We start from the raw sequence: 57,671 nt of genomic DNA on the forward strand, positions 1-57,671 counted from the left end.
TTTTATTGTCTTATCACCATCCTGGTCATCCATCATTGTTTTGACACCGTTCACTTCACTGACAGGAGCAAGGTATTTCAGCAGGAGCTTTTCCACCTTGTTTTTATCCGCAATGGGTATGATTAAGGTCGTGTAATCTATACTATCTGTCATGTGATAGTAGAAATAGGTATTCGCGGAGAGGTTGAAGCCAAGTTCTTCCAGACCGGTATAGGCTGCGGGATGTCCTTTTGAAAGTTTCGCCAGCAGCTTTTGGCCGGGTACAGAGTTGCTGATCTCTTTTACTGATGCAAGCCGGAATAACTGATTTCCTTTTATGGCGCCTACACTGAATGCTTTCTCGGGGATCTTATAGGCCAGATCCTGTGCCATGGCGGTCAGACCAGTACAGGAGGTCAGGGCTATCAATGACAATAGTCGTTTCATGCTATTTGGATAATTGAATTTGATTGGAAATATCCGCTTTACCGCTCGCCAGATCATACAAGGGGATACGTTGCATTACCGCCTGCTGATTCTTCGATAATTTGGCAGCCGGGTTGCTGAAGCTGGCGACAGTATTGTCAAAACGGAATATGCTGATATAGGAGGCGGAGCGTAAGATTTCTTTGTCCCTTTCTTTTAATTTACTGAATTGCTCTTTTACTTCGCTGGAGTTCTTATAGATCCTGCTGAAAGTGGCTTTCTCCTGGCTGTAAGTGTAAGAGGCGGCCAGATTGCTGTTCACTTCATATTCTTCCAGTAGTTTCTTCGTGAGGTTATTGATATCAGCGGTGTTTCTGAACGCAAAGCTGATCGTGGCAACGAAGTTATTGAAGTCTGTTTGCTGTGTCACGTTGGAGATGCCTTTCATCATCTTTAGCTTGTCAACAGCTTCCTGCATTCTCTCTTCTATCTCATTGCGTCCGGGAACTTTATGTCCCCGTATACTGTCCATCATCATGATGGCTGCGATCTTCGTTTTGCTCTGACTAAAATTCAGGGTTAATTTCATATTGCCGGAACCATCTTTCTTTACACTGACATCTTCAATCACCTCAAAGCAGGAGGTACAGAAAATAGCGAGGAGTAACAGACAGACCATGAAAGGTATTCTCATAAACATATGGCAAAATTACAACATAACGGATGAATTAAAATACCCGGATACCGGTATTTTAATTGCCTGAGTCATGTAAGTGAATTGCAGAAAAGCTATTTATAAGCCCATATACGGTCGAAAATCACCGGAAGGTCCTGATGGAAAAATTCGGGGTGAACCGCGTTGCAGCGGCTATTAAACTGGCAGGACAATACGGTTTTCTGTAGGTCAGCCGGGTGTAAATGAAAAGACGGGGTATCCGCTCATCAGCAGACACCCCGTCTTTTCATTTATGGCCTGACGATTATTTATTCGCCAGGTTGATCATGGCGGCCACTTCACCTACTGCTGCATCCTCGCCAGCTGTGAATCCGGTAAAGCGGAAGCGGATATTACCGTTCCTGTCAATGACGAACTTGGTCGGAATACCTTTCACCTCGTAACTGCTCACTACTTTGTTTTCACCTGTTTTAGGGTCTTTCAGGTCCATCAGCACCTGGAAAGGGTAGTTGTTCTGGGTGATATATTTCTTCGCATTCGCGGTTGCATTTTCTTCTTTCTCCCATGTATGTACAAAGAGGAACTTCACGTTGGGATCGTCCTTGTATTTTTCCATCGCCTTTTTCATGGAAGGGAAGGATGCTTTACATGGTCCACACCAGGTAGCCCAGAAGTCCAGTACGATGGTCTTGCCTTTGAAATCGGCCAGGGACACGGTGTTGCCGTCTACATCTTTCAGCGTAAAGCCGGGAGCAGGTATGTTGATGATCTGCTTCGCCATTTCTTCTTCTATAGCCGTATTCATGTGCCCTTTCAGGGAATCCAGGTAAGACTGGAAGTTACCGCCTCTTACCTTGCCAAAGGCTTCTTCGAGCTGGCCTTTGGTGGTTGGGTTCAGCAGACCACGGGCAGCGATGCCGCTCAGCTTTTCGTAGGCAGCAGCGTAGTCGCCTTTATTCAGCAGGATCTTCGCGTACATTTCTATTACGGAAGCTCTTACCGGATCTTCTGCTTTCTCTGCCAGTTTGATGTATACCAGTGCGGAGTCATACTGTTTTTCCTGGAACAGGCAGGCGACGTAGGAACTCAGGTAGCCCGGGTAGCCTGTGGCGGCAAATTTGGCACCGAATTCATCTTTGCGGGTGGTCCTGAATGCAGCCGCATCATCTACAGCTTTTTTCAGCAGGACCTTCGCCTCTGCATAATGCCCCTGTTTCATCAGGCGCTCGGCGGTACCTGCCCAACCCTGTCCTTTCCAGAAAGGGGACTCTATGCTGTTGGCATATTCAAGGGCTTTAGGAATATTACCTGCGTCTGTATATGCGGTACCCACGGCGTTGCGGGCATAATCATAAATAATCCTCTCGGAGCCGAACTTTTTAGGTGGATACTTCCTGATCCATACCTGGAACAGTTCTTCTTTCTTCACCGCATCTTTTTCGTCGTAGACGACCTGCAGGGCTTTACCACGTGCTACGATACCGCCAGGGAAGCGTTTCTCAGCTGCCACCTGTACAGAGTCAGCCACATCCGCTTTTTTCAGCTGATAGAAGTTATTGGCGGCCGTGATCCAGTTCTCTTCTTTTTTAGTTTTCAGCAATGCGTATAGCTCATTGGTCAGTATAGCCTTGTCAGCATCGCTGCCTTTCAGGAGTGCCTGGTAATGTTTGGCCAGTGTATCGGCTGCGGGTTTTTTCTGGGCAGTAGCCGTCTGTATGCCTGCAGCCAGTACAGCGCCTAATAATACCGGAATTGTTTTTCTCATGGGTTGATCCGTTTTAATGGTCAGATTTAATATCCGAGATTTTGTGTTAATGCAGGGTTAGCGACACGTTGTGCATCCGGAATAGGATAGAGGATGTCTGTACTATTCCAGGTCGCAGGTCGCATAGCGCCTACAACATCGTCCGCACGGGTTTTATCCGCAGGGCTCACGGTGCTGGGTTTACGCTTCAGGTCAAACCATCTGTGGCCCCATTCGCCGAAGAGTTCTGCTTTCCGTTCATTTTCTATCGCCAGCAGGACGTTCGGTCTGGACAGGTTGTTATCCAGCATCGGCAGGCCTGCTCTTCTGCGTATGGAATCCGCGTCGGCGATCGCACCGGCGAGGTTATCCTGTTCTGCACGTGCTTCCGCCCGGATGAGGTATTGTTCTGCCAGTCGTAATACCACGTTGTATTCGTTACCGGTGGTGGTACCGGAGGGGAGTACACGTATCTTGTACTTGGAGATCAGTTTATAGTTGGTGCCGGAAATAGTAGCCGGTGTTACCCAGTTGGCTTTACGCAGGTCACCTTCTTCCATGCTATTGTACAGTGTATCAGTCAGCGTTACACCCGGCACCGTACCGGTGGCTGCGGCAAAGCTGCCACCCCGGTTATCGGTGTTGGTGGTGAACATGGATACACCGGTCAGCGTAGCGAATTGCCAGATGATCTCATTGCTGGTGTTAACAAATGTGGTGTTCACATCACCGAGGCTATAGATACCCGATCCGATCACCAGGCTGGCAGTGGCTTCTGCGTTCTTCCAGTCTTTGGTATACAGGTAGGCCCTTGCCAGTAATGCGTTGGCGGTCTGGCGGTTCACCCTGCTCCTTAAAACGCTGGGATAGGTATCACTCAGCAATGCGACGGCATCTTTCAGGTCGGTGATGATTCGGGCCCATACCTGTGAAGCTGGTGTTCTGGCTAAGGTGGAGTTGCCGATAGGATCGTCGGTGAGTGGCAACGGCACATCGCCGAAGTAGTTCACCAGGTGGAATAAATGGAAGGCTCTCCATGTTTTGGTCTCACCGAGCAACTGGTTCTTTACACCCGTTGACAGTGTCGTGCTTCTTTCAATACCGGCCATCATCGCATTGATCTGTGCGATATTGTAGTACTGGTTGTACCACAACCAGCTGGCGATATTGTTATTGGTAATGGTGATGGCATTCGTCCTGAACTCATCAAAAGCAGGAGAAGCAATATTGTTCTGCAGCTCATTTGCTGAGAGGCCCGGCATTTCCGTCATAGCAAACATGGCTTCACGCAGGGAAGTGGAGTTATAGATACCCAGTATCGCACTGCTGGCAGTCGCATCGGATTCGAAACTCTGGTCAAGGCCGACCTGGTTGACCGGCGGACCTATTTCCACCAGTTTACGGCAGGAGGTGAATGTGCATCCGGTCAGTAAAAGACCGGCGATTATTTTTTTATGGATAGTGAGATTTCTCATGAATGATACATTTTAGAATGAACAGTTAACACCAAAGACGATCGTGCGCAGCGGCGGCATGGCGATCAGACCGGTACCTAAGCCCGGAGGGCCGCCAGGTACGCTTGTTTCAGGATCGAAGATGTATTTGTTCTTCGTCCAGGTGAACAGGTTCTGTGCTTCCGCATATACCTTGAAACCGGAAGCTTTCATTTTCTTCAGCCATTCGGAAGGTAGTGTATAGGCCAGGCTGGCGGAACGCAGTTTCAGGTAGCCGGCATCTCCCCACAGGGCAGTGGAGCTGCCGTACTGGGTGTAAGCCGCATAGGCGGGCGTGCCGGAAGTAGTGGTAGCGACAGGATAGGCTGCTACATCACCCGGATGTCTCCATCTGTCCAGCACAGAAGTGTTCTGGTTGCTCCGGCTGCTGCCGATAGGCGTGCTGAAACCGTTAGTAGCGCCGTTCCTGTGGTTGAACTGCAGGAAGAAGGAGAAATCAAAATGACGGTAGCTGAAGGTGTTGTTCAAACCACCAAAGAAAGGTGTACCCGGATGGATGATCTTTCTGTCGTTGTTGAAGTCAATGGCGCCATCCTTGTTCTGGTCAGCGTACTGCGGAATGCCCGTCTGCGGATCATAACCCGTGTATACGTATCTCCTTACCAGGTCTATCGGTTCACCTACCAGGTAGCTGCTGGCATAGAAAGACTTCTCGATACCCGGGAAGGACAGGAGTTTGTTCTTCGGCAAGGTCACGTTCAGGGAGGTGGTCCAGCTGAAGTTCCTGGTTTTGAAATTGGTGCTGTTGATCTCAATCTCAAAGCCACTGTTCTGGATCACTGCCGGCAGGTTCACGGTATAACTGTTGTAACCGGATTGGGTAGGCAGTGCGGCGGCCAACAGCTGGTCGCTGGAGCGGTTGCGGTAATAGTCAGCCGTCAGCATGATCCTGTCTTTCAGGAAACCCAGTTCGATAGCGATGTCCAGTTTTTGGGTAGTTTCCCATTTTACACCAGGGTTAGGCAGCGTGGCACGTAGCAGGGCAGATTGTCCCTGGTAGGTACCTGCAGACGATAGCAATGGCAGATAGATGTAGTTCACGATCTGGTCATTACCGGTGGTACCATAGGAAGCCCGGAGCTTACCGAAGCTCAGCCAGTCCAGGTTGTCAGCAATGAAGTCTTCCTGTGAGAATAGCCATCCTGCACCGATCGCACCGAAGTTGGCGATCGCATTATCAGGACCGAACCGGGAGGAGGCATCCCGACGGAAGGTGGCATTCAGCAGGTATTTTTTCCTGTAGTCGTAATTGATACGACCGAAAAAAGAAGCATATTTATAATCGAAGTAGTTATTGTAGTTCACCGTTACGAGTCCGGCGCCTATGATAGATTTCAGCAAGGCTTCACTGCTGTAGTTATTACCCGTAAGATAGGTACCGTTGGACAGGCTTCTTTGTAATGTTCCACCTACCAGCACATTCAGTTTGCCTTCTCCCAGATCGCGGGTATAGTCAAGCGTAGGTTCTACGATGTAGTTCTGTGACTTGTTGTTCGTGAAGTAAGCGAAACTAACCGGGTTGTTCACCGGATTGTAGGAAGACGCAGGATTTGCGGCCACCTGTTCCAGCTGGGTGGTAGTGTAACCCAGGTTTACTTTGAAGTTCAGGTCTTTGATGATGGTGTAGCGCAGGTTAGCGTTGGTGATGAAGTTAGTGGTATTGCCATTGTACTTCCTCAGCAATAATGCCAGCGGGTTGTTAAAGCCTGAAGACCATGCCAGTTTGCCATCTGCAGTGTACAGCGGCATATTAGGTGGCAGGTTATACAGGGAAGTGATATCACTGACAGGCAGGACAGTTTTATCATAGGAGTAGTTACCCGTAATGGCAGCGTAGAAGCGGTTATCAGCAGAAGTATGGTCGGCAGAGAGGCGACCGGTAAGACGGGTGCTGTTGAAATCACCGTCATATACCGTTGTTTCCCTATGATAGCCACCGCTGAACATGAAATGTGTTTTTGTATCACCACCCGACACAGCGGCTTCAGCGTTGGTGCTGCGGGCCGTACCGCCCAGCAGTAGCTTCTGCCAGTCAGTATAGGCGTTCTGGTCCCATACGGTCAGCTCAGGCGCGTTGGCTGTAGTAGGCGTAGCACCGTCATTGCTGAATGCTTCCTTACGCAGGTCGAGGTACTGTTCAGTGTTCATCATCGGTATGAAGCGGCCTACTTTACCCGTGCCGGTGTATACGTTTGCATTGAACCTTGTTTTGCCGGATTTTCCTTTTTTGGTAGTGATCAGAATAACACCGTTGGCGCCGCGGGCACCGTAGATGGCCGTAGCGTCGGCATCTTTGAGGATGTCCATACGTTCGATGTCATCAGGGTTGATCATACTGAACGGGCTGATACCACCATTCGCACCACTGGTACCCCAGGAGTTGAGGTTGTCGGTAACGGGCTGTCCGCCGCTGAAGTTGGTGAACGGCACGCCGTCTATTACATACAACGGCAGTGTACCGTAACCGAGCGAGCCTTGTCCGCGGATCTGTACGATAGCCGCGCTACCAGGCAGACCATTCTGCTGGGTGATCTGTACACCAGGGATACGGCCCGGCAAAGCCGCCAGCGGGTTCGCTACCGGCTGGATACCGATCTCTTTGGCAGTGATGCTGCTAACCGCACCCGTATTCATTTTCTTGGTAGTGGTACCATAGCCGATGATCACTGCTTCGTCCAGGGCCCTTACCTGTTCCAGCAGCACCGCATTGATGGTGGTCCTGCCTTTCACAGCTACCTGCTGCGGCTGGTAAGATACATAGGAGAACAGCAGGTAGGCGCTGGCGGGAACGCGGGGAATGGCGTATTCGCCGTTGTCGTTGGTCATCGCACCGAAGGGAGTACCCGGTACGACTACAGAAACAGACGGAAGCGGTCTGCCGTTAGCATCTCTGACAACACCACTTACCATAATGTCGTTGACAGGAGCGGCATTGGCTTCCGCCTGTGTTTCTTTAGCGCGTACGGCAATGAAGTTGCCCGAGCGGGAATAATTGAATGGTTGGTTATTGAAAAGTGTTTTTAATACCTGGTCGAGTTCCTGGCCTTTCACACTGAGTGTGACCGGGGCGGCCTGTTTCAGCTGACTTTTGGTATAGATAAAGCTTTGTCCGGTTTGTTTCTCAATTTCCCGGAAGGCTTGTTCCAGTGAGCCGGATCTGATATTCATACTTACTTTCTGGGCATAGGTTTGTCCCACGAGTAACAGGCATCCAAACAGGACACCGAGGTGTAAACATTTCTTACGAACGTGTCTGACGGCTGGCGCGTGCAGACAAAGCTGTTTCCATGACTTTTTTTCAGGCATAGACTCTGGTTGATTGATTGATAAATATCCACCGTCAGGTGGTTGATAATAGACAAAGCTTTCCCTGCTTATAAGCGCACATAGCGCTTATAAGGATAATATCGTAGTGGTGTATGACCCTACTTAATGACGATAACCTTTCGGCCTTCGATCCTGAAGTGCACGAGATTGGTCATCTCGAGCAGGTTCAGTAGCTGAGACACCGGGACGTCTCTTGGAATTCTGGCGACGAATTCATCGTTTACGTTTGCCTCGTATACAACGGTTATATCATAATAGCGTTGCAGTTCGGCCATGATAGTCGGAATATTGGTTCCATTGAAATAGAACACGCCTTCCTTCCATGCCAGTACTTCTTTCAGATCTGCTCCAGTCGTGACCTGTATAGTCCCCTCTTTGTTGACGACTGCCTGTTCGCCCGGATGGAGCTGTTGCCTTGCATTGGTGGTGGAGATAGCAACGGCTCCATCGAACAGGGTTGTTTTAATTTGTTTGTCCGGCCCGAAGGCTTTCACGTTAAAGCTGGTACCCAGTACCTGTATAGTGGACTGATCTATTCCGTTCTTTACTATAAATGGCTTTGCACTGCTGGCTGCCACTTCGAAATAGGCCTGTCCGGTTATTGTCACTGTTCTTTCGTTCCCTGTAAATGCAGTCGGATAGGTCAGGGCCGACGCCGCATCTATCCATACTTTCGTACCATCTGCGAGCACGATGGCCACGGGCTGGCTACCGGCTGGTACTGCTATCGTGTTGATGGCACTTGTTTTATCAGCTCCTTTATATACTACCTGTCCGTTGGCATTCAGACTGACGTGCACATTTCCCTGCATGGCCAGCGTGCCGTTGCCGGCGCTGTCCAGTAAGATCTGCTCGCCATTGCTCAGTGTAAGTACGGCATGATTGGACCTCGGTGGAGGTACGTCATTCTGAAATCTTTCTGCCTGTGGCGCCAGTACAGCATGCTGTACCGCCCTGTAGTAGAGGTAGCCTGTGCTCAGGAGTACCGCCATACTGGCGGCAATGGCCCATTTACGCCATGGGGCAGGCACGACACGGGCAGCAGGTGGCGCGGTGTTTATCCTGGCCTGGATCCTTTCCCGGATCGTTTTGCCGATCATCTGCTGATCACCAAGGACATGCTCATCCCATGCTGTTTGTTGCCCCGAGGCATTAAACAGCCGGTTATACTGGATCAGTTCCGCGTCAGTGGCGGTACCTGATACAATTTTTTCCGTTAGCAATAAGAGTTCCTCTTTGGTCATGACAAATGCATTCACATAACTAGGCAGTTGAAAATGCCTATACCCCTAAAGCAGGGAAAAATATTTTTTAAAAAAGTTTTCTCAGTTAATGGTAACTGGTCACAAAGGGAATAATAAGCAGGGCCAGCAAGTGTGGTTCAACTGCTGCGCGGATGCGCTTCATGGCGATAGTCTTCTGTGCTTCTACAGTTTTGAGCGAGATGTCCAGTAAATCAGCTATCTGTTGATTGGTTAGTTGTCCGTCGCGGCTGAGCAGGAAGATCTCCCTGCATTTCTCAGGCAGGCCGTTCACCGCCTCCTGGATGATCGTTTTCAGGTCATTGAGTTCCAGTAGTTCCTGCGGACCTGACCCGGCGGATATAGTTAGTTTCGACAGTTCTTCGTAAAAGTCCTCTCTGATCTTTCCGGCCTGGATGTAATTGGCCACCTTAAACCTGACCGCGGTGCGCAGATAGGCGGGCACCGTCTGTATATCCAGTTGTTCACGCTTTTCCCATAGCCAGGTAAAAATGTCCTGTACTATGTCCATACATACACTCTCATCGCGTAGGAGATACCAGGCAGTCTGATACATGGCAGACCAATGACGGGCGTACAGCACATCAAATGCATTCATATCGCCTCTCTTTAGCATCATGATGAGCTCAAGGTCACTATAAGTATTATTGCCTCTCAAGTTTCCCACTTTCTGCTGCTAAAATATATAAAGCGCAGAAGAAACCGAAAATATATATGATTCCCGTTTTTACAAAAGAGATCGTTTCAGATAAAATGCTATCCTAAGTGGTTAAAATCCTGACACTGGTTCAGGCAAAGACATCCTAGATTTACACCGTTGATGCTTTTTTTGTGTGTAAGATTGACACTTTAAACCCAAACGGATATTATCCTATATCTCTTATGTAAAACCTGTTGCGTAATTCTATGTTGTGAGCTTTCAGCCGGGCTTTCCTGTCTGTAGGTAGTTACTGTATGCTAATTTTTATTCTCTCAAATAATCAAAACCATCATCGTATGCTCAAATTTACATGGACATCTGTCCTGTCGCTGTTCGCTGCGCTTACCGCATTTGCGCAGACGAACATTGCTCCGCAGGCAACGGCAAGTACGTCTTATGTTTCCTCCTGGGAAACGATCACAGCCCTCAATGACAACTATACGCCCGCCAATTCAAACGACAAGAGTCATGGTGCGTATGGTAACTGGAACAACCCTAATTCCCTGCAATGGGTACAGTATGACTGGTCACAGGCATTTTCCGTCACTTCTGTACAGGTCTACTGGTTTGATGATGCAGGTGGTGTGCTGACGCCTACCACCGCTTACCTGCAATCCTGGAATGGTTCCGCATGGGTGAATCTGGGTAATGTTCCCCTGGTGAAGAATGCGTTCAACACACTCAGCTTTACAGCAGTATCTACATCAAGACTGCGTGTTACGATGCGGAATACAACACAATCCACCGGTATGCTGGAATGGCGGGTGACCGGTACGCCTGTATCTACCGGTGGCAACGGTAATGCATATACATGGCCGGCCTATTCGCCAACGATCAGTTATGATTTCAGAAGTGAATATCCGAGTTTGCCCATGCCGACCCAGGTACTGAATGATTGTCCGCAGGTAGTTGGAACACAGTCGTCCGACTGGTGGACATTCCGCTGGGGACCTAAGAAAAAATCCGTCGTTACCTCCGCAGCGATCACGCCTATGCTGGCCCGTCTGAATCAGGACTTCAGATACTTCCGTGATACGATGGGATGGCCTCCTGATCTGCGTGTAAGAAACGGTTACAAAAGCGCCGTGTACCTGTATGGTTCTGGTCTGTGTACCGATAATGCAGATAGCACCGCATTAGGTGGCTGGCAGAGTGCTGTGTATTATAACGGACAAAACTGGCCGATCATCCTGGCTTCTTATTATCCCGTGTATGCATTCGATCCTAAGTATACCGGCAGTGATGCAGCTTATCAGCAGAGCGCTATGACACACGAAGGTATTCATGCTATGCTGGCCGATCTGCCAGGTGTGAAGAACGCCGCATGGTTCCATGAAGGAGGCAATGTATGGTTTCAGCAAACAGCAGATGCCCGTCGTTCCAATAATTATAGTTCGATGGGTTTCCTGAACGGAACGGACTTCATCGCACCGTTCATGCCAATAGAATGTTATTCCGGCTGGTTACAGGACGGTAGCTTCGGGGGGCCGGCAGCAGAAGGGGTAAATATGTTCAATGGCAGTCAGCAGATCTGTACCTGGAAAACTTACCTGGGAGGTCATCAGTACAGCTCTTCTTTCCCGACATTCATTGGTAATACCCTGGGTGATAATGCAGTACCCTGGATATGGAGATATGCGCCTACCCGTGTACTGGAAGGTATTGCCAGTGGTATCGGAGAGGCACAGACACGCCGCCTGATCACTGAGTACAGGTCTAAACAGGCGCTGGTTGATTTTGGTAAATGGAAAGGTGCCTGCGTGGCATTACTGAATAGTGTGTTCGGTAATTCGATCGGGGCTGAATGGCAGCCTTCCTGGCTGAATCCTGCTCCATGGATCGCTACGCCTTATGTGAAGACAACCAACAGTAATGGTACACTGACACCCGATACGACGACATTACCAGGATGGTCTGGTGCAAACCAGATCCCGCTGACAGTGAACGGTTCGACTGTTACTGTGAACTTCCAGCCTATTGGTGCTAATATGACCTGTCAGCTGGTATACTGGACCACAAACGGTACGCCTGTATACAGCCAGTATGTATCCTCCGGTAACTGTACATTGACACTGCCATCACCGGCAGCAAATAATATCGTTATTGCCGTTATCACCAATACGAATTATCTGTATCAGGGAGAGAATACCCGGAAAACTAAATATGATTACAGGTTACAGCTGGTAGCCGGTATCGCTGGTGCTGCGAATGTGAATACAAAATGGTACGAAGCAGCGTTGCTGTCTTCCGCCAGAACGAGTGATGCGGGACTTGCCGCCTCACAGCCAGGTATAGACTGGTCTGAATACTGTAGCCATCCGTTTACCGGTCATCCAAGACCAGAGGAATATAAACCGGTCACATCACAGCCACAGTTCCAGTTATTCCCTAACCCAGCCGTGTCGCAGGAAAATGTGCAGGTCCGCTTCAAGAATCCCAAAGCAGAAAAGAGCGTCGTGACGATCTATACGCTGTCCGGCAAGGTGGTACTGCAGCGGGTTACAGCGGCTGCGCAACTGACACTGGAGAGTAAGACACTGCATCCCGGTATTTACCTGGTGAAGATCGACAACTCAATATTGAATGCCACACAGAAACTGGTAGTGAATTGATCTTACAGTTATTGTGGTTTCATAGAAGAGGGCGGTAGTGAAGAGCAGGATCTTCATTACCGCCCTCTTTATCATGATGAAAAGTGCATGTTCAGCCCGGGACAATATACTAGCCGGAAGTTTTTTGTTGTAGGAATTTTATCTATTTTAATGATCTCAAATAACCACAAGCAGCTAAACCCATAGTTCAACATTAACCCATAGAGAAAAATACTATCAAGGCCTACACCCTTACAGGTAGTGAGGTTCATCCAACACAAAATCAAACATCATGATGCTACGTAATCAATCGGGCGAGCCTGTTCAACTGGTATTATTGCACTTTGCAGGTGGGAGTGCCTATTCTTTCCGCCAACTGGAGCCATATCTGAAAGGTTTTGAACTGGTCACTCCGGAGTTACCGGGAAGAGGCCGCAGGATAGGGGAACCCCTCATCTGTGACTTTGAAGCGGCAGCAGCTGATATTTGTCAGCAGATCCTGCAAAGCTGGCGTACCCCTGCCTATCTCATCTATGGCCATAGCATGGGTGCGATCCTTGCGCTGCGGGTAACGCAGTTGCTGGAGGGAATGGGGAAACCACCGTTGTATCTGATCGTAAGTGGCACTGCGGGTCCTGGTACGCAGGCGTCCGGGAAGCGTTATTTACTGGGGAAGGAACAGTTTATTGAAGAGGTGTACAGACTGGGAGGATTGCCGGAGGAACTACGGGAATATCCTGAGATGATGGAGTTCTTTGAACCAATACTCAGTATATAGGAGCACAGCCATTAACGCTTTGCATTGATGGCTGTTTATTTAAAACTTATCAGTCTTCGTCTGATCAGTAATTCTACCCGTACAGGAGTCTTCGGATTCCATCCATTGCCGGGATTGATATTCAACGGCAGAATGGTTTTAACCCCTGCCTGCCATTTGCCCAGGATATAATATAGTTCTATGACACCATTCAGTCGTGTAGTGGCCAGCTCCTCCAGTTCCCGTTTGTCCGCAGCCCGCAGTTTTGCCGGCCCATATACCCACATAGAGTCGCTGATGGTTTGTTTTATCAATGCCTGATTGAAAACGGACAGTTGCAGGCCGCCGCTTACGGCAAAATGTTCCGTCAGGAAATGCTGATACTGGAAGGCAGCCCCGTAACCAAACCGTTTCTGTACTGACCAGGCAGTGTCTAACATTGGAGAACCAGTGCCAATGTTCGTGTAGTGACGTAAGGAATCGTTTGTCGCAGTAGCGGTCAGTGGCATCAGATCGAGCGACAAAGCACTTTTATATAGTTTCCGCTCTATGCGTATGATCGGTATCAGGGAACGGACATACTGGTCATTGCCGTTGGGGGCTGATAAGTAGTAACTGCCAGTCCGTATCGGAGCAGCAATATTTAGCTGCGCATAAATACGATAGGACCCTGGCTGCTCCCTGGTTTTTTTGATCGCATTCTTTGCCCTGAAGCTGCTGCCCGCCCGATCGTTGTGGAGCAACCTATTGCTGCCACGCTGGTCAGTTAGCGGTATCGGCTCAAGTACCCATGTAAGATCAGCCACGCCGCGTGCTGCCGGCAAGGCACCCTGTACGGGCAGTTGCGGCGCGATTGCTGGTTGACCGGCCCCTGATAGAACAGGCGTGTTTTGGGGTATTCCTGACGGCCGGGCAATATCTTCCGGAGCATCGGCGGAAAGTGGTGCTACCTGCGAAGGGTCGGTTGATGCCTGTTGTCCGGCATCCGGGAGAGCGGGAGCAATCCCCATAATGGCAGCGTATCCTTTTGATCCTTTTGATCTGCCAGCCTGCTGTCGTGTATCTTTTGACCGGTCAGCCGCTGAGGGCTGACGGGTTGTACCTTTATCAGTATTGGCAGTAACAGCCGGATTGCTTGCTGTTTTATTGGCAGCGCTGCCAGCGGTTATTTTTGTATGTTCTTTTGCATCTCCGGCAACCGCTTTATTGGCAGATCCTGCTGGACGCAACAGGGTGGCAGGAGTCCCTTTCGCCGTACCGGAATTATTTTCGGGTCCATTGGTTTCCCGGGGACTAACAGATGCCGGATGAGGCGGCGTAATGGATCCATGGGTAGATGCCACAACCGGCTTGTTCGCATTGGTATAAGAATGATCAGACGCTGTTTTGTCTGTTGGTTGTTCCTGGATGTTGAGATCAGCATTCACCTGATGACTGCTGTTTTCTTCCAGGACAGCGCCAATGGCCGTAAGGGAGCTGTCCACATGAGCGGAAATGCTGTCGGTAGCGGGACTGGTCACCGGTTTTACAATGGCGGGCGGAGTATTTGTCGTCCGTCCGTACTGCTGGAAGGTCCAGAAAGCAGTAGCGCCGATAGTTGCCGCAGTACCGGAAATGAGCGCGCCTTTCAGCAATGTTTTGATCACCGACGAAGCGCCTGGCTTAGGCTTAGCAGGAGTGGACGGCGCCTGCACAGGCATTGCCTTATCCAGCATTTGCTGCATAGCCATCCATCCCTTGTCCGCAGGCGGAACAGGGATGCCGCTTTCTTCGTTATTGAAAAACTTGTCGCTCAAATTTTGCTCAGACACTTTTATTCCTAATTTTTGTAATGCTGTAATAAAACTGGTTTCATCCGCTTTCTGACCTCGCTCAAGTGCCACTTGATAGTACCTGCACTTATGTCCAGCTGCTCTCCGATCTGCGGTATCGAGAATCCTTCCAGATAAAACAGGATACAGATCGCCCTTGTCGCAGGGGGAAGTACATCCAGTAGCTTATAGATATCCGCTGATTCCAAAGCTTTTAGTGGATTGTCATTGTCCGGAATGATCATGTCATCTACCTCCATATATCCCGGCTGACTGACATTTCTGAGTTTGTCCAGTGCCGTGTTACGTACGATTGTGTATACCCAGTTAAAAAATTCTCCTTTTTCGTCACTGTATTTTTCAATGTTCTTAAAAACCTTCAGCATCCCGTCATTTAATGCCTCTAACGCATCTTCCTGCAGCGGAAAGAACTTCCTGCATAATAAGAATAGCGCAGGATAAAACTTACGGTAAAGTTTCTCCTGGCCCAGGCGGTCGTTAGCAGCACACAATTTTATCAGTTCCTTAATATCTTCCAACTGAAGGACGCTCAAATAGGTTTTATCAAAATGATTTCATTTCCGCACGTTGTGCGAGTTACCTGGACCACCATCAGGTGATCCAGGTGTGAGACAAACTGGCTACAGTATCTTTGCAACGGTATAAGTGAATACTGGAACGATCATTTGTATGATTTCTGACAGACACAAATGAATTTTGTGCTGCAAGATTACTTTATTTCAGGGAAATACCACTCGCCTTCAGCCTGTTAACAGGTGAATGACGGTCCGCTACGGTTCTGTATACACTATCCACCGGTGGTTGACCGGGACGGGTAGTGTCGGGATAGTGTGGCGGATTGTGCGGACGTGTGGTATCCGGGTGATGGGGTGGATTGTGTGGATGAGTCGGACGCGTCGTGTCCGGATGGTGCGGATGATGCGGCGGATGGTTAGGTGTATCCGGGTGTTGTGGCGGATACGGTGGATACGGCGGGAAAGTGGTATCCGGGTAATGCGGCGGATTCACCGTGGTATCCGGAGGAAATGGTACCGTATCATGCGGGATCGTATCATGCGGAATGCTGTCATGAGGGATGGTATCATGCGGGATGCTGTCGTGTGGGATAGAATCCTGTGCCGCTAAAACATTCCTGCCCTGCAATTTGAGAGCTTCTTCTTTGGTACACGCGGTATGCACCAGTGCAATTCCACCGATGAACAGTACGTAGACGCCGAGTTTTTTCATGGTTTTCGTTTTATCTACTAGAGTAAACGGTATTCAATTAGTGAAAGGTTGGGTCGTCCGGAAATTTTTTTTCTATCTTTGCGCCCGCAAGTGCAGTGAACTAAATAAATACTGCTATCCTATACCTTATGCTTAATGGAAGAATGAAGAGAATCGCGTGGAAATCACTGAAAATCACTTCAGTGTCCCTCCTCGGAATACTGGTGTTGCTTTTTTTATTACCATTATTATTTCCCGGTGCGGTCTCAAAGAAAATAAAGACCTGGGCCAATAATAGTATTACTACAGAACTTGATTTTTCCCGTGCAAGGCTGTCTTTCTTTAAACATTTCCCTTCACTGACACTGACGTTATATGATGTTAGCCTCAAAGGGTCGGCTCCTTTCGAGCAGGATACCCTGGTAACGGCCGCCGAAGTATCGCTCGGAGTAGATCTGGGCAGTGTGTTCTCCAAGACATTGAAAATCGATGAGATATATCTCACAGCGGGCAACATTCACGTATTGGCGGATGCAGATGGCCGCCCAAATTACAATATTTATCAATCGGCTGCCCCGACTAAGGAGACGACTGACAGTAGCGGAGCTTCCATTAAGATAGACCGTATACAGCTGGACCATTGTGGTATTGTTTATCATGACAAGTCACTGGGATTGTACGTGCGTGCCCGTGATGTCAACTACGTGGGTAAAGGTGACCTGGAGTCGGCAAAATTTGACCTGTACTCAAAAATTAATATCACTTCCCTGGACCTGACCTATGGGGAGGTTCCATATATACAGTCTAAAAAGCTCCACGGTGACCTGGTCACCAGGATCAATACCAAATCCCTCAATTTCACTTTTGAGCGGAATGATCTGAAAATTAATCAGTTACCTGTAAGGCTACATGGCGCATTCAGCTTTCTGCGTAATGGATACGACATGGACTTCACACTGAGTTCCGGTGCGTCTACGCTGGAAGCGTTATTCAGCGCGCTGCCGGCAGACTATATCTCCTGGATGGAACATACGGACGTGAAAGGGGCGGCTGAGCTAAATGCATCGCTCACAGGTAAGTACATTGCCAGAACCAACAAGATGCCTGACTTTACCTTCAATATAAAGGTGAGGGATGGCGAGATAGCACATTCCGGCGCTTCCAGTAAGGTTAAAGACCTGCGTCTGGACTTTCAGACCAGGTTACCCCAGATGAATACAGAGAAATTCTACGTGAGTCTTGATTCTCTGTTCTTTACACTGGATAAAGGCTATTTCCGTTCATCCATTAATATGACGGGATTATATCGTCCCGAGATACATGCCCGTATGGATGCAGACATTGATATGCAGCAATGGGGTGAGGCGATGGGATGGGACAGGTTCGACCTGAAAGGTCACTTTCTGTCTCACCTGAAGGCAGATGGACGCTATATACAATACGCAGTCAATAATGGTCCGGGACATGAGGCAGATAGGGTGATCAGCAGCATACCTTCATTCGAGTTTGTATCTACCCTCAGTAACGGGTATATTAAATTTGATGGTGTACGTGAGCCGGTGCATAGCATTGCTTTTGATATGCAGGCTTCCTGTCCGGATAACAATTATGCCAATGTCCGTGTCAATGTCAGCAAGCTGAATGCAGAAGTGCTGAACAACTATATTAAAGGTTACCTGCAACTCAGCAACGGGCAGGAGCCACATGTGGATGCCAGTCTGAAAGCGGTCTTACACATGACCGATGTAGAGAAATTTTATCCGCTGGACGGTATTGATCTGGGCGGCGATCTGAATATCAATATCTTAAGTAAGGGTACTTATAAACCTGCTGCAAGCCTGTTCCCGGTTACAACGGCGATGCTAAGCATGCATAATGGTAGTCTGCAGACCAAATACTATAAACATCCGATTGAAAAGATCAATGTGAATGCAGTATTGACGGATGCAGCAGGTAGCTTGCAGGCGCTGAAGGTAGACATTAAGCCTGTCTCTTTCCAGTTTGAAGGACAGCCCTTTACATTGAAAGCAGCGCTGGAGAACTTTGACAACCTGTGTTATAATATCCTGGCCAGTGGTGTGATTGACCTGGGGCGTATTTATAAGGTGCTGGGTAAAGAGGGGTATGATGTGCAGGGGCTGATCAAAACAGAACTTTCGCTGCAGGGCACACAGGCGGATGCCATGAGCGGACAATATGCAAATCTCAATAACAGGGGATCGTTGACAGTAAGAGATGTAACTGTTACGGCGCCACATTTCCCACTGCCATTTCATATAGAGAACGGCGTTTTTCGTTTTGAAGAAGACAAGATGTGGTTTGATCAGTTTGACCTGCGCTATGGGAAGTCAGACATTCACCTGAATGGTCATCTGTATAACCTGATCGGCTATGCTACGCAGAAGAGCCAGCCGTTACAGGGAGCTTTCACATTGAAAAGCAATTACCTGCTCGCAGATGAGTTAAAGTCCTACGAAATGGAGGAATCTGACGGTACACCGGAACCACCTCACGTAGTGGTCATTCCGGGTAATCTGTCTCTCGCGCTGACAGCCCATGCCGAAAAAGTGCGCTTCAGTGGTATTGACATCAGTAAGTTCCATGGGCAGTTACAAGTGGCCAATGGTAGTCTGCAACTGATGAGAACCGGGTTCAGTATTATCGATGCACCGGTAACGATGGATGCACAGTATACACCACTGAGTGAACAGTCTGCCGCCTTTGATTACCGGATTAACGCCCGCCAGTTTGATATCAAGCGTGCCTATAACGAGATCAGGCTATTCCATGATATGGCTACTTCCGCCGCATCTGCCAGTGGAACTGTAGGTCTGGATTATCACGTTAGTGGCCGGCTGGATGGCAATATGCATATTGTGTATTCATCACTGAAAGGAGAAGGTGTGTTGTCGTTAAAGAAGATCAAACTCAAGGGTTTCAGGATGTTGAATGCGGTGGGTAATACGACCGGCAGAAAAGATATTAAAGACCCTGGCTTGTCGGAGGTGGATATTCGTTCTTCAATCGCTAATAATATTATTACCATTGAAAGAACTAAGCTGCGCATTGCAGGTTTCCGCCCGCGTTTTGAAGGACAGGTGAGTTTTGATGGCAGATTGAATATGAGAGGCCGGGTAGGACTACCGCCTTTCGGGATACTGGGTATACCATTCAATGTAACGGGTACGCAGAAGAATCCTGTTGTGAAGCTGAAACGCGGGAATGCGAAAGATTCACTTGATAGAGAAGATGCTGAATAAGATGAATAGTTTCACTAAGATATATATCACCTTCACGGTCCTGGTCATTTTGGTCAGGACCGTTGATTATACTGCCGGTTTCAGTTTCCGCGGGTATTGGACAGATGCGATCATATTGCTGATATGGGTGATCGCCTCTCTGGTGTTGTTCTGCTATCAGCGGCAGTTGAAATGGGTAAGGATCTATACCTCGATATTGGGCATTGGCGCCCTTTTATTTCTGCCAATGGCCGGTTTTCTGCTGCTGATGGGACAGGTGGGAATGCCGGGTTATCGTTTTGACTTTTACCGGGAAGTGCCAAATGGGCATAATTTCGTGGTGACCAGGGAAATGGATACACCCCGGATAACGCTGTATAAGGTATGTGGACCATTTGAGCGAAGGCTGGCAGTCTTTTATCTGGAGGATTATGAATATAGAAGTGTTGGGGCCCTCAGAAGGGCCGTTTCGGTGCAGGTCACGGAAACTGCGCGACATGTGGAAGCCACTTTTCTGTCACCGGATAGTGGTTCGACCTTTAGTACGGCATATTAGGCTGGAGCGGTACGTGCCGTGAGCTGCATCGCCGGTTTCAGATGCAGGTTGTGGTATTAGTGTTTGCTGAGGAAGTTTTCGATTATTGCCGTTGTTATGGCGGGTAATTGACTTGCTTTATCGGGTGCACAGATCTCTCCTATGTAATCACCGTGTCCGCCGGGTAGGATCACGAGTTGGGCATGTGGTAATGTACGTGATAGCAGAAGGGCATGTTCAGGCAGAATAACGTCTTTATCTGCACTAACTACCAGGGCAGGGGCCTGGATACTTTTGACAGCTGCATCCGGAATATCTTTAAAAGCCACCATACGGCTGGCATCCCTGTTGAACATGGCCTGTAATCCTTTAGGGTCCGGATTGATCCTGCGATAGGCATCTGCCAGTGGCGCCGGCATTTGTTCCAGCGTCGCGTGTTCCATTCCTTCAAAGAAGCCCGGTAGCATACCATCTCTTCTATAAAGTGCGGAAGCCAGTATGAGTTTTCCAACCAGTTCCGGGTGACGGATCGCTATCTGCAGACAGGTAGTAGCGCCATTGCTAAAACCCATTATGTCTGCTTTAGTAATATGCAATTGTTGTAATAAGGCTGCTACATCGTCCGCATCCTGTTCGAAGGTCATGGCACGGTCTATATCAGCCGTATGGCCATGCGCCTGTAGTTCAATGGCGATGACCTTGTGGTGTGCAGCCAGGCCGGGTAATATGCGTCCATAGGTGGTTTCAATGGTTGATCCTCCGCCATGCAGTAATACCAGTGGCATACCATTGCCATGTATTTCATAATACAGTTTTAATCCGTTTACATCGGCATAGTGTCCGGTGTTGGTGGTCTGTGCGTTCATAGTCAGGTTTGTCATTGTCAGGAGTATCAGCAGGTACACTGTTTTTCTCAGCATGGGAGAATGTTTATGTGTGATGCAAACTTACATGCTACCATGCAATTACAGGCGGGCCGGATACGCCAAAATAGCGGGGCGCTCTGGTCATATCTGCAAAGATCATCTGCCGTGTAAGATGAAACCCATTGTCGGGTGGTCAGCATCTTCATAGTCGTCCAGCACCGTTTCCCGGCTGTTATTGTCAAACAACATCCCCCGTTTATTTTCATCATACGGAGTCCATAACTGGTAACCTTTGATGAAGTTTGTCCACTGCTGATGCATGAAGGTCGCGAGCGCCGGATTGGGCGGAGGCGTACCTTCACCGGGCACATACCAGATGTAGGCCAGCTCGTCCGCATGTGTTGCGGGAGCGCCGTTTTTAGGTTGTTCGAATGAATACAGCCAGACCTTTTCACTGCCGGCGGCCAGTGCTTTTGCGAGGCGGAAGGTATGTAGCTGATACATGTATCTGCTTAGTGTGATGATAGCGGCCGTGTCAACGGGTTTGTCCTGGATCCGTTGCCAGGCGCGATAGGCATAAGGATGATTATCGCCGAACCAGTCCCTTAATGCAATGGAATCAGGCGTATACAGCCTACGGTCTATATTCATAAACAATATAGCCTCTGCCTTGTTGGTACCGAGCAATACCCTTATCCTTTTATCCGGATGTTCTCTTACATATGCGAGCGCATCTTTTTTAATAAGAACACCGTCTGTCACCGGACCAAAATAATTCGTCCCTTTGGGGCCTCCCAGTACTTTAGCCTGGGCGGCGATCAGTGTAGCTGCCGGTAATTCAACCAGTGCTGCCGGACTATTCACTCCCAGTGTATCCATTACACGCTGGCGGATGGCTCTTGCCGTTTGTATATCCCGGATACAATTTACGGCACCGCTTTCGAGGATCAGCTGCTGGAACTTCCCTTTTGCAGCCGGTGCCACCAGGAGTGCGGAGATCAGCTTCGCGCCTGCAGATTCTCCCATGACTGTCACCCGGGAGGGGTCTCCTCCAAAGGCACGGATATTTTTTTGGATCCACTGGAGTGCCATGATACAGTCCAGCAGGCCGTTATTGCCTGATGCCCTATAACCTGGCACATCATCCATATACAGGAACCCGAATACCCCTAACCGGTAGTTGATGGTTATGCAGATAATACTATCCCTGTCCGAAAAGGCTTGTCCGTTCATACCGATGCCGCTGCCTCCTGTCATACCGCCACCATGTACCCACACGACAACCGGCATCTTTCTAACTGGCTTAACTGTCGGCGTATACAGATTTAGGGTGAGGCAGTTTTCATCACCCGTCATACTCCTGCTTTCTCCGTTATACTGCGGCGCGATATTGCCGAACGCTGTGCATGACAATGTATCCTTCCAGGCGGGCATTGGCACTGGTGGTTTAAAACGCTGGTTGCCGGCAGGAGGGGCTGCGTACGGGATACCTTTAAAGACGAGGCTTCCTTTCTCCGTGGTGCCACGGATGTAACCCCGGGATGTCTTCACAACGGTACCGGTTTGGGCTGACAGTGTCAATGCCGGTAGCAGGCATACAAGGAGCGTAAGTGTCGTACGTAACGAGGAAAGGATCATGGTCATAACGGCGGTTAGTGGGGCCCAAAATAATAATTTTGTTTGGGGAATGGGAAAGAATTAGTTAATATCATCTCATCAGGCCGTCAGTTTATTTATTTCCGCAAAGACTTTACTATTAAAATCATACGGTTGTCCTGTCAGGTTATACAGAGGTAACAGGTCAGTATACTGTTGCTCAAAAGCTTCGTACTGCGCAAGGAACAGCGCATACCACCCGGCCCCTTCCTCCTGGAATATATTGAGCTCTGCAAACATATCCAGCGACAGCTTAAACCGCTGCATATGGAAGATAAACCGGCCCTTGATATCATCCTGCTGCAAACGTGTGAATCCGGGCTTGTCAATACAGCCCTGTAAGGTTTTGGTGATCTCCATGAAGGTGAACATGCCGTGGAAGAACAGGTATACACTGGGGTAATGACCAGGATTGCCAACCAAATCTCCCAGGGGAGTGTTATGGCTGATGGTGAACAGGTGTTGTTTTGTTTCGTAGGTGAGCGTGAAGTAAGTGACATGCGCACCTTCGTGAGAGATGTGGTCAGCGAAGAAAATTTCATCGTCCCATGGATTGACATGCAGGAAGATCATGTTGTGGGCCGATAGTACAGCGAAGGAATTCTGGTGGGTGGCAGTGAAGAGCATCGCCTTCTTCAGATTTTTGAGCAGCAGTCCGAAGTGATCCGGGTTTAGCTGCCGGATAAGTTCCATGCCTTTATTGAACGATGTCAGGTGTTGCTGATGTAAGCCTGCCACATGGACGTCTTCAGGAGGGTTGCCCTGTTCGGTGAATACATTCATGAGCAGCGGGTGATGGTCAGTAACGATCTCTATGCCATGATCACTGTAGAGTAGGGGTTCGAACGTAAAGGGGATCTCGTTTTCTCCATCGAGTAACGTCATAGTATCGCCGGTTGTACGAAGCAGGAGAGCGCTGCCGGTGAACGAGGTGCGAAGGTAACCGGTATTAGGTAGGTAGATGAGCCCATTGCAGTTTGGAAACACAGTGATGAGTGGTTTCCTGGATCGCTCATAACCATAAATGATGCAGTCCAGCCATTTGTTGTCCTGCTGTTGCAGATAGGTGTATAGCAAGGGCTCCAGGTAAATGTTGTCATTGTAAAAATCAATGCGCTGGAAGATATCTTTATGTCTGGCATAGAGTAGTTTCTTTACGGAGTCAACAACGGCGCCCAGATGATCTTCAAAGTTCTCATAGTAGTTCATATCAATAGGTATTTTTATTAATGATGGAATTAAATAGTCTGTCGTACAAGGTGAGATCCTCTACGATGATATCCGCCTGACCGGTGAGTTCACTTTTGTTGTCCAGGGGTTTGTGTAATGTGGTCACCAGGTGGTTGGGGAGCTGTACTTTCACACTGTAGAAGCCTTCTTTGACAGCAGCAGATATGGCAGTGACAGTGCCTTTTAACATGCCGTATTCAGTATACGGATAGTTGTTCAGCCGGATATTACATTTTAGTCCTACCCTTACTTTACCCGAGTTGGTGACCGGTAGTTTGGCAATAGCAAAATATTCCTCTCCGGATACTGGCGTGACGGTAAAGACCTTCTGTTCATTACTCAGGAACTGATCAGCCGTTCTGATATCGTAAAAGTTCAATACGCCGCTTACCGGTGCGTCGAGTACATATTTATTTTGCCATTCAGTAAGCTGGAAGGTAAGGTCACTATAGGACTGAAAGATGTTTTTACGCAGGGTGAACAAGGTGTTGTCATAGTCAGCGGCAAGGGTAACATTCTCTTTGTTGAGTGCCTGTTCCTGCAGCTGATTGTTAATCCGGCTGTTGTTGAGTTCTTCGAGGATGTTCTGTGTATTGAGATAGCTGATCTCTTTCTGTTCCACTTCTGTTTTGGCAATCACGCGCATGCTATCCAGCAGTTTGTTCCTGTCGAAGTCCGATTTGGATAACAGACTCTGACGTTGCAGGATGGTCAGTTTATTTTGTAGCTGTTTGTTAAGCGCGTTCATGCTTTTCGCCCTGTCCGCATTGATGGTGAGCTGCCGGTGCTGGATATTCAGACGGTTAAACAGGCGGAGTTCTTCCACGCTTTTGTAAAAGCGGGCATATCCTGACTGCATATCACCAAGAGCGGTCAGCTCCTCGAATTTCACCGTATCTATTTTTTCCCAGAATGCAGGGCCTTTTACATTTTTAAGGATGTCGCGCAGCCGCAGGACTTCCTGGTAGCTGGCACTGTTGTATAATACCATGACCCATTCACCAGCGGTGACGGTGTCCTGGTCGGCCTTTAGCAGACTTACAATCCGGCTGCTGACACGGTTGTGTACGGTCACGGGTGGCGTATTGGTTGTCACCACTGCTTCAGTTGTGATGACATCCGGATAGCGTACGATCTTCATCCCGATGATGATGATGAGCAGTATCACCAGCATGCCGGTGCTGCCATAGGTAATGATCCGGGAGGGAACCTTGTCCAGTATATCCTGGAAGTATTCGCTGCGGACATTGATCCTGCTTATTTTTTGTTCGTCAATTGGCAATTTCTAACTGATTTTTGATTAATGTATGATAGTAGCCCCTGCGCTCTACGAGTTCTTCATGGCGGCCTATTTCCCTGATCTCACCTTTGTCCAGCACGATGATCTGGTCAGCCCGTCGAACAGTACTGAGGCGGTGTGCAATGATGATCACGGTTTTGCCTTCGAAGAAGGTGTCCAGGTTTTCTACGATCTTTCTTTCATTATTGGCGTCGAGCGCACTTGTAGCTTCATCGAAGAAGAGGAATTCGGGATTTTTGTAAACGGCCCTGGCGATCAGGATACGCTGTCGTTGTCCGCCACTCAGTGTTCTGCCACTGGACCCCGCCGCGCCAATGATGGAGTTGAACCCGGCAGGCAAAGCATTGATCAGTTCCTCTATGTTGGCTATTCTGGCGGCGTTCAGCAGTTTGTTAATGTCGACGTTTTCATCGCTTGCCGATTCGGTGATGTTCTGTGTGATCGTATCGGAGAAGATGTATCCATCCTGCATCACGGTGCCGCAGAGGGAACGCCAGTTGTCGGAGTCAATATGCCGCAGATTGTAATTGCCTACCATGATGTCGCCGGCGGTGGGCAGGTAGAGTTTGAGGAGTAGCTTAAGCAGTGTTGTCTTACCGCTGCCGCTGTCTCCCACGATGGCAGTTATTTTACCGCGCGGAATGGTCAGGTTCAGGTTCTTCAATACAGGCGCATTCAGATCTTTCACATAGGAGAATGTGAGGTCTTTGATATGTATATCATAGTTCTGAGCGGGGATCTTCATAAGCGAGTGATCGTTCAGCTGTTCCTGCTCGGGCGTAATATGGTCGATATCAGCGAACCTGTCCATGCTGAGGCGTGCGTCCTGTACGGAACGGAAGAAGCTCACCAGGCCGAGCATGGGACCGTTGATCTGGCCTACGATGTATTGGATAGCCAGCATGACGCCCAGGCTGATCTGTCCGTCCATTACCAGCAGGGCAGAGGAAAAGGTGATGAGGATATTTTTCACCTCATTGATGACGTTACCACCAATGCTTTGAAACTGCGTCAGCTTAAGAGAGGATACAGATGTTTTGAAGTAATCGACCCTTACCCGTTCCCAGTCGCGTATATGTTTTCTTTCAGAGCCGTTCACCTTTACTTCCTGTATGCCCCCGACGATCTGTATGAGCTTACTGTTCATGCCGGATGAGGAGTCAAACCGGCGGAAGTCCAGCTCCGCGCGTTTCTTCATGAATGCCCATACCCAGGTTGTATACAAGGCGATACCCACAATGAAGATTAAGAAGATGCTCCAGCTGTAGTAGGCCAGCACTCCCAGGAAGATAGTGGCATTGAGATAGGAAAAAAAGGCATCAGGAGCTGTAGACAGAAAGGCGTCCAGCCGGGAAGATTCATTGATGCGCTGTACGATGTCACCAGGTGTTTTGGAGTCGAAGAACGAGACCGTTTTGCTGAGCAGCTTGACAAGGTAGTCCGAAGAGATGAGCATGTTGATACGGGCGGCTACATACAGCAACAGCCAGCTCCGGATAGCCGCTATGAACGACATACTGAAGAAGAGCATCAGCTGTGCGAGGAGCAGCACGTAGACGAAGTTCAGGTTATTGAGATTAATGCCCTTGTCTACCAGCTTTTGTGTGAGGAAGGGGAGTACGAGTTGCAGGATACTACCCAGGAATAATCCGAGGAAGATCTGCAGGATATATCGGCTGTAATTTTTTATATAGGGGAAAAGTCCCAGCAGTCCTTTTGCCGCTTCGGTATTCTTTTGCTCAAAGAACCGGGAAGAAGGCTCCATCAGTAACACGATGCCTTTTGTCGTCTCATCGGCCAGCGCATTGTTCTGCCAGGCTTCGATGAACTCTTTTTTGCTGTAGGTCAGCAAACCATGAGAGGGGTCGGCTACTTTGATCATTCCTTTCTCAAAGGCGTATACAATGAGGAAGTGGCGGTCGCGCCAGTAGGTAACACAGGGCAGGGGCGCTTTTTGTTCCAGTACTTCATAGGAGATGGAAGCAGGAACAGTTTTGAATCCCAGTGTTTCAGCACCTTTCATCAGTGATTTGATGGTGATACCATCCGGCGTGATGTTACAGATGTCGCGCAGGTGTTCGGAGCTGAAATTCCGTCCGTAGAATTTGGAGATGATCTTCAGACAGGCGGGTCCGCAGTCAAACTGATCTATCTGTTTGAAAAACGGGAATTTCTTTTTCTTGAATAGATTCATAGCACTTGGCTCTTATGGTAAACAATTGCACAGGATCTCTTTTACCAGGTGTTTTCCTGCTGATTGAACGTGCACATATCTGTTTTGTAATACTTGTCGTTTTCCTGCCTGATATCACTGTTACTGACGCAGGCATAACGGTATTGACAATTTTTACAGTCTTCGATCTGGTCATTGGAAAGCAGCCATTTTTCGCGGAATGCAGGGAGGTTGATGACGGTCTCCAGTTTTTGTTCATTCGCGTGGCCAAAACTCCGGGCATGGGATATATAATTCCGGATGTTCCCATTACTGTCTATGGCTACTTTCCGGTTCAGGCCCAGGTTGTGCGACTGGGCTTCCGTAAAGCTGATAATGTTGGGAGAGAACCTTTCCGGCCGGATCTTTTCACGGGTTTCCTGCCTGATGTCTTTTTTGAAGGCGACCACTTTTCTGCCAAAACGGTCGTTGTCATTATAAAGAATGGCATCTGCTGCCGCAGCATATACGAATACCCTGCGCAGGCGGGGTTGCAGATCCATGAGGGACACCCATTGTGTTGCATCAGTCTCGCCGGCAGGGGCCATGATCTCACAATAGCTGATCTGTGTACCGGAAAGCGCCTTCAGTATCACCTGCGTTATCTGAGCGGTACTGAAGCAACGAAGGAGCCGTATCTGTATTGCCTGGCAATTCAGTTCATTGAGTTGTGCAATGACTGCAGAAAATGAATAGCTATCAGTATCGTCCAGTTCCAGGATCGCATTGGTGATATGACGGGGCATCTCCCAGGAAAGATCGATATCGGGGAAGCGTTCGGGTTCTGTAGTATAGAACGCAATTTCTTTTTCTACGAACTTGTTCATGAACTGTTTGATCTGGGGATAGCGGGTCTCGCCATAAACCTCCGGTAGTTGTCCGACAGGCGTTGATGTTGCTTCCCGGAGAATATCGAGGAAGGCATTGGGGAGATCGTAAATAACGGAGCGGTCCAGGTCATAAATGGCACTGCTGTGTTGACCAGCCACAATCCGGCAGGATGCGAAGAATCTAAACCATTCCATCGTTACAGAATATTGGAGATCGCTTTATAAAAAGGCAAAATCACATAGGACGATGTGTGATGCAGATGGCTGTGCACGGTAGTGGGTGCGGAGGTGACCTTCTCACTGATGCTCCTGACGAAGAGGTAATAGTTGACAGGTAGTGCAGTGGCCAGTTCCGGTGGAAATGGCTGCAGGGGAACAGGGGGGTGCTGAGGGTAATTATGCATGGTGTGAAAGGTATTGTGCGATTTTTTTATCCAGTTGATAGTTACAGGGAACGGAGGTCATATCATATTGTCCTACAGGATTCACCTCGAGGAAAACATAACGGCCACTGCGCGTCTTTACAAAGTCCAGTGAGCCGGTATTCAGCTGCATGAGCTGCATGAGCTGTATGATCAGTAGCCGGACATTCTCTGGGAGGAGATAGGGCACATTTCTGTTATTGGTGTATTTTCTGAAGTCGACTTTCGTTTGCTGGTCCATTTGAGAGAAGATCGCCATGGCGTAGCAGGCCCCATTGAGATAGAAGACACGTAAGTCCAGTTCTTTCTCCAGTTTTTCCTGGAAGAGCGAATAGAAGAATGTTTCGGGAATGTCAGCAAGGACGTCCGGCGTGATCTCTTCCGTATAACTGGTGTAGTGGATCGTCTTCTCCTGTTTAATGGTGATTCCGGGGCTTTCCCAGAGCGCTTTGGTGATTACTGGGCCATGTGTATCAAAAAACGCCTGCAGCTCCTTTTTGGAGCGCGTAATGAGCGTTGCGGGGACATCCAGTCCCAGTCGCTGAGCTGTGATGAGTACCTCGATCTTGTTGACACTCGATCTATTGAAATTTCCCAGTATCCGGGTGTTCGTGGCTAACAGTGCGAACAGGGCTTTTTTAGCAATAGCGTTCTCCTGACTCAGATGGTGGACGATGTCGGCGTAGTAGCCAGTTGTCTGCAATGAGGCAATAGGCCGTGTGTCTGGCGCTTTCGTACCATCTCTCCGGTACCATACCGCCGTAATATCCGACAGTGCATCCGGTAATTCACCGTTGAAATGCATGTCTGTCTGACTACCGCTTACCTGGATGGTAGGAGCATGTGCGGCATCCAGGAGGTCGGAACCATTCATACGGCGGAAGGGTGTTCCCATATAACGCAGCCAGTCGATCACTTTATCGGTGGAGGGTTCCAGGTCTTTGGAAATTAGAAGGACCATAGGTGATAAACAGGTTTAAACAGGTATAGTGATGTCAAGCAAATGCTGACATCACTATGATCAATTAAATCAGTACATGTTATGGACGCAGTGTCAATGATGAATCGAATTCAACCAGCTGTTGAAGTTCTGCTTCATGATCAACCCAGTCAACAACACCATTAGGATCAGGATTACAGGTGGTATGGCATGCGGCAGCAGCCAGACCGAGCATCTTTTCGATCTCATTGTCCGTGTTGATCTCATTAATGGCAAAATCATCCAGCGATAATCTGTTCATGGGGAAGATTTTAGTGTGGTAAAACGATGGGTAACAGGGCTATGCTACAAACATGTCCGACAGGTTACATTTTGAGGTGTGTACTAGTGGGAATTGCCTTATCAGCGCATCAGGGGGCTAAGCGTAAGCTCCTCTCTTTCCACTGCTGCCAGCTCGGCTGTATAGTCTACAAAATCGATGTAAGTAGCATCGGGCTGAGGATTACAGGTCTTGTGGCATGCAGCAGCAGCGAGACCCATGAGCTTTTCGATTTCGCTGTTGCTGTCAGCAACATCCAGTTGGAAATCGTCTAATGACAAACGTGTTGTTTGTTTCATAACCTATATGTTTTTGTTGTTAAGAATAAATAAATTTATATTTAAATCCAGAGATATCCAATAGGGAAAGGTATTTGAATAGCATTATTTTTTGTCCCTGTATAACAGGCAGGAAGTAATAATAGGTATTCTTTTACGTTAGTATATCCGGCTGTTGGAAAATTGTAAAATACCCACTTCAAAACCCTTATCAGACCTCACAAAAATCACTTTTCATGATACAACTGCACGAACTGAGCAAGATCGGATTTGGTATGTACCGGACGTCCGAGAGTAACCAGGAACATCTTGAAGCCTTATTGCACGCTGTAAGCAACGGATGCAACCTGCTGGACACCGCATCCAATTATGAAAATGGCGCGTCGGAAATGCTTGTTGCCAAACTGCTGGAAGTTGTTCCGCGTGCGCAGTTATTTATTGTGACCAAGGCAGGATACATCAGCGGTGATAATTTAGTGGCCTTCAGAAAACTGCAGGAATCAGGTAAGGGCTTAAGCGATGTCGTAACGATCAGCGACACCTTCCTTCATTCCATGCATCCTGAATATCTCCGTTTGCAGATCGACACTTCATTGCGCCGCATGGGTACGACCTGGCTCGATGGTTTCCTGCTGCATTCTCCCGAATACTTCTTTGAACAACCGGCCGCAATGGCGAGTCAGGAAGAATACTACCGCCGTTTTGAACAGGCTTTTGCTTTCCTGGAGTCAGAGGTGGCAGCTGGCAGGATCCGCTATTATGGTGTCAGTTCGAACACACTGAGTATAACAGATGGACCGAAAGCGACTGACTTGTCAAAGCTGATAGCTGTTGCTACACGGGTGACTACAGCCAATCATTTTAAACTGATACAATTTCCTTTTAACATCATCGAGCACCAGGCGGATGTACATGTACCAGCGAGCGAAATGAGTTTGCTGGAGCTGGCTGCCCGGCATGGTATCCGTACATTTGGTAACCGTCCGCTGAATGCGAATGCGGCCAATGGCATGTTGCGTATGGTGATCTACAATGTGCAGCAGTTTTCCGTTGATCCTGCAGCTGACGAAGCCCTGCACGCTGACTGTTTTGCCTTGCTGGAACGACAGTTGCAGCAGAAGAAGCCGGGTAGTAGTCTGAATGATTTTGCATTACTGGCCTTTCTGAGAGACAACTGGAAAGTCATTCCGCATGAGGAGGCATTCAATAAGCTGTTCTATGGTACATTATATCCCATTGCGCGTTTGCTATATGATAATAGTATACCGGCAGAGGCGTTGCAGCTGTTACGTTCCTTTCAGCAGGTTTGCTGGCAGTATTGCCTGCAAACATCTACGGGAAGGGTGATCAGCTGGCTTCGGGAGAACGGTCATGAACGACTGATCCCAACGACGCCCGGTGATACGCTTCCGTTGTTACTTTGCAGGGAGTACCTGCATCGTGGTCTGGATCATGTACTGGTAGGCATGCGTCGTATGCCGTACGTAGATGAACTGAAGCCGGTATTTCAGCCGGTATCACCTGTAGATACCATTTAATTTTTTACCTGCTTTTTAAAGAAGTCTGCTTCTATGGCCGGCAGTTCCTTTGCATATTGTGCAGCATCCCATTTCATGTCAAAGGGAGAAAGGTACTCCGCCATGGAAGGCAGTCCCATGGTGGCTCGCCGCTTGTCTACCTGTTCAGGATCTTCGAGTGGAGCAACCTGGTAGTGATTGGTGCGCATGTCCCATATTACCTGACTTCCGTACAGTTGACGTTTGCCGTGATGCAGGGCCACACGGTCTTCCAGCAGTGCCAGGCTTTTAAGTGCTGCTTTCCCGTTGGCAGCAGCGGCACGCATGACCGGCAGGTATTTATCCTGGGCCTGAATGCCTGCATGCTGTATGACCATGAATAATGTTGTGTTACCTTCCCTGCCTATTTCATCTGCACCGAGCCAGCCAAACTGGTCAATGATAGCGGCTACCTTCAGCAGGTTCAGGGAATCGGCAACCGCCATTTTTCTGAACAGCGTTTTCATTTCAGGGGAGTCTCCACCGTACTTGCTTTGCACGCTTTCCAGCTGTGAACGATATTGCTGATCTGTAGAGGCGGTTGTCGTCAGTATCTGTATGATAGAGTCTTTTTGCACAGGCGTTAAAACCTTTTGCTGGCCAAAGACAGTATTAACCAGGCAAAGCATCAGCAATATTATATATGCGGGATAATATTTCATTGGGACTGTTTACCGGTTCAACGAAAGCGTATAATACGTCATGAAATGACAGGCAGAAGGCTGTACAGTACCTCCTGCCTGCACTTTAACTCAATGCGTTTGCGTTACTGATCATGGAAATGCGACAAAATCTCTTTCCAGGCTCAGTTCAGGAGCTGCTTCAGCGAGACCCCATTCGTAGTCGATCAGGGTAACACTGCCATCATCATTTTTGTGTGGTCCGGTAACGTGGCAACCAGCTGCTGCCAGTCCAAGCATTTTTTCTACTTCGTTACCTGAGTTAACTGCTTCCATCTGGAAGTCTTCAAGGGTTAAACGTTTTTCGCTTTTCATAAAAAACCGGATTTTGAGGATGATAAATTATATATAGAGATGGAAGCAAGGTAAATTATATTCTGCCGGGTTTACCTGAATTTTCCATTGTAAGTAAGTTTTATTTCCTGTTCTGTGCGGTACGTGTATACATAAGTGCAGCGTGTAAAAATAAGGAGATGTTGCATGATGGCCTCGTTACAGTAGAATGGCTGCTGCCGGGAGTACATGCGGCAGATAGAAAAAAAATAAGACAACTTATCAAGCACAGTAAGTACATATACTCTTTTGCGTTACTGTTGTTTTAACGAGTGTCTGATGCTGTGTGTTATTTGCATTACAACTATCGTATATAATAGTTATACATCCATTCTTTGACCTGGTACGGGTAGGGTTCATACACGGCGTTGTCTTCCGGAATGGAGTAGCCTTCTTTAAAATTCTTCCTGGAAGAAGTGAATGATTCGCGTGCTGCTGTTCCCTGGTGCAGGCGTATCAGACAAAGACCTTTGTAGTATCCCGCATCAGCAAAACGGGGATATTGGGTCAGGGATTTGTTGAAGAAATCGAGGGCCGTGTTATAGTCCGCCGTTTCATAGCTGATAATGCCCAGATAGAAGTAATAGAGAAAATGTACCGGAGCACTAGGGGTATTTTCCTCCACAGATCTGATAGTTTCTAATAATGCTGCTTTAGCGGCGACATAGTCATTTAGCTGCAGATAGCTCAGTGCAAGGTAAAAATCGTACCGGTGGTCCATGACCCCCTGATGATATCCCGCTTTCTTGGCAAGGTTAAAATCAGCAATGGCACCCTGGTAGTTTTTTTGAAAGATGCATTTGATGAATGCCCTGTAATCGAGGTATTCCGCCGCATCAAGTGCGACAGCTTTGTCCAGGTAGACCATTCCGGCTTCATATTTACGCTGCTTGAAAAGCGGCATGGCTTTCTGTTGCCAGAAAGAGGCTTCATCAGGCAGTACTGCCAGCGCACTGTCTAGGTAGATCTGCCATTCCCGTGCGAAATAATGGTGGCGGTAGGCGCCGTTGGAAAGAAACCTTCTTTCTACGGAATCTTTATCCGGTGGGGGCTGAGCGGAAGCGATGTAGCTGGCCAGCAGAAGAGGGAGGAGCAATAGGCTAACGATGATGGTTTTCATGTATACAGGGTTTACGGAAGTAAATATACGTATTTAGCATAGCAGATGGCCGGCGTGTGTATATTGAACAGTTGCCGTATCTGAGACGTTCATGTTTGTACGTACATTTGTGCGCTCTCAGGCATGCGTTTAAAAGCTGAGCATTCAGAAAACAGGGGATTGTCATACAATCGTTTACGCGTTCTGAAAAAAAATCCCGGGGACTAGTATGTAATTATGAAATCAATTTAATAACTTTAAATGCAATCGATTGTCGTTTATTGCATTTAAAGACAGACGAATCATTATATTCTGTAGAAGAGCTATACCCTGGACCAAATCTAGATCGAAACAAAATATTCCACGTATCATGACCAATTCAACAAATACAACGAGCATTAACAGCAGCTCCTAATATGCAAACGTTTGCATTCCCGGGACGGAATGTCTTTGCACTATGCCGGTGAACAGCCGGCACAGGCCATTTATTGCCTTCACCTAAACATTTATAGTGATGATTACTCATTTACCTCCTCCAAAGGGAACGGGGGTACGCTGGCTGCATGCCAGATGTATCCTGCATGCCCTTGTCCTCTCAGCAGGATCCATTACAACCGCTACGGCAAACACTGCTCCTGAATCAGGCTACCTGTACTTCCAGGAGGGTGCGGCACAACAACAACAAACCGTTAGTGGAACAATCACCGATGCCGCCGGACAACCTTTACCCGGCGTCAGCGTTTCTTTAAAAGGATCATCAACCGGTACTGTCACCGATGCCAATGGCCGCTACACGCTCAAAGTGAACACTTCAAAAGGTACATTGGTCTTATCTTCCATGGGCTATGTAAAAAAAGAAGCCGCCTTCTCCGGCGCTGCTCCACTTACCATTACGCTTGAATCAGATCAGAAGGCCCTGGGGGAAGTGGTGGTGGTCGGCTACGGCACCCAGAAAAAGGTCAAACTCGTTGGCGCTGTTTCTGCTGTGAAGGTAGATGAGAAGATCACCAGCCGTTCTTTGCCTAATACTTCTTCTGCCTTGTCAGGACTTGTACCTGGTCTGTCAGTGACACAGAACTCCGGTATGGCGGGCAACAACTCCTCCAGCCTCATCATCCGCGGTCTTGGTACTGTGAATAACAGTAGTCCGCTGGTAGTCGTAGACGGTATGCCGGATGTGGACATCAACCGTGTCAATATGAACGACATTGAAAGTATCTCTGTCCTGAAAGATGCTACCTCCGCATCTGTATACGGTTCCAGGGCTGCTAACGGTGTAATATTGATCACCACCAAATCGGGTAAGGGACAAAAGAGAACAACGATCAATTTCTCCGGCACCTATGGAGTAGAACAGCCCACCAGGTCGTATCAGTTCATGGCTGACTATGCCCGTGCGCTGACCGTCCACCAGCGTGCCGCGGCCGTTAACACCCTGCGCTCTAATTATAACTTTAAAGATGGTACCATTGATCAGTGGATGGCAATGGGCATGATAGACCCATTACGGTACCCAAACACCGACTGGTGGGACGTGATCATGCGGGAGGGTGTCTTACAGAATTACAATCTGTCCGCTTCCGGTGGTACTGATAACGCTAACTTCTTTATCTCGCTGGGTGTGATGAACGAGAGGGGGTTGCAGATCAATAATGATTACAAACGTTATAACGCCCGCTTCAACTACGATAATAAACTACGCAAGAATATGAATGCCGGTCTGCGTTTCGCCGGTAACTGGTCTAAATACCAGTATGCGCTGACGGACGGCTACACCGACGACGATGCGTCTAATACGGCTGGTATGGACCTGCAATACGCTATCGCAGGTATTACTCCCTATGACCCCGTTACCGGCTATTATGGGGGCGTAATGGCGTATAACGAGGATCCGCAGGCTTACAACCCATATACAGTGTATCAGAACATGCTGAACCGGCAGAACCGTCAGGAGGCAAACGCTACTGCGTACATTGACTGGGAGCCTATTAAAGGACTGACCGGCCGCGTGGACTATACGCTGAACTATTACAACCAGTTCCGCTGGAATGCCAATATCCCGAACCGGGCCTATAATTTCCAGACGGTGAACTTTGGTAGCCGCGTATATGTAGGTGAGAATGCAGGTATCGGTAACTTTACCAATACCGGATACAAGACCATGCTCAACGGTCGTATCAACTATCATAAGACGATCGGTATTAACCATGATCTTTCCCTGCTCGGCGTATATAGTGAAGAGTTCTGGTATGACCGCTATCAGGGTACCTCCCGTAATGATCGTTTATACCCTACTTTGCATGAGGTAGATGCGGCGCTGACAGATATTCAGTCCACGGGTGGTAATTCAAGTACGGAAGGGTTACGCTCCTATATCGGTCGCGTTAACTATACCGCTTTTAATAAATACCTGTTCGAAGCCAACTTCCGCTATGACGGTTCTTCCCGTTTTCTGCCCGGAAAGCAATACGGCTTCTTTCCATCTGTTGCCCTGGGATGGCGTTTCACGGAAGAGAAATTCCTCCACCGCTTCACCCGTCGTGTGCTAAGTAACGGTAAGTTCCGCGCGTCTTACGGCGGATTGGGTAACAACAGTGGCGTCGGTCGTACGGAGCAACAGGCGACGCTGGCCGCCAGTCATTACATGATCGATGGTACGATCGCCAAGGGATTTGTGAATCAGAAGATGGTCAACAAGGACCTTTCCTGGGAATCGACCCGTGTGCTAAACCTCGGTCTGGACCTTGGCTTTGTGGATAATCACCTGACCGCCGAAATCGACTATTACAACCGGGTGACCACCGGCATGAACCGTCCGTCTGAAATGTCCGTATTGCTGACAGGTGCTTACAGTGCTCCCCGTAAGAATATTGGTGATCTGAGGAACCAGGGGATTGAATTAAATCTCACCTGGACTGACAGGGTCGGACAACTTAACTATGCTGTAAATCTGAATGGTTCCTATAATATTACCACGCTGGAGAAATGGAATGAATTCCTCAGCCGGGGATGGACCTTCCTGAATATGCCTTACCACTTCCTGTATACGTATGAAGATAAGGGCATTGCCCAGACATGGCAGGACGTGTATAATAACACGCCACAGGGCGCTTCCCCCGGTGATCTGATCCGTAAAGACCTGAACGGTGACGGCCGTATAGACGGTAATGACATGCGTGCATATCCTAATGTACAGCGTGACCGGCCTACCACTGTGCTCGCGTTGAATACTAATTTCTCCTGGAAGGGCATTGACCTGGGATTCCTGATCACCGGGGCTACTGGTCGTAAGGATTACTGGCTCAATAACTATAACAATATCAACTTTGGCGCACAACGTTATGCCTCCACCTGGGAGCACTGGAACAACCCCTGGTCAGTAGAGAACCGCGATGGTGCATGGCCGAGACTGAGTGGCAGTAACAACCGGGTGGAAACCACCTTCTGGCTGGATGACCTGAGCTATATCCGCTTTAAGAATATACAGCTGGGATATACACTGCCTAAAGCGCTGCTGAACAGAATAGGGCTAAGCAGCTTCCGCATCTATTGCTCTTCCGAAAACATCTTCACCATTACTTCTTTCCGCGGACTGGACCCTGAGCTGACAGGCAACAGGAGTAATGCCTATCCTCTGAACAGGACCTATGGAGCAGGATTGAACATAGGTTTATAAATGATACGATCATGAAACAAAAGACTGTTACATCATATATCGCAGCCTTACTGTTGCTGGGTGTTTTACTGACCACCGGCTGTGTAAAGGACCTGCTGGAGAGAGAACCTTCCACAGAACTGGGCACTGGCGCTTTCTGGAGATCAGAGGCGGATGCCACTTTCGCCCTGATGGGTGCTTACGCGGATATTCGTCCGCTTTTCGACCGCGATTATTATTTCGACGGACAGGCAGAATACCTGCGCGTGCGAGGTACAAGTACCGCCAGTGGGAACCTGCAGAAAGGAGATGCTTATAACGGTGGGGATTATAGTCCGTCGGGATATGGCGACAACTTCGACAAAATGTACGAACGCCTCTATGGTGGCGTACATCGTGCGAACTATGTTATAGAGAACGTGCGTAAGATGCTGCCTGCCGCCAGCGGTAATTCATTGGTACAGCTGGAGCGCATCGTAGGTGAAGCCCGCTTACTGCGTGCAATGGTCTATTTCAGACTCATCTCCATGTGGGGCGATGTGCCTTATATAGATCATGTCGTCTTCGACAATGCGGAAGTGGCTGGTCTGACGCGTACGCCTATTACACAGGTAAAAGATTCTATCATAGCTGACCTGACCTATGCTTTTGAAAAACTCCCGGTGAAGGCCCCCGAGATTGGCCGTGCCTCCAAACCGGCGGCACTGGCCTTCCGGGGCAAAGTACAGCTGTACTGGGCTTCCTGGAACACATTCGGCTGGCCTGAACTGGATACCTTTATGCCTGACCTGGCAGCAGGTACGAACGCTTATAAAGCGGCTGCGGAAGACTTTAAAAAAGTGATCAGCGATTATGGCCTGAACCTGTTCCGGGGTGGAGAGCCGGGAGAGTGTGACGTGCTAGGGAAAGCGGATAAACTGCCGAACTATTATTACCTGTTCACCCCTGTTGCCAACGGTGACCCGGAAATGATCATGGCCTTTTCTCATGGTGGTACCGGCACCAATCAGGGCGAAGAACTGATGCGTGATGTAGCCGGCCGTTCCCACGAGGGCTCACAGTGCTGGGTCTCTCCGCGCTATGAAATAGCAGACCGCTATCAGTCCACGATCACGGGCGATTTTGCAGATAAACTCATCCCCATGAATCCAGCGAACAATCCCGCTGCAAGAACAACGCTTAACTCAGCTGTCAATCCGCAGAGTTATACCAACCGTGACTACAGGATGAAGTCGTCTATCATGTGGGACTATGAGGTCAGCGTGGGGATGATCTCTCTGAAATCTACCGGTTGGGTACCATTTATCTATCGTACCTGGAACCAGCCGGTCACCATTGACGGCAATAGTTTCATCACCTATAATACCGATGGTTGTAACTCGGGATTTGTCCTGCGTAAGTTCCTCCGTAATACCGCCGGGCTGGGACGCAGCGACGGCACCTATAACTACCCTGTGATGCGGCTCGCAGATGTATACCTGATGTATGCGGAGGCAACCAATGCCGTGGATGGTCCGCAGGCGGATGCTATTCAGCTGGTGAACAGGGTGCGTCACAGAGGTAATCTGCCGCCACTGGCAGCGGAGAAAACCGCGAATAAAGAAGCCTTCTTTCAGGCGATCGAACAGGAGCGTATCGTCGAGTTGTTTGGCGAAGGACAACGGTCTTTTGACCTCCGTCGCTGGAGAGCCATCGAACGCGTATGGAACCCTCCCTATGGCAATGGTGTATGGCGTATAGATACCTATGGTGCACAGATGACCCGCTATTTCCAGAACCAGTCAGAAAGAGAATATCAGCAGAACTACATCTTCCGTATCCCACCGGGAGAAAGGAACAGGAATCCTAACCTGACGCAGAATACACCTTGGCTATAATTTCAAAACCTTTCACAATGAAACACTTTATCACCATCATATCACTGCTTGCCGCATTAAGCTGGATGGGCTGCCGCAAGGAAACACCTATCGACGAAGACGGGTTGCTGATCACTACGCGTGCAGAATGTTATGTCAGCAATTTTGAACTACTGGGAGCTGATTTCCAGACGGTGCGTACCAAGAACGCCGTCATAGATACGGTAGCCTGTACGGTAGACGTGACCGTGTTCTATGGTACTGATCTGACACATCTCTATCCACAGTTTACATTGGTGACAGATGCAAAACTGGATCCGAAGATCACCGGGTTTACTGACTTTTCTGATCTGACCAATCCCAGAACATATACCGTTATATCGGGCAACAGACAGGTGAGAAAGACCTATAAGGTACTGGTGACCGTACAGTCCAGATAGTATTTACAATTAAACATTACATTATGAGAACAATTGCTGTTCGTTATATCATACCGCTGTTCTGCCTGGGCTTACTGCTCACGGGGTGCAAGGATAAGGAATATGCTATTCCAGCGCCGGAGAACGCGTTTCAGAACGACTGTATTAAAAGAACACTTGGTCCTAATGTGGCAGGGCTGAATATTGAATTTGCCTATGCCATTGCCTTACCTGCCACACGCGGTAAGATCGTGTCCGCACAGGTGGAAGCGTCTATCGCAGGTGAGGCAGCCACTTACCTGGAACACAGGTCTTATTATACTAATGGCAGTGGTGAAGATGTCGGCATTGCTATCGGAGATCCTTCTTCCAATGAAGGGAATGTGACCAGGGTGAATTTCATTAAAGATACGAATGCTGTGACCTTACGTTATTTCTATGCGATCCCCAGATCAGCGCAGGGTAAGGAAGTGCGGTTTACTTTTTCTGCGAAAAGCAGCACCGGTGAGACGGTTTCCTATTCCATGGGACCGTATGCTGTTTCCCGTATGGACATGGTGCTGGACCTGCCGGTGAAGAACGGGGATGCCTGTTTTATTTCTGTGGCTGACATGGCCGTCTATACAGAAAAAGAAGCCAGTGCAAATCCTGACAAGATCGACCTGGTATACCTGCACCGTGCTATTACCGGTGTTACATTCGGACACGCATTAGTGTCACCGGGAGCGAATGCTGAGTACCTGCCGGATGTGGTGCTACCTCCAGGCGTCAATAAGATCACTAAGGTGCGAAAGACGTGGAACCTCCGTGATTTCCATCTGGCGCGCCTGCAGTACGGTATCTATATTGACGACCTTGATTTTGAGCAACTGGACATGAACGGTTCACCGGATTATGTACTCAATCTGAAATCAGAGGCGGGCACCTGGGTAGAGACAGCTGATGGGAAGTACCGCGCCTACATCTACATGAATAAAGTGGACGACGCAAAGAAGAGCGCTACTATCAGTATGAAACGTTACACGCTTAAATAATGAATATCACTATGAAGATGCCTGCATTTTGTGCCGGAATGATAATGACCTTACTGAGCTGCCTGTATACCCGGGCAGCTCAGACGCCGCCACAGACTTTTCTGCTCAAACCAGAACAGCTGATAGCGGGGAAAAGGCAACTGGAAAAGAAGGACCCGGCGACGCAGCAGGCATTGACCACGCTGCTGAAGATCGCAGATCAGTCGCTGCAGAACGGGCCTTATTCGGTGGTCTATAAATCGAAAGTGCCACCAAGTGGCAACAAGCATGACTACATGAGTGTAGGCCCATACTGGTGGCCGGATTCAACGAAAGTCAACGGGTTACCCTATATCCGGAAGGACGGACAGGTAAATCCGGAGCGATACGCTATCAAAGATGATGAATACCAGAACGCTATTTCCAGGGATGTCTATTATCTGGGTCTCGCCTGGTTTTACACTGGTAAAAAGCAATACGCAGCACATGCCGCCGGACTGCTACGTACCTGGTTCCTGGACACCGCTACACGTATGAACCCCCACCTGAATTACAGTCAGGCGATCCCGGGAATTACGGATGGCAGGGGCATCGGATTGATAGATACGCATAACGTGCCGATGCTTATCGACGGTATACAGCTGTTAAAGGATGCCCATGTGCTTAGTGATCAGGAGTATAAAGGTATACAGGACTGGTACACGCAGTTCCTGCAATGGATGCGTACCAGTCCGATCGGACTGGACGAAGCCGATGAGTTGAATAACCACGGTACCTGGTATGATGTACAGCAGGTAGTCATCGCTTTGTTCACGGAACAACCGGAGCTGGCCAGGCAGATGCTGGAACGGCAGACGAAGAAGCGCATAGACGAACAACTCGATGTGGATGGCAGGCAACCAAAAGAACTGGCGAGAACATTATCATGGAATTACTCATTGTTCAATCTGCGGGCCTTCTTTGAACTGGCGTTGCTGGCTGAGAATGTGCAGGTAGACCTCTGGCACTATGAAACCCCCGGAGGTAAAAGTCTGCAGAAAGCCTATGGCTGGTTATTGCCCTACGCAACGGGTACCCGTACCTGGACACATAAGCAGATCAAGCCGAAGCATGATGAAGCGTTCCTGGAGTTGTCGGCCGTTGCTGCCCGTAAGTACCCGGCCATTGACCTGAGCGCCTTAAAGGCACAACATAAAGACTATCACAATGACCTGTTATTGCTGACGCATTGGGCGTACTAAAAATGAAGCGTTATGAAAAGATGGATCGTTTTAACCGGCATACTGATCGTAAATAGTATCGGCCTGCGCGCGCAGGATTTGCTGAGCGGTCATTATACGAAAGCCGAACTGGCCGCGAAGCTGATACCGCAGGCCACATGGACGCCTTTCCCGCGTACGTCGGACCGGGAGGGCTGGAAACATGCAGATGCCGACATCGGGGCTGCCATTATACAGAAAGCGGAAGGCTACCTGGATTATGACTGGCCGGGTATACCTGCCACAAAATCATTACTGATCATCCGGACCGGAAACCGTACACAATACCAGGCTATAGCCGGTAAACGAAGAGAGGTGCTGGGTACGCTGTTACTGGCAGAAGTATATGAGAACAAGGGCCGTTTCATAGACCCTATCATTAATGGAGTATGGTCAGTTTGTGAAGAGTCTTTCTGGGGCGTACCAGCTCACCTGCCATCATCGTTTAAGGGATTGATGGATGTGTCGCAACCTTTTGTAGAATTGTTTTCAGCAGAGACAGCGACTTTGCTGGCGTGGGTGGATTATTTTCTTGGTCCGCAGCTGGATGCCGCGTCTCCCCAGATACGTAAAAGGATCTATTATGAAACCAACAGGCGCATCTTTGAGCCCCTGATGACCAAGCATCACGGCTGGATGGCAACTGGCGCCAATGGTAGGAGACCCAATAACTGGAATCCCTGGATCTGTTCCAACTGGCTGAATGCCGTATTGCTGCTGGAGCGGGATGATGATAAACGAACTGCGGCCGTGGCCAGGGTGCTGGGCGTACTGGATGCCTTTCTGAACCCTTATCCCGCAGATGGCGGTTGTGATGAAGGACCTGGTTACTGGGGTGCTGCGGCAGCTTCCCTATATGATAACATCGCCATGCTGAACCTGGCTACCAACAATGCATTTGAGTATGTATATGATGATAGGAAATTCGCCGAGATGGGTAAATTCATTTACAGGGCACAGATCAGCGAGCGTTATTTCCTGGACTTTGCGGATGCTGATCCGCAGCCCGGTATGGCGGCAGGCATGATCTATCGTTTCGGGAAAGACATCAAAGACGAGGAGATGATGCGCTTCGGCGCCTGGTACCTGAAAGGAGAGAACCAGTCGGCAGTTGGCGGGTATCACTTTTTCAGACGCCTGTTTGCCATTTTTATGCAGGACGAATTCAGAAAGGCGGAGAAAGGGCTATCCTTACCGGGAGATGTATGGTGGCCTGATCTGCAGGTGATGGTGGCCAGGGATAAGGAAGGCACTACGGATGGCTTTTTTGTAGCTGCGAAGGGCGGGCATAATGATGAAAGTCACAATCATAATGATATAGGCAACTACGTAGTGTACTATGACGGGCTGCCGGTACTGATCGATATTGGTCGTGGTACGTACACCGCAAAGACCTTCAGCAGCAAACGGTATGACATCTGGTACAACCGCTCCGATCATCATAATGTACCCACTGTAAATGGTTATCCGCAGTCGGCAGGTGCGCAGTTTAAGGCGCATAACGTGCTGTACAGGCATAACAGTAGTTCGGCGAGTCTGACGATGGATATCGGTCCATCTTATCCGGTGGCCGCTGGTATTGAAAGCTGGCAGCGGAGTATCCGGCTGACAAGGGGGAAGCAGGTGAACATCGATGATGTATTACAGCTGACAGCAGACGGAAAAGTGACAGAACACCTGATGACCTGCTATCCGGTGGAGGTCGTAAAGCCGGGGATGCTGGTCATTCACAGGCAGGAAGGTGGTACGTCGAAGGATTTTTATCTGCGTTATCCATCCGACCTGCTGGAGGCCAGTATTGAACAGATCCCGCTGGTGACAGAAGAGGATGGGGGCGTAAAGCAGAAGTGGGGCGATCATATTTACAGGATCAACCTGACTGGCGCCAATATAAAGGCAAAGAGTAAACTGGGTTTCACAGTAGGACTAAGGTAATAGGATATATATAAGTAAATAGCCCGTGCAGGTCCTGCACGGGCTATTTACTTATATATTGTGGGAATAGTTATAAACAAAAAAAGCCGGCAGGTTTTTGTGATATATAGAGATATCTCACGTGCCCCGCCGGGTTGCATTAATTCACTATGACTACTTGTTATGATTACACTCTTTACTTATTTATTTACCAAATATTCCGTTCAATTTTTCTGACAACTGAGTCCCTTTAACATTTCTTCCGATAATTTTGCCTGATGCGTCGATTAATACGTTCTGCGGAACTGCGTTAATATTATAAAGTTCAGCTACTTCGTTCTTCAGGAATCTCAGGTCGGATACATTGATACCGCTCATTTTATCATCAGCGATGGCCTGTAACCACTGTTCTTTGCGCTCATCCAGGGAAACGTTGATCACCACCAGATTCTTAGGATCGTATGCTTTGATGATCTGTTTCAGTTCCTGGTTCTCCATCCTGGAAGTAGCAGACCAGCTAGCCCAGAAGTTCAGCAACACCACTTTTCCTTTGTAAGAAGACAACATTATTTTGTTACCTTCTGTATCTTTCTGTCCGAACTCCGGTGCCTGTGCGCCGATAGCCGTATTTTTAGAGGTCTGAATTTTTTTAGCGTAGGCTTTACCTCTTACGGAGTTTCTCGTCTTTTCATTCAGTGCGTTGAACATCGGTTCAATTTCGCGGTAGTCGATAAAGTTACCGGCGTATTCTTCCAGGATGTCCAGGCTGATATACATATCGGTGTTCTTCTGAATGAATTCTTTCATGTGCTGTTTCCTGTAAGCCATTGCTGCGCGGAAATGCTCCATGTAGTCTCTTTTTGCAGCCAGTCCTTTATCCGATACATCATTCTGCAAGGTGTTGGACGATTCTGCGGTCAGCAGGGAGAGTTTCTCTTCTGCATCTTCCATGTGCTTCAGATAAACATCATAATCATCCTGTGATTTTGATCCGTTAGAGCTGAAGTTAGCTATATCTTCATCTGAAGTCAGCCACACGATCGCACCTGGTTCAACATAGAGGTGTGCGATATCCCTTGCATTAAAAAATGTCTGATGTTCTCCATCTCTGCTCACTGTCAGCAATACGTTGGTAGGGTAGGATACTGGTTTGTCGAAAGAGAAGTTACCATTGTCAACATCTGCTGAATCATATACACTCTTGCCATCGTAGTTATAACCGATATACACTTTGGCAGGCGCTTTCATTCTTCCGAGCTTTCCCTTTATCTGAAATGATTGTGACATTGCCGGCATCGCCATGCAGCAAGCCACTAGAACCGCTAAACCCTTATTCATCTGTTTTACCTTTATCATTGGTTACACGAAATATCTAAAGTATATCCAAAATTTAAACGCGCACTATTTTGAACCCTTTGCCTATAAGACAACATTTAAATCCCGATATGCGTACAAGGGTTTAAAATATTTTTTAAAGTATATGGATTTGGTATTTTTCTTTTCAGGCATTAGAAATATCAGATATGTTGTACGTTTACATGTGTAACTGATTTATTATATGTATGTTACGTGATTGTGAAGTGGCGGCAGATATCTAAAAACAGGGATTTCTCAGGCAATAAAGATTTTTATTAAGTATGTGATAGTCAGTATTTTATTTTTTTTGAAATATTTTTTCCGGGGTCTGTTTTTCATGCACGCGTGAGGGTAATAAATTTAAATTGGTTTTAAATATAAAAAATTGTTAAATTGTAATTAGAACGCGAACCTTTTTATTGATCTAAAGTATTTATCCCTATGATTAAGCGCACATTATACCTTTTTCTGACAGTTGTCTTCTTTATGACATCCCTGGGCACTATCATTGCCAGCCCAAATAAGGATAAAGCAGGATTCACGGAAATCGGTCACCAGACAGACGGGAATTACTACTATACCTTTTATGCAGACCTCTCAAAGGATCCCAATGCAATTGCCTATATACAGGTACAAAGAAATTCCACAGGAGAAATACTCAAACTGGATAATTTCAGGGGCAATGTACTTTTCGGTCAGCCATTATTCTCTATAAAAGATAAAGCGACCGTATCTTTCTACGACGGCGCGAAACTGATATCAAAAGATCTTACTGGTGTGATTGAAGGTGGTGTAAAACCTTAGTCACAGTTTCATGAGCTTATAATACTGTCCTGGGCCCTGTTAGTCATAACAGGGCTTGGAGTGTTTCACATAGATATTGCTGTGATCAATTGTCGATACGGCGGGTACCCCTGTTGTTTTTTTGATGTCTCAAGCGGTAACAGTGTAATGAGTATATGTGCCCTAAAATGCATAATAATCAATGTGTGAAGGCTGAAAAATATAACGTAATTCAACCAAACAAAAAAAAGTTAAATGCATTGAGTTTTTCGTAATCTGCTGATCCAAATTCGACGTTATAACAGACCGGCTTTATGAGAAACCCTGCTTACGTGAAAAATGTATATGACAGCCGATAGTTGACCGCCAGACAGGAAACCACAATGAACATTCATCTGTTAAGTTAACAGAGACTGGATTCTTAGCACGTATCGACCAAAATCATTAAACAGGCCATGAAACTGTAGCTTTTTTATCAAACATCAATATCTAAATCGCACAAGCTATGCTTCTACCCAAAACCGGCTTGCTTGTATTGCTATTTTTATGCAGTACACTGGCACTATTTGCGCAGCAAAACATTTCAGGTAAGATCAGGGACGCTGTGAATGGTAAACCTATCCCCGGTGTTACCGTCAGGATACAAGGTACCAATCGCGGCGCTATCTCTGACGCCAATGGTAGTTACCAGTTGTCACTTCCCTCAGGTAACAACACCTTACTCGTGTCTTTCACCGGCTACAAGACACAAACCGTCAAGGTCACTTCCGGTAGCAACAATGTTGACATCACGCTGGAAGAAGACTTTGCCAGACTGGATGAAATAGTTGTAACAGGTCTTGCCACCAGTGTGAAACGTAGTAACCTGGCCAATACCGTTGTGACCATTAATGCGAATCAGCTCACAGGTGCCGCCCCGGCACAAACCTTTGATGCCGCCCTCAGTGGTAAAGTTCCCGGCGCATTGATCACCGCTAACTCAGGTGCGCCAGGTGGTGGTATCTCCGTTAAGATGAGAGGTATCACTTCTGTATTCGGTAATTCTCAGCCACTGTATGTTGTGGATGGCATCTTCTTTAACAACAGCAGTATTCCTGCCGGATTGAACGATGTAACCGGCGCCGCTACTGCCGGTAACCCCAATAACCAGGATAACCCCTCCAGCCGTATCGCTGACCTCAACCCCGCTGATATTGAAAACATAGAAGTGCTGAAAGGTGCTTCCGCTGCTGCCCTCTATGGTGCAAAAGCTGCTGCTGGTGTCGTGATCATCACTACCAAGAAAGGCCGCGCAGGTAAAACCAAAGTAACCGTGAACCATGAAACCGGCTTTGCCAAGGTAAGACACCTCATGGGCATTCGTACGTTTAACGCTGACCGTGCCGCTGATCTGGCTGGTGCTGCTGATAACCCCGATCCTGTGATCCAGCAGAGACGTCAGGCTTTCAGAGACCAGTATAACGCTGCCGCCACTGCCGGTAAGATCTTCAATTACGAAGAGGAAATGTATGGTGAAACAGGACTGATCCTTAACACCGGCCTGTCTATCAGTGGTGGTAGTGACAAGACAACCTTCTATCTTGCCGGTAACCGCAGACAGGAAGATGGTATCGTGAAAAATACCGGTTACTTCAATAACTCCGCACGTGTAAATATTGATCATAAACTGACGGATTTTATTTCTCTCGCCGTTACAATGAACTATATTCATTCCAATGCAGACAGAGGGCTGACCAATAACGATAACAACGGTGTGACCTATGGCGTCGCATTGTCTTCTACACCCGATTTCGTAGATCTGCATCCGAACGCGCTGGGTGAGTATCCGCGTAATCCATTTGCGGCTTCTAATCCGCTGGAGACCCGCGACAAAATGGAGAACAACGAAATGACCAACCGTTTTGTAGGTGGTGCCAACCTGGATGTTCGTTTGCAGCAAAGTAAAACCTCTACCACCAAATTTATAGGCCGTGGTGGTGTAGACTACTTTAATTATAAAACAGCCGCGCTCTTCCCCCGCGATCTGCAATTCGAAGAGAATGCATTACAGGGCCATTCTATACAGGGTAATACCAATAACATCAACACCAACCTCGCAGGTTTCCTGGCTAATACCTTCTCACCAGGTGAGAATCTGAGCCTGACCAGTACTGTAGGCGCCACACTGGAAACAGGTTACTTTGACAACATCGTGACTGTGGCAACCAACCTGGTATCCGGACAAAGCAACCTGGATGCGAGTGCGAACACGGCAACCCGTCAGTTCAGACAGAAATACCGCGATAACGGTATTTTCATACAGGAAGACCTTTCGCTGCTTGATGCGATCACCCTGAGTGGTGGCGTACGTTTTGACCGCTCTACCAATAACGGTAATTACAAGAAATACTATGTATTCCCTAAAGCCGCCGCCTCCTGGAACATTGCGAGAATGAAATTCTGGAAGGTAGATGCCATCCAGAGTCTGAAGCTACGCGCCGCATACGGCCAGTCGGCAAACGTACCGCCTTATGGCAGTAAGTTCACCGCTATGCTGGGTAGTAATATTGGTGGTTATCCCGGAGTACTGGTAGATAACCTGCTGGGTAATCCGGATATCAAACCGGAACGTCAGGCAGAATTTGAAACAGGCCTGGACATCAGTGCATGGCAGGGCCGTGTGAACCTGGAAGCCACTTATTACAATAAACGTATCCAGGACGTATTACTTCGTCACGCATTGCCGGGTTCCTCTGGTTACGCGAACGAATGGAAGAACAGTGGCGACCTTAGAAACAAGGGGATCGAACTGGGACTGACCGTTATTCCTATTAATAACAAATATGTGAAATGGAGCTCTACCTTCAACTGGTGGCGTAACCGCTCGAAGGTCACCAAACTGCTGATCCCTGCGTACGCCATTGGTGCATTCGGTAACTCACTCGGTACTTTCTACCTGGAAGAAGGCGAGCCCGCTACGCAGATCAAGGGGACCGTAGGTAGTGACCTGAAACTGATCGGCAACTCTGAACCGAAATTCCAGATGAGCTTCTTTGATGAGATCACTTTCTTTAAAGACTTCACTCTTCGCTTCCTGGTACACTGGAAGAAAGGAGGTGACAACATTAACCTGACCCAGTTGCTGACTGACCTTGGTCAGACCTCATTCGACTATGATGACATCCTCCATGGACAAAAAGCCGGTGTATACCGCACAGGTGCCGGGGATGCTTCTATCTATGTACAGGATGCGTCCTATGTACGTATCCGTGAGATCGGCCTTTATTACAATGTGCCGGTGAAGAATACAAAAGTGGTGAAAGGTGTTCGCCTGGGTGTATCGGCGAATAACTTCTTTACCTGGACAAATTACGTAGGATATGATCCGGAAGTGTCCAACTTCGGCAGTAATACCATTACCACGTCCACCAGCCGGGGTAGTAATGGTTTGTCTACCGGTGTGGACGTAACGCCATTCCCGGCTTCCAAAAGAGCCAGTTTCCATGTAGCTGTTGACTTCTGATCATTTTTCCACTTGTTAAAACTTATTACACATGAAGAACTACTTCTTAATCATAACCGCCGCTGTTAGCATGCTGCTCCTCAATGCCTGTCAGAAAGGAGAGATCAACAGTCTGAATACGCCCGTGGTAGGAACGATCTCCGGTAATCCTTCCAGGAGCGATCTGTTTAACCTCGTAACGGGTATTGAATCAGGGATGCGTAACAACTATGCCGGTTATCTCGATGGTACCGGTGTGATCGGAAGGGAGATCTACCGCTTCTCCGGCTCTGAGCCGCGTTATACCACAGACCTGTTAGGTGGAGGTACGAGGATACTGGATAATAACACTTTCTATCTCACGAATCCCTGGGGTTCCCGGTATCAGGTAATGAGACAGTGCTTTGTACTGCTGGATGCGGCCCGGAATGCCCGTACGGCTATCGCTTCTGATGCGCAGAAGAAGGCCTTTTCCGGTTTTGCAAAGACGATCATCGGCTATCAGCTGTTGCTGAACATCAATATGACGGATTCCAGTGGTGCACGTATACCCGTTCCTAACGGTGCTGCTTTAGGGCCTGTGATCACTGATCCTGGTGTGGTGATGGACTCGGTGCTGAAGTTCCTCGACGAGGGTAAGAACGACCTGACAGGTGCAGAGGTGATCTTCCCTTTATCAAACGGTTTTGCCGGATTTAAAGATGCGGCCGGCCTGCTACAGTTCAACCGTGCGATTGCCGCAAGGGTACTGATCTACAGGAAGCAATGGACGAATGCGCTGACTGCACTGAATGAGTCCTTCTTCGATCTGAATGGCCCATTGAATAACGGTGTATTCCATTACTTCTCCACCAACGGTGGTGACCTGGCCAATACCATGTACCTGGCGCCGAATACCAATGGTGAGGTAAGGGTGTCTCATCCGTCTTATGCGGCTAATATCCTGGCGGGTGATGACCGTCTGGCAAAGACGGCCCTGCGTAATACGCCCATCAGCCAGAATGGCCTGACCGGTACGCGCGATGTCGTACTCTGGAGTTCTCTGAACGCACCTGTCAGCATTATCCGCAATGAAGAGCTGATCCTCATCTATGCGGAAGCGAAGATCCAGTCAGGCGCTCTGCCAGACGCGATCGTTGCTTTCAACCGGCTCAGGGCATTACATAACCTGACGCCTTATGCCGGCGCTGTAACAAATGCTGCCTTAATATCAGAATTATTATACCACAGGCGTTATTCTTTATTCATGGAAGGACATCGCTGGATAGATCTGAGACGCTATAACTTATTGGGCACACTGCCGAAAGACAGGCCCGACGATGATGTGTGGACGCGGTACCCATTGCCGCAGAATGAGAGTAATCTGTGATTGTTTAGTCAGAAAGGGCGCTTGCAGTGGCGCCCTTTTATTTTTCCGGTCGTCAGTACCAATAGGGGTATACAGAATAAAAAACGAAGCCGGGTACAGTTCCGTACCCGGCTTCGCCTTTTATAGCAGGTTCGTTCGCATTACCTCGGATGATTGGTACTGATATGGTACTTATCTTCCAGGTCCCAGAGTCTGGCGCCCCCTTTGATTCCCTGCTTATTAGTAAAGATATGGATATTGTCATCCAGCGGGATGGTGAGTTCCTTGGCACTGCCGCCACCTATATACAGCCGGTCATAGTTAAAGACGGTTTTCAGGATCTCCAGTACCTTCTCCATGCGCTTGTTCCACTTTTCCTTACCTTCTTCTTCCAGCGCCTTATTACCGATATATTCATCATAGTCGTGTTCCTTGGTCACCGGATGGTGTGCGATCTCCAGATGGGGTAGCAGGTAACCGTCGATCAGCACTGCCGTACCGAAGCCGGTCCCCAATGTGACTGCGAGTTCATACCCCTTACCGCTAACTACGCCAAGTCCCAGTTGATCCGCATCATTAACTAGTCTGACCGGCTTTCTAAGCAGGTCAGCGATCTGCTGTCCCAGGTCGATGTTTTTCCAGTGAGGGTTACCGAGGTTGGGAGCGGTGTAGACCACTCCATTACGCACGTAACCGGGAAAGCCGACCGATATTTTGTCAAAGGCCGGCATATCCTCCACCAGTGTGGAGATCGTTGCTAATACATCAGTGGGTGTCGCCCCTTTGGGAGTCGGCAGCCGTTTGTATTCCATCTGCCATTCGCCTTTGCTGTTCAGGATAGTCCCTTTAATGTGAGAACCACCTACGTCTATTGCCAGTATCTGATCGGATGAAGCCATTGTATGGTGTTTATTTGATGACTCCGATGAAGGTACAAATACCAGGCCTGTCTTTTGGCAAAAATTAGGAATCGGGAATGAGGAATGAAGAACCGGAATGGTAATTAGTGCTTTTCAATTATAGGAATAAGGTGCGTCATTTGTTGACTGCGTAGTTTCTTTTGCTTAACTTAATAAAGGAAAATAAGGTGAGTAGGCTGTTTGGCGAACCAATTCTTGATTTCTAATTCTTGATTCCTAATTATTTCTATTATGACTGCGAATAAGCAAACAGTGACCCGCTACATGGAAGGGTTCAGGAACAGTGACCATGAAATGGTACGTGCCTGCCTGACAGAAGATGTGTTGTGGGAGATGCCGGGCTTTTACCAGTTGACAGGCAAAGCGTCGTTTGACAGGGAGATGGAAGATGATGCCTTTGAACGCCAGCCGGATATTACCGTCACACGAATGGTCGAGGAAGATGATATTGTGATCGCTGAAGGAAAGATTCGTTCTAAACGGAAGGATGGGGCGGTGCTGGAAGCCGCCTTCTGTGATGTCTTTCATATGGAAGATGGGAAGATCAGACAGGTGACGAGTTATCTCATGGAAAAGAAAGAAGTAGCACCTGTTTTTGAGTAGACATTTCAGTGAAATGCTATACATATTATATCCCTGCCTGGCCGCTTTTAGCGGCCTTGTTTGTTTATGGCCAGCCACCGGATTTAACCTCTCACTAACAGGGGAAAAATACCTGTTAACATGGTATTGATTAAATGCATTCCGTTAGTCGCTATCATTGTGACCATCAATGGACAGACTATTTCGTGGGAAGGAATAAAAATACACCCCATGTTTCGATGTGAATGATATTGTTGGTGATATGCATGTATCCGATATTTCCATCTTCGTCGCTGACTGTGTCCTTTTCTGTCCTGATCATGCACTGAAGGAAAAAGGTAACCTGAACCTCAACAGGGATAATACGGTAGGTGAGCTGAAAGCTAGTATGACAAAGGCTTTCCTCGATCTTACTCACCGACGTTTGAATCCTGTTTGGGCTTAATAGTTCAAAAAGGGAAGGGCCGTCAGCGGACACTCTTTTTTATTGCGTGCCCGTGTCTGCTGCTGATGGGAGTAATTGCTACAATTTAACCTTATTGGGAACAGTCAGGTCAGCGGGCAACCAGGTTTCCCCTGTACCTGGTTATTGGCATAATGTTGTGTGCTCTGACATTATTAAAATGATGTTGTATGAAAAGCACTATTGTAAACATTGCCGTGGCCCTGGCTATTACCTCGCTGGGCGCCTGCTCCAGAGATGACGATCACCCGGGAGATAAACTGGAACTCGTCTTTGAAGATAATACCTATCAGCTGACAGGAGTAGCAAAAGAATCCAACGGTCGCTTACTGGTCAATTATCCGCGTTGGTCAGATCGCTATCAGTATGCGGTCGTAACTACGAGTGGAAAGACAGGCAAAGTGCCTTACCCGGATGTGTCAACCAACGAGTGGCAGCATGGTCTTTCTGGTTTGAACAAATGGGTGTGTGTACAGTCGGTTTACTTTGATGATGGGGGTACACTCTGGGTGCTCGATCCGTCAGCCCCCCGATTAGAAACTATTCAGGGTAATGGTGCGAAACTGGTGAAGATGGATAAACAGTCTAATACCATCAGTCGCACCTATTCATTTACTAATATACTTGCGGATACCTCGTATGTGAATGATGTGCGTGTAGATGTCAAAAGGCAGTATGCTTATCTGACGGAGTCCAAAGGGGGCGGGATCATTGTAGCAGACCTTGCCGACGGACGGATGCGTCGTGTATTACAGGCACACTATTCCACCATCTCAGACCCTGCCTATAAATTCATCATTGATGGAAGGGAGCTGATGAAAGATGGCAGACCTGCCAAGTTCAATTCAGATGGTATTGCATTGACACCGGACGGTGACTGGCTGTATTATAAGCCGCTGTCTGATGACAAGCTTTATCGTATAAAGACCGAATATCTGCGGGACTGGAACAGGACAGATGGTGACCTGGGAAGCAGGGTGGAAGACCTCGGTCATTTCACCACCACCGATGGAATGATCTTTGACGCCAAAGGCAACCTCTACCTCGGCGACCTGCAGGGATACCGGATCGTTAAACTGGATACAAATCTCAAGATGACAACTATCGTGAAAGACGACCGGCTGATATGGCCTGATAGCTACTCCATTGCAGATGGTTACCTGTATATCAGCTGTTCGCAGATACAGAAACAGCCTGACTATAATAATGGCATCGACAAACGAACTTCTCCCTATACAGTGTACCGGATCAAAATATAGCGCCCGAACAACAAATAAAAAGGACTGTCCTGCGGCAGTCTCTTTTTATTTTTGGGTATTGTAATCGGCTGGAAATAACAAAAAAAAGTAAATTGCAGGTAATAAACAATTTGTTATCCCCGGCTACGTGTAGCTTTAAAACGAGAATTATGCTTAGAAGTAATGATGCAGCCAGATTCTGGAACTGGTTTGAGCAAAGGAATGAGGACTTCCGTTTTTTCAGAGAAATGGATCAGGACGAGATCGTTAGTTTATTTGATGAACTGACGGAGCAGCTGCATTTGTACTGCACGAGCCTGTACTTTGAAATGCGCGTGGATGAACAGAACCAGGGCGAACTGGTGATCACTGCCAATTGCGACCAGGATTTCTTTGATGATGCGGAATATCTCGTCGGGAAAGCACCTCAGATAGAGCGCTGGACGTTTACTGCGCTTATTCAGGCAGACAGTGACGGTGGAACAATTGAGTACGGGGAACTGGAGCTGATAGCAGAAGATATGTGGTTCACTGCAGTGGAAGATCCAGACCTTCCTGAAAAACTGAATATCGTTGTCCATATCAGCGATTACGAATCCCTTAAGCAGAATGAGAATCTTGATGATGCTGTGTTTATTTTGCTGCAAAGTCTTCTCGGTGAGAAGTCGTTTGCAGAGAATATCAGTGTATATATAGTCAGGGATTTACCCGAATCTATGGAGGAAGATGAATTCCCCACATTAGATACGTTGCCTGCATACATTGCTTACCTGAAGTCGGAGCGTAATACGGCGATGGGGAATTTGTCGTAGCATCAGGAGCAGGAATTTAACATTGCCAGTCATTCCAAATATTTTAATGGGCTATATCTGTAAGGATGGAGCCCTTTTCTATTTTATAAAACAGGTATTCATCACATCATCTCCGCCGCATTCCAATTCCTGATTATGGTATCCCTTAAGGATCAGCGACCTGCAACCGGATATTTATTTTATCCGATATAAAGATTGGCACAAGGAAGCCGGGGGGTGGAATAATATTACTGGCGCCAGGCAGTAGTCCTAACCGGATCAGTGTTCTCCCAGCTCTCCATCAGGCGCTGGGGGGACAAGCCATCTGTCCCTGTATCTGACCGTATTCAGTCCTTCATAGCCCCTGGATTTAAAAATGTGGATAATAAAATATCAGTGTTAATGATACTGATAGTTAACTTATTGTGCAGTGGACAAGCAACTGAGCAGGTGAAATCTGGTCTGGAATCGTCGTGTGATATTACATTCTTGATAAATATGTGTATTTTTCGGCCCGGTAGCATTAGAGAAACTGCTAAAATATCCCGAATACTGATTAATATGAAACCTACAGGTGTTAAACTCCTGCTTATTACCATATCTATCTTTTGTATCTTTTCTTCAGCCAGCGCAGCTGTTTTTACCGTTACAACACAGGCTGACAGCGGTCCCGGTTCACTAAGAGACGCAATTACAAAAGCTAACAGCAACGGTATTACGGAGAAAGACTATATCTACTTTAATATTTCTGTCACCTCACCGGCACGGCCAGTGATCACGCTGAACAGCGATCTGCCCGCTTTGAGCAGTAACATCGTCGTGGATGCGTCCACGCAGGCATCATCTGTATACGGGGTCAGTACTGCAAGGGTGATGCTCATGAGAGATAATAATCTGAATACTTTTTATGCACTCAGTATCGCCAATGCTGTTGGCGTGGAGATCTATGGCCTGGTGCTCGCAACCAATGGTACCGTGGGAGAGAGCTATGGTATTCAGATCACAGGTACTTCTTCTGATATTACGATCGGGGGCACCGGTAAGGGCAATGTGATCTATGGTTATCGCTACGGCATTCATGGCGTAGCACCGAATGCCGATCCGAAGACCATCAGTAATGTCATCATACAGAGTAATATTATCGGGATGAAAGAAGATGGCCAGATCGCTGCGGATGCTTATTCCTGTTTTCAGCCCGTCTTAATTACGCGGCTGGACGGCGTGACATTAGGTGGTAACAGGGTCGATCTGGGTAATACTATTGCAGGTACCGGCACAGGAGTATTTCTTTCGCTGGATGCAGGAAATGCCCTTGTTGCTTTTAATAAGATCGGTACAGATGTCGATGGTACGGCTGCTACTGCCTCTCCGTTTTTTCAGGAGCAATACCTGGGGGTCTCAGGTGCTACAAACGGTACCGTGGCAGTGACGGATAACCTGATCGCAGGTCAGAGTTTATATGGCATATCACTGTCCGGTTTGCGTAACAGTACTTTCAGGATCCAGCGTAATGAGATCGGAACGGAGATCACTGGTACGGCGGTACTGGGACAACGTTCATCGGGTATTCTGATCAGCGATTGTGCAAAGGGTACGATCGGTGGTACTATGTCAGACAAGAACATCATTGCCGGCTGTTATGATGTACCCGTATACGTGATTGCCTCTTATCAGGTAACTGTCTCACAGAATGAAATGTTCTGTAATAACAATACGACCATCATTTCCGCTCCGGCAAACAGTATACAGCTGGCCCGGTGGAATCCCGCAGATGGAAGACCAGCACCTTTTGTACACGTACTTACCTGTAACGCCACTACCATCAGCGGTACGGCCACTCCTAATGCAAAGATGGAAGCATTTGTTCCTTTCAAATGTGGTAACGGCCGTAAATGTGATGGCAGAAATTATATAGAAACATTCTTTGCAGGGGCAGATGGTAAATGGTCATACGCACTGAAAGGACGCGATGGGGTGATCTTCTCTGCCACGGATCCTTCCGGTGCTACTTCTGATTACAGCAATCCGGTGTGGAGTGAAGACATCCTGCAGAACATTACCCATACTGCCTGCGGAAAGACGACTGGTAGTATCAATAACCGCATTCTGTACAATGCTATGCCTTTCCACTGGGAAGATGAAAATGGTAACACCGTCGGTACCGATACTTCGCTGATAAATGTACCCGCAGGTAAATACAGACTGGTGATGTATGGTGCGGGTTGTAATAAACCGGAGTGTATTGAATACTCTCCCTTTTTTGAAGTAGAGAACAGGACGCCGCTCGTCCAGGCAGCTGGCGGCATTATCACGCCCGCTACCTGTGGCTTTAATAATGGTAGTATCTCCAACCTGGTGTTCAAAGGGATCAACCTGAAAATCAAATGGTATAACGCTACTGCACCCGCGGTAACTATAGGGCGGTTGGGCAGTATCAGCAATCTGTCTCCGGGTACCTATTTTGTGGAGATCACGGATACGGTGAATGGTTGTGCTGCCACTGGCGGTCCCTTTGAAATAAAGGCCATTAATGCCCCTGTGCTGGACGTAAGTGGCCTGCTTTTACAGGACGCAGCATGTAGTCAGCCGACGGGCAGTATCACTGGTCTGAAAGTAACCGGCACCGGTACACTTACCTATACCTGGACAAATGCCACAGGCGCCACCGTTGGTAATACGACAGACCTGGTGAACATTCCTGCAGGCACGTATACATTGGCTTTTTCAGATCAGTCGGGATGTCCGGCAGCACCTTCACAACCGTTTGTAATAGCGGCTCCTGGCAATATCGTCATCGACAGGACAGGCCTCGTTGTCACAGAGGCTGCCTGCACGGCCGATAATGGCAGTATCACTGGTTTACGGGCCATTAATGCGGAACGTATCCGCTGGATGGATGTGAATGGCGCAGTACTTGGTACAGGCCTTGACCTGACGAACCTCGCACCGGGCAATTACCGCCTGGAGATCACCAATGCCTATGGTTGTAATGCAACGCAGGATTTTGATATTGAACGACACCAGCCGACGCTGATCACGATGACCAGTTCCAATACCGTGCATCCGGTTTGTAATATGAATAAT

At 48.2% G+C, this 57,671-nt stretch carries 45 protein-coding genes (2 of these 45 only partly in view); 20 read left to right on the forward strand and 25 right to left on the reverse strand.

The window, feature by feature from the left end; all coding sequences use genetic code 11:
- Together GWR21_RS31315 and GWR21_RS02240 are read right to left on the reverse strand one after the other, a co-directional pair.
- Positions 1–426, reverse strand: the start of a protein-coding gene (locus GWR21_RS31315) for a hypothetical protein (protein WP_202929032.1). It extends 1,485 nt beyond the left edge of the window; 426 of the gene's 1,911 nt are visible here — the first part of the coding sequence; it begins with the start codon at positions 424–426; its stop codon lies off the left edge, out of view.
- A gap of 1 nt (position 427) precedes the next feature.
- On the reverse strand, positions 428–1,099 hold the full coding sequence (locus GWR21_RS02240) for a hypothetical protein (protein ID WP_162330156.1): 672 nt from the start codon (positions 1,097–1,099) through the stop codon (positions 428–430).
- 83 nt (positions 1,100–1,182) lie between these two features.
- Between GWR21_RS02240 and GWR21_RS02245 the strand changes: the two genes are divergently transcribed.
- On the forward strand, positions 1,183–1,308 hold the full coding sequence (locus GWR21_RS02245; RefSeq protein WP_262888511.1) for a LuxR C-terminal-related transcriptional regulator: 126 nt from the start codon (positions 1,183–1,185) through the stop codon (positions 1,306–1,308).
- A 77-nt stretch (positions 1,309–1,385) separates the two neighbouring features.
- Here the strand turns inward: GWR21_RS02245 and GWR21_RS02250 are convergent, their stop codons facing one another.
- The 5 genes from GWR21_RS02250 to GWR21_RS02270 all read right to left on the reverse strand — a co-directional run bounded on the left by GWR21_RS02250 (position 1,386) and on the right by GWR21_RS02270 (position 9,547).
- Positions 1,386–2,846 carry a TlpA disulfide reductase family protein gene (locus GWR21_RS02250; RefSeq protein WP_162330157.1) on the reverse strand — a complete coding sequence of 487 codons (1,461 nt, stop codon included), beginning with the start codon at positions 2,844–2,846 and terminating at the stop codon, positions 1,386–1,388.
- Positions 2,847–2,872: 26 nt separating this feature from the next.
- Complete coding sequence (locus GWR21_RS02255) at positions 2,873–4,300, reverse strand: RagB/SusD family nutrient uptake outer membrane protein (RefSeq protein WP_162330158.1); 1,428 nt, start codon at positions 4,298–4,300, stop codon at positions 2,873–2,875.
- A gap of 12 nt (positions 4,301–4,312) precedes the next feature.
- Entirely contained in the window at positions 4,313–7,645 is a 3,333-nt protein-coding gene (locus GWR21_RS02260) for a TonB-dependent receptor (protein ID WP_162330159.1), read from the reverse strand.
- Positions 7,646–7,764: 119 nt separating this feature from the next.
- The gene (locus tag GWR21_RS02265; protein WP_162330160.1) at positions 7,765–8,910 is read right to left on the reverse strand and encodes a FecR family protein; all 1,146 of its coding nucleotides are present in this window, start codon (positions 8,908–8,910) and stop codon (positions 7,765–7,767) included.
- A gap of 85 nt (positions 8,911–8,995) precedes the next feature.
- Positions 8,996–9,547, reverse strand: coding sequence for an RNA polymerase sigma-70 factor (locus GWR21_RS02270; protein ID WP_162330161.1), 552 nt, complete (start codon positions 9,545–9,547; stop codon positions 8,996–8,998).
- A gap of 377 nt (positions 9,548–9,924) precedes the next feature.
- On the opposite strand from GWR21_RS02270, the gene GWR21_RS02275 reads away from it, so the two are divergent.
- Both GWR21_RS02275 and GWR21_RS02280 read left to right on the forward strand, forming a co-directional pair.
- Positions 9,925–12,240 carry a T9SS type A sorting domain-containing protein gene (locus GWR21_RS02275; RefSeq protein ID WP_162330162.1) on the forward strand — a complete coding sequence of 772 codons (2,316 nt, stop codon included), beginning with the start codon at positions 9,925–9,927 and terminating at the stop codon, positions 12,238–12,240.
- A gap of 271 nt (positions 12,241–12,511) precedes the next feature.
- Positions 12,512–12,997, forward strand: a complete 486-nt coding sequence (locus tag GWR21_RS02280) for a thioesterase II family protein (protein WP_162330163.1) — start codon at positions 12,512–12,514, stop codon at positions 12,995–12,997.
- Positions 12,998–13,032: 35 nt separating this feature from the next.
- Here GWR21_RS02280 and GWR21_RS02285 read toward each other — a convergent pair whose 3' ends face one another.
- The 3 genes from GWR21_RS02285 to GWR21_RS02295 all read right to left on the reverse strand — a co-directional run bounded on the left by GWR21_RS02285 (position 13,033) and on the right by GWR21_RS02295 (position 16,035).
- Positions 13,033–14,772 carry a hypothetical protein gene (locus tag GWR21_RS02285; protein WP_162330164.1) on the reverse strand — a complete coding sequence of 580 codons (1,740 nt, stop codon included), beginning with the start codon at positions 14,770–14,772 and terminating at the stop codon, positions 13,033–13,035.
- A 23-nt stretch (positions 14,773–14,795) separates the two neighbouring features.
- Complete coding sequence (locus GWR21_RS02290; protein ID WP_162330165.1) at positions 14,796–15,341, reverse strand: RNA polymerase sigma factor; 546 nt, start codon at positions 15,339–15,341, stop codon at positions 14,796–14,798.
- Positions 15,342–15,522: 181 nt separating this feature from the next.
- Entirely contained in the window at positions 15,523–16,035 is a 513-nt protein-coding gene (locus GWR21_RS02295; protein WP_162330166.1) for a hypothetical protein, read from the reverse strand.
- 143 nt (positions 16,036–16,178) lie between these two features.
- Here GWR21_RS02295 and GWR21_RS02300 point away from each other — a divergent pair, with 143 nt between their 5' ends.
- Positions 16,179–19,274, forward strand: coding sequence for an AsmA family protein (locus tag GWR21_RS02300; protein WP_162330167.1), 3,096 nt, complete (start codon positions 16,179–16,181; stop codon positions 19,272–19,274).
- Complete coding sequence (locus GWR21_RS02305) at positions 19,237–19,809, forward strand: hypothetical protein (RefSeq protein WP_162330168.1); 573 nt, start codon at positions 19,237–19,239, stop codon at positions 19,807–19,809. Before GWR21_RS02300 ends, GWR21_RS02305 begins: the two co-directional genes overlap by 38 nt.
- Positions 19,810–19,865: 56 nt before the next feature.
- Here the strand turns inward: GWR21_RS02305 and GWR21_RS02310 are convergent, their stop codons facing one another.
- The 10 genes from GWR21_RS02310 to GWR21_RS02355 all read right to left on the reverse strand — a co-directional run bounded on the left by GWR21_RS02310 (position 19,866) and on the right by GWR21_RS02355 (position 29,862).
- Positions 19,866–20,708 carry an alpha/beta fold hydrolase gene (locus tag GWR21_RS02310; RefSeq protein WP_202929033.1) on the reverse strand — a complete coding sequence of 281 codons (843 nt, stop codon included), beginning with the start codon at positions 20,706–20,708 and terminating at the stop codon, positions 19,866–19,868.
- A 102-nt stretch (positions 20,709–20,810) separates the two neighbouring features.
- Positions 20,811–22,298, reverse strand: a complete 1,488-nt coding sequence (locus tag GWR21_RS02315) for a carboxylesterase/lipase family protein (protein ID WP_162330169.1) — start codon at positions 22,296–22,298, stop codon at positions 20,811–20,813.
- A 72-nt stretch (positions 22,299–22,370) separates the two neighbouring features.
- A complete protein-coding gene (locus GWR21_RS02320; protein WP_162330170.1) occupies positions 22,371–23,519 on the reverse strand; it encodes a hypothetical protein in 1,149 nt (382 codons plus the stop codon).
- A gap of 1 nt (position 23,520) precedes the next feature.
- Positions 23,521–24,822, reverse strand: a complete 1,302-nt coding sequence (locus tag GWR21_RS02325; protein ID WP_162330171.1) for an HlyD family secretion protein — start codon at positions 24,820–24,822, stop codon at positions 23,521–23,523.
- A complete protein-coding gene (locus GWR21_RS02330; RefSeq protein ID WP_162330172.1) occupies positions 24,812–27,034 on the reverse strand; it encodes a peptidase domain-containing ABC transporter in 2,223 nt (740 codons plus the stop codon). The genes GWR21_RS02325 and GWR21_RS02330 overlap by 11 nt, the downstream gene beginning before the upstream one ends.
- Before the next feature lie 41 nt (positions 27,035–27,075).
- The gene (gene gwsS / locus GWR21_RS02335) at positions 27,076–28,077 is read right to left on the reverse strand and encodes a grasp-with-spasm system SPASM domain peptide maturase (protein ID WP_162330173.1); all 1,002 of its coding nucleotides are present in this window, start codon (positions 28,075–28,077) and stop codon (positions 27,076–27,078) included.
- A gap of 2 nt (positions 28,078–28,079) precedes the next feature.
- The gene (locus tag GWR21_RS02340) at positions 28,080–28,286 is read right to left on the reverse strand and encodes a hypothetical protein (RefSeq protein ID WP_162330174.1); all 207 of its coding nucleotides are present in this window, start codon (positions 28,284–28,286) and stop codon (positions 28,080–28,082) included.
- Positions 28,279–29,265: a grasp-with-spasm system ATP-grasp peptide maturase gene (gene gwsG / locus GWR21_RS02345; protein ID WP_162330175.1), complete on the reverse strand. Its 987-nt coding sequence runs from the start codon at positions 29,263–29,265 to the stop codon at positions 28,279–28,281. Before gwsG ends, GWR21_RS02340 begins: the two co-directional genes overlap by 8 nt.
- Positions 29,266–29,344: 79 nt before the next feature.
- Positions 29,345–29,545: a hypothetical protein gene (locus tag GWR21_RS02350; RefSeq protein WP_162330176.1), complete on the reverse strand. Its 201-nt coding sequence runs from the start codon at positions 29,543–29,545 to the stop codon at positions 29,345–29,347.
- Positions 29,546–29,646: 101 nt separating this feature from the next.
- Positions 29,647–29,862 (reverse strand): hypothetical protein, encoded by a 216-nt coding sequence (locus GWR21_RS02355; RefSeq protein WP_162330177.1) that lies wholly within the window; start codon positions 29,860–29,862, stop codon positions 29,647–29,649.
- Between the two features lie 215 nt (positions 29,863–30,077).
- Between GWR21_RS02355 and GWR21_RS02360 the strand changes: the two genes are divergently transcribed.
- Positions 30,078–31,379, forward strand: a complete 1,302-nt coding sequence (locus tag GWR21_RS02360) for an aldo/keto reductase (protein ID WP_162330178.1) — start codon at positions 30,078–30,080, stop codon at positions 31,377–31,379.
- Here GWR21_RS02360 and GWR21_RS02365 read toward each other — a convergent pair.
- The 3 genes from GWR21_RS02365 to GWR21_RS02375 form a co-directional block, all read right to left on the reverse strand.
- The gene (locus GWR21_RS02365; protein ID WP_162330179.1) at positions 31,376–32,059 is read right to left on the reverse strand and encodes a DUF6624 domain-containing protein; all 684 of its coding nucleotides are present in this window, start codon (positions 32,057–32,059) and stop codon (positions 31,376–31,378) included. The two genes, GWR21_RS02360 and GWR21_RS02365, sit on opposite strands and share 4 nt — an antisense overlap.
- A 111-nt stretch (positions 32,060–32,170) precedes the next feature.
- The gene (locus GWR21_RS02370; RefSeq protein WP_162330180.1) at positions 32,171–32,392 is read right to left on the reverse strand and encodes a hypothetical protein; all 222 of its coding nucleotides are present in this window, start codon (positions 32,390–32,392) and stop codon (positions 32,171–32,173) included.
- Positions 32,393–32,714: 322 nt separating this feature from the next.
- The gene (locus GWR21_RS02375; protein ID WP_162330181.1) at positions 32,715–33,530 is read right to left on the reverse strand and encodes a tetratricopeptide repeat protein; all 816 of its coding nucleotides are present in this window, start codon (positions 33,528–33,530) and stop codon (positions 32,715–32,717) included.
- Between the two features lie 493 nt (positions 33,531–34,023).
- Here GWR21_RS02375 and GWR21_RS02380 point away from each other — a divergent pair, with 493 nt between their 5' ends.
- From GWR21_RS02380 to GWR21_RS02405, 6 genes are read left to right on the forward strand one after another with little or no spacing between them, the layout of a single operon-like run.
- Entirely contained in the window at positions 34,024–37,185 is a 3,162-nt protein-coding gene (locus GWR21_RS02380) for a SusC/RagA family TonB-linked outer membrane protein (RefSeq protein ID WP_162330182.1), read from the forward strand.
- 11 nt (positions 37,186–37,196) lie between these two features.
- Positions 37,197–39,041 (forward strand): RagB/SusD family nutrient uptake outer membrane protein, encoded by a 1,845-nt coding sequence (locus tag GWR21_RS02385; protein ID WP_162330183.1) that lies wholly within the window; start codon positions 37,197–37,199, stop codon positions 39,039–39,041.
- Between the two features lie 17 nt (positions 39,042–39,058).
- On the forward strand, positions 39,059–39,460 hold the full coding sequence (locus GWR21_RS02390) for a hypothetical protein (RefSeq protein WP_162330184.1): 402 nt from the start codon (positions 39,059–39,061) through the stop codon (positions 39,458–39,460).
- 23 nt (positions 39,461–39,483) lie between these two features.
- Complete coding sequence (locus tag GWR21_RS02395) at positions 39,484–40,473, forward strand: DUF4466 family protein (RefSeq protein ID WP_162330185.1); 990 nt, start codon at positions 39,484–39,486, stop codon at positions 40,471–40,473.
- A 17-nt stretch (positions 40,474–40,490) separates the two neighbouring features.
- Positions 40,491–41,693: an alginate lyase family protein gene (locus GWR21_RS02400; RefSeq protein ID WP_162330186.1), complete on the forward strand. Its 1,203-nt coding sequence runs from the start codon at positions 40,491–40,493 to the stop codon at positions 41,691–41,693.
- Positions 41,694–41,705: 12 nt separating this feature from the next.
- Positions 41,706–43,646, forward strand: coding sequence for a heparinase II/III domain-containing protein (locus GWR21_RS02405; protein ID WP_162330187.1), 1,941 nt, complete (start codon positions 41,706–41,708; stop codon positions 43,644–43,646).
- A 183-nt stretch (positions 43,647–43,829) separates the two neighbouring features.
- Here GWR21_RS02405 and GWR21_RS02410 read toward each other — a convergent pair whose 3' ends face one another.
- Positions 43,830–44,963, reverse strand: a complete 1,134-nt coding sequence (locus GWR21_RS02410) for a TlpA disulfide reductase family protein (protein ID WP_162330188.1) — start codon at positions 44,961–44,963, stop codon at positions 43,830–43,832.
- 459 nt (positions 44,964–45,422) lie between these two features.
- On the opposite strand from GWR21_RS02410, the gene GWR21_RS02415 reads away from it, so the two are divergent.
- The 3 genes from GWR21_RS02415 to GWR21_RS02425 all read left to right on the forward strand — a co-directional run bounded on the left by GWR21_RS02415 (position 45,423) and on the right by GWR21_RS02425 (position 50,614).
- Positions 45,423–45,785: a hypothetical protein gene (locus GWR21_RS02415; protein WP_162330189.1), complete on the forward strand. Its 363-nt coding sequence runs from the start codon at positions 45,423–45,425 to the stop codon at positions 45,783–45,785.
- 484 nt (positions 45,786–46,269) lie between these two features.
- Entirely contained in the window at positions 46,270–49,266 is a 2,997-nt protein-coding gene (locus GWR21_RS02420; RefSeq protein WP_162330190.1) for a SusC/RagA family TonB-linked outer membrane protein, read from the forward strand.
- Between the two features lie 31 nt (positions 49,267–49,297).
- Positions 49,298–50,614 (forward strand): RagB/SusD family nutrient uptake outer membrane protein, encoded by a 1,317-nt coding sequence (locus GWR21_RS02425; RefSeq protein WP_162330191.1) that lies wholly within the window; start codon positions 49,298–49,300, stop codon positions 50,612–50,614.
- 140 nt (positions 50,615–50,754) lie between these two features.
- On the opposite strand, the gene GWR21_RS02430 is transcribed toward GWR21_RS02425, so the two are convergent.
- Positions 50,755–51,492: an ROK family protein gene (locus tag GWR21_RS02430; RefSeq protein ID WP_162330192.1), complete on the reverse strand. Its 738-nt coding sequence runs from the start codon at positions 51,490–51,492 to the stop codon at positions 50,755–50,757.
- A gap of 252 nt (positions 51,493–51,744) precedes the next feature.
- Here GWR21_RS02430 and GWR21_RS02435 point away from each other — a divergent pair, with 252 nt between their 5' ends.
- The 5 genes from GWR21_RS02435 to GWR21_RS02455 all read left to right on the forward strand — a co-directional run.
- Positions 51,745–52,116 (forward strand): nuclear transport factor 2 family protein, encoded by a 372-nt coding sequence (locus tag GWR21_RS02435; RefSeq protein ID WP_162330193.1) that lies wholly within the window; start codon positions 51,745–51,747, stop codon positions 52,114–52,116.
- 220 nt (positions 52,117–52,336) lie between these two features.
- Positions 52,337–52,540 carry a hypothetical protein gene (locus GWR21_RS02440; RefSeq protein ID WP_162330194.1) on the forward strand — a complete coding sequence of 68 codons (204 nt, stop codon included), beginning with the start codon at positions 52,337–52,339 and terminating at the stop codon, positions 52,538–52,540.
- Positions 52,541–52,728: 188 nt separating this feature from the next.
- Entirely contained in the window at positions 52,729–53,817 is a 1,089-nt protein-coding gene (locus GWR21_RS02445) for an L-dopachrome tautomerase-related protein (protein ID WP_162330195.1), read from the forward strand.
- Between the two features lie 149 nt (positions 53,818–53,966).
- Positions 53,967–54,608 carry a hypothetical protein gene (locus tag GWR21_RS02450; RefSeq protein ID WP_162330196.1) on the forward strand — a complete coding sequence of 214 codons (642 nt, stop codon included), beginning with the start codon at positions 53,967–53,969 and terminating at the stop codon, positions 54,606–54,608.
- A 540-nt stretch (positions 54,609–55,148) separates the two neighbouring features.
- Positions 55,149–57,671, forward strand: the 5' portion of a protein-coding gene (locus GWR21_RS02455; protein ID WP_162330197.1) for a T9SS type B sorting domain-containing protein. The gene runs 966 nt beyond the window's last position; only the first 2,523 of its 3,489 coding nucleotides appear in the window; the start codon lies at positions 55,149–55,151; its stop codon lies off the right edge, out of view.

This window comes from Chitinophaga agri, assembly GCF_010093065.1.
Classification (GTDB): Bacteria; Bacteroidota; Bacteroidia; order Chitinophagales; family Chitinophagaceae; genus Chitinophaga; species Chitinophaga agri.

Coding starts and splice junctions, on each gene's coding strand:
- GWR21_RS02240 (WP_162330156.1), bottom strand. CDS start 1,099: ATGAGAATACCTTTCATGGTCTGTCTGTTACTCCTCGCTATTTTCTGT.
- GWR21_RS02250 (WP_162330157.1), bottom strand. CDS start 2,846: ATGAGAAAAACAATTCCGGTATTATTAGGCGCTGTACTGGCTGCAGGC.
- GWR21_RS02255 (WP_162330158.1), bottom strand. CDS start 4,300: ATGAGAAATCTCACTATCCATAAAAAAATAATCGCCGGTCTTTTACTG.
- GWR21_RS02260 (WP_162330159.1), bottom strand. CDS start 7,645: ATGCCTGAAAAAAAGTCATGGAAACAGCTTTGTCTGCACGCGCCAGCC.
- GWR21_RS02265 (WP_162330160.1), bottom strand. CDS start 8,910: ATGACCAAAGAGGAACTCTTATTGCTAACGGAAAAAATTGTATCAGGT.
- GWR21_RS02270 (WP_162330161.1), bottom strand. CDS start 9,547: ATGATGCTAAAGAGAGGCGATATGAATGCATTTGATGTGCTGTACGCC.
- GWR21_RS02275 (WP_162330162.1), top strand. CDS start 9,925: ATGCTCAAATTTACATGGACATCTGTCCTGTCGCTGTTCGCTGCGCTT.
- GWR21_RS02280 (WP_162330163.1), top strand. CDS start 12,512: ATGATGCTACGTAATCAATCGGGCGAGCCTGTTCAACTGGTATTATTG.
- GWR21_RS02295 (WP_162330166.1), bottom strand. CDS start 16,035: ATGAAAAAACTCGGCGTCTACGTACTGTTCATCGGTGGAATTGCACTG.
- GWR21_RS02300 (WP_162330167.1), top strand. CDS start 16,179: ATGAAGAGAATCGCGTGGAAATCACTGAAAATCACTTCAGTGTCCCTC.
- GWR21_RS02305 (WP_162330168.1), top strand. CDS start 19,237: ATGCGAAAGATTCACTTGATAGAGAAGATGCTGAATAAGATGAATAGT.
- GWR21_RS02310 (WP_202929033.1), bottom strand. CDS start 20,708: ATGCTGAGAAAAACAGTGTACCTGCTGATACTCCTGACAATGACAAAC.
- GWR21_RS02315 (WP_162330169.1), bottom strand. CDS start 22,298: ATGACCATGATCCTTTCCTCGTTACGTACGACACTTACGCTCCTTGTA.
- GWR21_RS02320 (WP_162330170.1), bottom strand. CDS start 23,519: ATGAACTACTATGAGAACTTTGAAGATCATCTGGGCGCCGTTGTTGAC.
- GWR21_RS02330 (WP_162330172.1), bottom strand. CDS start 27,034: ATGAATCTATTCAAGAAAAAGAAATTCCCGTTTTTCAAACAGATAGAT.
- gwsS (WP_162330173.1), bottom strand. CDS start 28,077: ATGGAATGGTTTAGATTCTTCGCATCCTGCCGGATTGTGGCTGGTCAA.
- GWR21_RS02340 (WP_162330174.1), bottom strand. CDS start 28,286: ATGCATAATTACCCTCAGCACCCCCCTGTTCCCCTGCAGCCATTTCCA.
- gwsG (WP_162330175.1), bottom strand. CDS start 29,265: ATGGTCCTTCTAATTTCCAAAGACCTGGAACCCTCCACCGATAAAGTG.
- GWR21_RS02350 (WP_162330176.1), bottom strand. CDS start 29,545: ATGAACAGATTATCGCTGGATGATTTTGCCATTAATGAGATCAACACG.
- GWR21_RS02355 (WP_162330177.1), bottom strand. CDS start 29,862: ATGAAACAAACAACACGTTTGTCATTAGACGATTTCCAACTGGATGTT.
- GWR21_RS02360 (WP_162330178.1), top strand. CDS start 30,078: ATGATACAACTGCACGAACTGAGCAAGATCGGATTTGGTATGTACCGG.
- GWR21_RS02365 (WP_162330179.1), bottom strand. CDS start 32,059: ATGAAATATTATCCCGCATATATAATATTGCTGATGCTTTGCCTGGTT.
- GWR21_RS02370 (WP_162330180.1), bottom strand. CDS start 32,392: ATGAAAAGCGAAAAACGTTTAACCCTTGAAGACTTCCAGATGGAAGCA.
- GWR21_RS02375 (WP_162330181.1), bottom strand. CDS start 33,530: ATGAAAACCATCATCGTTAGCCTATTGCTCCTCCCTCTTCTGCTGGCC.
- GWR21_RS02380 (WP_162330182.1), top strand. CDS start 34,024: ATGATTACTCATTTACCTCCTCCAAAGGGAACGGGGGTACGCTGGCTG.
- GWR21_RS02385 (WP_162330183.1), top strand. CDS start 37,197: ATGAAACAAAAGACTGTTACATCATATATCGCAGCCTTACTGTTGCTG.
- GWR21_RS02390 (WP_162330184.1), top strand. CDS start 39,059: ATGAAACACTTTATCACCATCATATCACTGCTTGCCGCATTAAGCTGG.
- GWR21_RS02395 (WP_162330185.1), top strand. CDS start 39,484: ATGAGAACAATTGCTGTTCGTTATATCATACCGCTGTTCTGCCTGGGC.
- GWR21_RS02400 (WP_162330186.1), top strand. CDS start 40,491: ATGCCTGCATTTTGTGCCGGAATGATAATGACCTTACTGAGCTGCCTG.
- GWR21_RS02405 (WP_162330187.1), top strand. CDS start 41,706: ATGAAAAGATGGATCGTTTTAACCGGCATACTGATCGTAAATAGTATC.
- GWR21_RS02410 (WP_162330188.1), bottom strand. CDS start 44,963: ATGAATAAGGGTTTAGCGGTTCTAGTGGCTTGCTGCATGGCGATGCCG.
- GWR21_RS02415 (WP_162330189.1), top strand. CDS start 45,423: ATGATTAAGCGCACATTATACCTTTTTCTGACAGTTGTCTTCTTTATG.
- GWR21_RS02420 (WP_162330190.1), top strand. CDS start 46,270: ATGCTTCTACCCAAAACCGGCTTGCTTGTATTGCTATTTTTATGCAGT.
- GWR21_RS02425 (WP_162330191.1), top strand. CDS start 49,298: ATGAAGAACTACTTCTTAATCATAACCGCCGCTGTTAGCATGCTGCTC.
- GWR21_RS02430 (WP_162330192.1), bottom strand. CDS start 51,492: ATGGCTTCATCCGATCAGATACTGGCAATAGACGTAGGTGGTTCTCAC.
- GWR21_RS02435 (WP_162330193.1), top strand. CDS start 51,745: ATGACTGCGAATAAGCAAACAGTGACCCGCTACATGGAAGGGTTCAGG.
- GWR21_RS02445 (WP_162330195.1), top strand. CDS start 52,729: ATGAAAAGCACTATTGTAAACATTGCCGTGGCCCTGGCTATTACCTCG.
- GWR21_RS02450 (WP_162330196.1), top strand. CDS start 53,967: ATGCTTAGAAGTAATGATGCAGCCAGATTCTGGAACTGGTTTGAGCAA.